Annotated in this window: 56 protein-coding genes (2 of these 56 running past the window's edge); 24 read left to right on the top strand and 32 right to left on the bottom strand. The window is 71.9% G+C overall.

Annotated features, from left to right (window positions below; genetic code table 11):
- Together ABT171_RS29695 and ABT171_RS29700 are read left to right on the top strand one after the other, a co-directional pair.
- Positions 1-359, top strand: partial view of a chaplin gene (locus ABT171_RS29695; RefSeq protein WP_351249112.1) — the 3' portion only. Its footprint begins 301 nt before the window's first position; the window shows 359 of its 660 coding nt (coding positions 302-660); its start codon lies off the left edge, out of view; it ends in the stop codon at positions 357-359.
- 96 nt (positions 360-455) lie between these two features.
- A complete protein-coding gene (locus ABT171_RS29700) occupies positions 456-911 on the top strand; it encodes a hypothetical protein (RefSeq protein ID WP_351249114.1) in 456 nt (151 codons plus the stop codon).
- Positions 912-1001: 90 nt separating this feature from the next.
- Here ABT171_RS29700 and ABT171_RS29705 read toward each other — a convergent pair whose 3' ends face one another.
- Positions 1002-1964, bottom strand: coding sequence for an SDR family NAD(P)-dependent oxidoreductase (locus tag ABT171_RS29705; protein WP_351249116.1), 963 nt, complete (start codon positions 1962-1964; stop codon positions 1002-1004).
- Between the two features lie 137 nt (positions 1965-2101).
- On the opposite strand from ABT171_RS29705, the gene ABT171_RS29710 reads away from it, so the two are divergent.
- Entirely contained in the window at positions 2102-2956 is an 855-nt protein-coding gene (locus ABT171_RS29710) for a GNAT family N-acetyltransferase (RefSeq protein WP_351249118.1), read from the top strand.
- Positions 2957-3006: 50 nt separating this feature from the next.
- On the opposite strand, the gene ABT171_RS29715 is transcribed toward ABT171_RS29710, so the two are convergent.
- Positions 3007-3327, bottom strand: coding sequence for a hypothetical protein (locus tag ABT171_RS29715; RefSeq protein ID WP_351249120.1), 321 nt, complete (start codon positions 3325-3327; stop codon positions 3007-3009).
- Between the two features lie 281 nt (positions 3328-3608).
- Entirely contained in the window at positions 3609-3872 is a 264-nt protein-coding gene (locus ABT171_RS29720; protein WP_351249122.1) for a GlsB/YeaQ/YmgE family stress response membrane protein, read from the bottom strand.
- Between the two features lie 213 nt (positions 3873-4085).
- Here ABT171_RS29720 and ABT171_RS29725 point away from each other — a divergent pair, with 213 nt between their 5' ends.
- A complete protein-coding gene (locus ABT171_RS29725; RefSeq protein WP_351249124.1) occupies positions 4086-5528 on the top strand; it encodes a hydrolase in 1443 nt (480 codons plus the stop codon).
- A 40-nt stretch (positions 5529-5568) separates the two neighbouring features.
- On the opposite strand, the gene ABT171_RS29730 is transcribed toward ABT171_RS29725, so the two are convergent.
- Together ABT171_RS29730 and ABT171_RS29735 are read right to left on the bottom strand one after the other, a co-directional pair.
- Complete coding sequence (locus ABT171_RS29730) at positions 5569-8292, bottom strand: glycoside hydrolase family 2 protein (protein WP_351249126.1); 2724 nt, start codon at positions 8290-8292, stop codon at positions 5569-5571.
- A 111-nt stretch (positions 8293-8403) separates the two neighbouring features.
- On the bottom strand, positions 8404-9585 hold the full coding sequence (locus ABT171_RS29735; RefSeq protein ID WP_351249128.1) for an ROK family transcriptional regulator: 1182 nt from the start codon (positions 9583-9585) through the stop codon (positions 8404-8406).
- A 115-nt stretch (positions 9586-9700) separates the two neighbouring features.
- Between ABT171_RS29735 and ABT171_RS29740 the strand changes: the two genes are divergently transcribed.
- The 3 genes from ABT171_RS29740 (at position 9701) to ABT171_RS29750 (ending at position 12554) form a co-directional block, all read left to right on the top strand.
- Entirely contained in the window at positions 9701-11134 is a 1434-nt protein-coding gene (locus tag ABT171_RS29740) for an APC family permease (protein WP_351249130.1), read from the top strand.
- A 64-nt stretch (positions 11135-11198) separates the two neighbouring features.
- Positions 11199-11711, top strand: coding sequence for a GNAT family N-acetyltransferase (locus tag ABT171_RS29745; RefSeq protein ID WP_351249132.1), 513 nt, complete (start codon positions 11199-11201; stop codon positions 11709-11711).
- Between the two features lie 75 nt (positions 11712-11786).
- Complete coding sequence (locus ABT171_RS29750) at positions 11787-12554, top strand: ArsR/SmtB family transcription factor (protein WP_351249277.1); 768 nt, start codon at positions 11787-11789, stop codon at positions 12552-12554.
- 85 nt (positions 12555-12639) lie between these two features.
- On the opposite strand, the gene ABT171_RS29755 is transcribed toward ABT171_RS29750, so the two are convergent.
- Positions 12640-13074, bottom strand: coding sequence for an SPW repeat protein (locus ABT171_RS29755; protein ID WP_351249134.1), 435 nt, complete (start codon positions 13072-13074; stop codon positions 12640-12642).
- A gap of 349 nt (positions 13075-13423) precedes the next feature.
- Between ABT171_RS29755 and ABT171_RS29760 the strand changes: the two genes are divergently transcribed.
- On the top strand, positions 13424-13960 hold the full coding sequence (locus ABT171_RS29760) for an HXXEE domain-containing protein (RefSeq protein WP_351249136.1): 537 nt from the start codon (positions 13424-13426) through the stop codon (positions 13958-13960).
- Between the two features lie 43 nt (positions 13961-14003).
- On the opposite strand, the gene ABT171_RS29765 is transcribed toward ABT171_RS29760, so the two are convergent.
- On the bottom strand, positions 14004-15041 hold the full coding sequence (locus ABT171_RS29765; RefSeq protein WP_351249138.1) for an acyl-CoA dehydrogenase family protein: 1038 nt from the start codon (positions 15039-15041) through the stop codon (positions 14004-14006).
- Positions 15042-15244: 203 nt separating this feature from the next.
- Here ABT171_RS29765 and ABT171_RS29770 point away from each other — a divergent pair, with 203 nt between their 5' ends.
- The 6 genes from ABT171_RS29770 to ABT171_RS29795 all read left to right on the top strand — a co-directional run bounded on the left by ABT171_RS29770 (position 15245) and on the right by ABT171_RS29795 (position 20596).
- Entirely contained in the window at positions 15245-16567 is a 1323-nt protein-coding gene (locus ABT171_RS29770; protein ID WP_351249279.1) for an aldehyde dehydrogenase family protein, read from the top strand.
- A 41-nt stretch (positions 16568-16608) separates the two neighbouring features.
- Positions 16609-17514 (top strand): aldo/keto reductase, encoded by a 906-nt coding sequence (locus tag ABT171_RS29775; protein ID WP_351249140.1) that lies wholly within the window; start codon positions 16609-16611, stop codon positions 17512-17514.
- A gap of 136 nt (positions 17515-17650) precedes the next feature.
- The gene (locus ABT171_RS29780) at positions 17651-18031 is read left to right on the top strand and encodes a BlaI/MecI/CopY family transcriptional regulator (RefSeq protein ID WP_351249142.1); all 381 of its coding nucleotides are present in this window, start codon (positions 17651-17653) and stop codon (positions 18029-18031) included.
- Positions 18028-18954: a M48 family metalloprotease gene (locus ABT171_RS29785; RefSeq protein ID WP_351249144.1), complete on the top strand. Its 927-nt coding sequence runs from the start codon at positions 18028-18030 to the stop codon at positions 18952-18954. Before ABT171_RS29780 ends, ABT171_RS29785 begins: the two co-directional genes overlap by 4 nt.
- A gap of 123 nt (positions 18955-19077) precedes the next feature.
- A complete protein-coding gene (locus tag ABT171_RS29790) occupies positions 19078-19470 on the top strand; it encodes a VOC family protein (RefSeq protein ID WP_351249146.1) in 393 nt (130 codons plus the stop codon).
- A 46-nt stretch (positions 19471-19516) separates the two neighbouring features.
- The gene (locus ABT171_RS29795) at positions 19517-20596 is read left to right on the top strand and encodes an adenosine deaminase (RefSeq protein WP_351249148.1); all 1080 of its coding nucleotides are present in this window, start codon (positions 19517-19519) and stop codon (positions 20594-20596) included.
- Here the strand turns inward: ABT171_RS29795 and ABT171_RS29800 are convergent.
- Complete coding sequence (locus ABT171_RS29800; protein WP_351249150.1) at positions 20578-21093, bottom strand: mycothiol transferase; 516 nt, start codon at positions 21091-21093, stop codon at positions 20578-20580. The two genes, ABT171_RS29795 and ABT171_RS29800, sit on opposite strands and share 19 nt — an antisense overlap.
- Positions 21094-21121: 28 nt before the next feature.
- A complete protein-coding gene (locus ABT171_RS29805; RefSeq protein ID WP_351249152.1) occupies positions 21122-22039 on the bottom strand; it encodes a LysR family transcriptional regulator in 918 nt (305 codons plus the stop codon).
- Between the two features lie 147 nt (positions 22040-22186).
- On the opposite strand from ABT171_RS29805, the gene mgrA reads away from it, so the two are divergent.
- Complete coding sequence (gene mgrA / locus ABT171_RS29810; protein WP_351249154.1) at positions 22187-23179, top strand: L-glyceraldehyde 3-phosphate reductase; 993 nt, start codon at positions 22187-22189, stop codon at positions 23177-23179.
- A gap of 73 nt (positions 23180-23252) precedes the next feature.
- Here the strand turns inward: mgrA and ABT171_RS29815 are convergent, their stop codons facing one another.
- A complete protein-coding gene (locus ABT171_RS29815) occupies positions 23253-23636 on the bottom strand; it encodes a nuclear transport factor 2 family protein (RefSeq protein WP_351249156.1) in 384 nt (127 codons plus the stop codon).
- Between the two features lie 315 nt (positions 23637-23951).
- Between ABT171_RS29815 and ABT171_RS29820 the strand changes: the two genes are divergently transcribed.
- The gene (locus ABT171_RS29820; RefSeq protein ID WP_351249158.1) at positions 23952-24362 is read left to right on the top strand and encodes a hypothetical protein; all 411 of its coding nucleotides are present in this window, start codon (positions 23952-23954) and stop codon (positions 24360-24362) included.
- Between the two features lie 62 nt (positions 24363-24424).
- Here the strand turns inward: ABT171_RS29820 and ABT171_RS29825 are convergent, their stop codons facing one another.
- On the bottom strand, positions 24425-25693 hold the full coding sequence (locus ABT171_RS29825; protein ID WP_503077122.1) for a streptophobe family protein: 1269 nt from the start codon (positions 25691-25693) through the stop codon (positions 24425-24427).
- A 227-nt stretch (positions 25694-25920) separates the two neighbouring features.
- Between ABT171_RS29825 and ABT171_RS29830 the strand changes: the two genes are divergently transcribed.
- Complete coding sequence (locus ABT171_RS29830) at positions 25921-26373, top strand: ATP-binding protein (protein ID WP_351249162.1); 453 nt, start codon at positions 25921-25923, stop codon at positions 26371-26373.
- Positions 26374-26422: 49 nt separating this feature from the next.
- Here the strand turns inward: ABT171_RS29830 and ABT171_RS29835 are convergent, their stop codons facing one another.
- A complete protein-coding gene (locus ABT171_RS29835; RefSeq protein WP_351249164.1) occupies positions 26423-27310 on the bottom strand; it encodes an RNA polymerase sigma factor SigF in 888 nt (295 codons plus the stop codon).
- 257 nt (positions 27311-27567) lie between these two features.
- On the opposite strand from ABT171_RS29835, the gene ABT171_RS29840 reads away from it, so the two are divergent.
- Positions 27568-27921, top strand: coding sequence for a helix-turn-helix domain-containing protein (locus tag ABT171_RS29840; RefSeq protein ID WP_351249166.1), 354 nt, complete (start codon positions 27568-27570; stop codon positions 27919-27921).
- A 31-nt stretch (positions 27922-27952) separates the two neighbouring features.
- Here ABT171_RS29840 and ABT171_RS29845 read toward each other — a convergent pair whose 3' ends face one another.
- Positions 27953-29152, bottom strand: coding sequence for an epoxide hydrolase family protein (locus ABT171_RS29845; protein ID WP_351249168.1), 1200 nt, complete (start codon positions 29150-29152; stop codon positions 27953-27955).
- A gap of 117 nt (positions 29153-29269) precedes the next feature.
- Here ABT171_RS29845 and ABT171_RS29850 point away from each other — a divergent pair, with 117 nt between their 5' ends.
- Entirely contained in the window at positions 29270-29752 is a 483-nt protein-coding gene (locus ABT171_RS29850) for a VOC family protein (protein WP_351249170.1), read from the top strand.
- A 25-nt stretch (positions 29753-29777) separates the two neighbouring features.
- On the opposite strand, the gene ABT171_RS29855 is transcribed toward ABT171_RS29850, so the two are convergent.
- From ABT171_RS29855 to ABT171_RS29870, 4 genes are all read right to left on the bottom strand, one after another.
- Positions 29778-30653, bottom strand: coding sequence for an aminoglycoside phosphotransferase family protein (locus ABT171_RS29855; RefSeq protein ID WP_351249281.1), 876 nt, complete (start codon positions 30651-30653; stop codon positions 29778-29780).
- Between the two features lie 113 nt (positions 30654-30766).
- Positions 30767-31645, bottom strand: a complete 879-nt coding sequence (locus ABT171_RS29860) for a geranyl diphosphate 2-C-methyltransferase (RefSeq protein ID WP_351249172.1) — start codon at positions 31643-31645, stop codon at positions 30767-30769.
- Positions 31646-31699: 54 nt separating this feature from the next.
- On the bottom strand, positions 31700-32770 hold the full coding sequence (locus ABT171_RS29865; RefSeq protein WP_351249174.1) for a family 2 encapsulin nanocompartment cargo protein terpene cyclase: 1071 nt from the start codon (positions 32768-32770) through the stop codon (positions 31700-31702).
- Positions 32767-34209 (bottom strand): family 2B encapsulin nanocompartment shell protein, encoded by a 1443-nt coding sequence (locus tag ABT171_RS29870; RefSeq protein WP_351249176.1) that lies wholly within the window; start codon positions 34207-34209, stop codon positions 32767-32769. Before ABT171_RS29870 ends, ABT171_RS29865 begins: the two co-directional genes overlap by 4 nt.
- Before the next feature lie 404 nt (positions 34210-34613).
- On the opposite strand from ABT171_RS29870, the gene ABT171_RS29875 reads away from it, so the two are divergent.
- Together ABT171_RS29875 and ABT171_RS29880 are read left to right on the top strand one after the other, a co-directional pair.
- Positions 34614-35408: a VOC family protein gene (locus ABT171_RS29875; protein WP_351249178.1), complete on the top strand. Its 795-nt coding sequence runs from the start codon at positions 34614-34616 to the stop codon at positions 35406-35408.
- Positions 35409-35470: 62 nt separating this feature from the next.
- Positions 35471-36163: a ribonuclease H family protein gene (locus ABT171_RS29880; protein ID WP_351249180.1), complete on the top strand. Its 693-nt coding sequence runs from the start codon at positions 35471-35473 to the stop codon at positions 36161-36163.
- Between the two features lie 10 nt (positions 36164-36173).
- Here ABT171_RS29880 and melC2 read toward each other — a convergent pair whose 3' ends face one another.
- The 4 genes from melC2 to ABT171_RS29900 all read right to left on the bottom strand — a co-directional run bounded on the left by melC2 (position 36174) and on the right by ABT171_RS29900 (position 41861).
- Positions 36174-36992, bottom strand: coding sequence for a tyrosinase MelC2 (melC2, locus tag ABT171_RS29885; RefSeq protein ID WP_351249182.1), 819 nt, complete (start codon positions 36990-36992; stop codon positions 36174-36176).
- Between the two features lie 35 nt (positions 36993-37027).
- A complete protein-coding gene (gene melC1, locus ABT171_RS29890; RefSeq protein WP_351249184.1) occupies positions 37028-37417 on the bottom strand; it encodes an apotyrosinase chaperone MelC1 in 390 nt (129 codons plus the stop codon).
- Positions 37418-38643: 1226 nt separating this feature from the next.
- Positions 38644-39021, bottom strand: a complete 378-nt coding sequence (locus ABT171_RS29895; RefSeq protein WP_351249186.1) for a hypothetical protein — start codon at positions 39019-39021, stop codon at positions 38644-38646.
- A 50-nt stretch (positions 39022-39071) separates the two neighbouring features.
- On the bottom strand, positions 39072-41861 hold the full coding sequence (locus tag ABT171_RS29900; RefSeq protein WP_351249188.1) for an ATP-binding protein: 2790 nt from the start codon (positions 41859-41861) through the stop codon (positions 39072-39074).
- A gap of 252 nt (positions 41862-42113) precedes the next feature.
- On the opposite strand from ABT171_RS29900, the gene ABT171_RS29905 reads away from it, so the two are divergent.
- Both ABT171_RS29905 and ABT171_RS29910 read left to right on the top strand, forming a co-directional pair.
- Entirely contained in the window at positions 42114-43097 is a 984-nt protein-coding gene (locus tag ABT171_RS29905; RefSeq protein WP_351249190.1) for an aldo/keto reductase, read from the top strand.
- Positions 43098-43149: 52 nt separating this feature from the next.
- The gene (locus ABT171_RS29910) at positions 43150-43695 is read left to right on the top strand and encodes a DUF6328 family protein (protein ID WP_351249192.1); all 546 of its coding nucleotides are present in this window, start codon (positions 43150-43152) and stop codon (positions 43693-43695) included.
- A 38-nt stretch (positions 43696-43733) separates the two neighbouring features.
- On the opposite strand, the gene ABT171_RS29915 is transcribed toward ABT171_RS29910, so the two are convergent.
- From ABT171_RS29915 to ABT171_RS29955, 9 genes are all read right to left on the bottom strand, one after another.
- Positions 43734-44159, bottom strand: coding sequence for an SsgA family sporulation/cell division regulator (locus tag ABT171_RS29915; RefSeq protein WP_351249194.1), 426 nt, complete (start codon positions 44157-44159; stop codon positions 43734-43736).
- Between the two features lie 341 nt (positions 44160-44500).
- Positions 44501-45472: an LLM class F420-dependent oxidoreductase gene (locus ABT171_RS29920; protein ID WP_351249196.1), complete on the bottom strand. Its 972-nt coding sequence runs from the start codon at positions 45470-45472 to the stop codon at positions 44501-44503.
- A gap of 50 nt (positions 45473-45522) precedes the next feature.
- Entirely contained in the window at positions 45523-47091 is a 1569-nt protein-coding gene (locus tag ABT171_RS29925; RefSeq protein ID WP_351249198.1) for a serine/threonine protein kinase, read from the bottom strand.
- Between the two features lie 130 nt (positions 47092-47221).
- Positions 47222-48190, bottom strand: a complete 969-nt coding sequence (locus tag ABT171_RS29930; RefSeq protein ID WP_351249200.1) for a pyridoxal-phosphate dependent enzyme — start codon at positions 48188-48190, stop codon at positions 47222-47224.
- A gap of 101 nt (positions 48191-48291) precedes the next feature.
- A complete protein-coding gene (locus tag ABT171_RS29935) occupies positions 48292-49311 on the bottom strand; it encodes a polyprenyl synthetase family protein (RefSeq protein ID WP_351249202.1) in 1020 nt (339 codons plus the stop codon).
- Positions 49308-50348: a tetratricopeptide repeat protein gene (locus ABT171_RS29940; RefSeq protein ID WP_351249204.1), complete on the bottom strand. Its 1041-nt coding sequence runs from the start codon at positions 50346-50348 to the stop codon at positions 49308-49310. Before ABT171_RS29940 ends, ABT171_RS29935 begins: the two co-directional genes overlap by 4 nt.
- A gap of 155 nt (positions 50349-50503) precedes the next feature.
- The gene (locus ABT171_RS29945; protein WP_351249206.1) at positions 50504-51181 is read right to left on the bottom strand and encodes an AIM24 family protein; all 678 of its coding nucleotides are present in this window, start codon (positions 51179-51181) and stop codon (positions 50504-50506) included.
- 318 nt (positions 51182-51499) lie between these two features.
- Positions 51500-52420, bottom strand: coding sequence for an alpha/beta hydrolase (locus ABT171_RS29950; RefSeq protein ID WP_351249208.1), 921 nt, complete (start codon positions 52418-52420; stop codon positions 51500-51502).
- A 76-nt stretch (positions 52421-52496) separates the two neighbouring features.
- Entirely contained in the window at positions 52497-53366 is an 870-nt protein-coding gene (locus ABT171_RS29955; RefSeq protein ID WP_351249211.1) for an alpha/beta fold hydrolase, read from the bottom strand.
- Between the two features lie 102 nt (positions 53367-53468).
- Between ABT171_RS29955 and ABT171_RS29960 the strand changes: the two genes are divergently transcribed.
- Positions 53469-53840, top strand: coding sequence for a winged helix-turn-helix transcriptional regulator (locus tag ABT171_RS29960; protein ID WP_351249213.1), 372 nt, complete (start codon positions 53469-53471; stop codon positions 53838-53840).
- A 27-nt stretch (positions 53841-53867) separates the two neighbouring features.
- Here the strand turns inward: ABT171_RS29960 and ABT171_RS29965 are convergent, their stop codons facing one another.
- The gene (locus tag ABT171_RS29965; RefSeq protein ID WP_351249215.1) at positions 53868-54116 is read right to left on the bottom strand and encodes a DUF3592 domain-containing protein; all 249 of its coding nucleotides are present in this window, start codon (positions 54114-54116) and stop codon (positions 53868-53870) included.
- Between the two features lie 26 nt (positions 54117-54142).
- Positions 54143-55140: the 3' portion of a serine hydrolase domain-containing protein gene (locus ABT171_RS29970; RefSeq protein ID WP_351249217.1), read on the bottom strand. The gene runs 166 nt beyond the window's last position; 998 of the gene's 1164 nt are visible here — the last part of the coding sequence; its start codon lies off the right edge, out of view — the gene reads right to left on this strand; it ends in the stop codon at positions 54143-54145.

Genomic DNA, 55140 nt, shown 5'->3' on the forward strand with positions numbered 1-55140 from the left:
GCGGCGCGCAGGACTCGCCCGGCGTGCTGTCCGGCAACGACCTGCAGCTTCCCGTCGACCTTCCGGTCAACGTCAGCGGCAACAGCGTCAACGTGGCCGGTGCGGGCAACCCGGCCGTGGGCAACCAGTCCGTCAACGGCGAGGCGCCCGGCACCCCCCGCCGTCCGCGCACCCCGGCCCCGAGACCACCGGCCCCCACGAAGCACCGGCCCAGCCCGCGCGCCCACGCCGTCGCGCAGTCGGCGGCGCTGGCGCACACCGGAATGGACGTGACGGCCCCCGCCGTCGCCGGCAGCGCCACGCTCCTCCTCGCGGGCACGGCCCTCTACCGCCGCTTCCGCTCCGGTCACAACGGCTGACCCGCCACCCCTGGAAAGGCCCCACCGGACACCGGCCCGGTGGGGCAGGCATCGCCCACGGGCCGGCGGCGTCACCGGGCGCGGTAAGTTGATCAGGTGAGGGCGGACGGCATACGCGGGCGATGGCGGGCCCTGCCCCGCCCGGCGCGCTGGGCACTCGTGGTGTACGTCGGCGGATTCCTGGAGGGGGCCTGCTACCACGCCCTCGACCTGCTGCGGGGCGGCATCCACGCCTACTCCGGCGTCGGCCCGCTCCCGGTGCGGGTGTTCTTCACCGCCCTGGTCGCCCTCGACCCCCTGGTCGTCGTCCTGACCCTGCGCGCGCGGCCCTCGGCCCTCTGGGCGGCGGGCGGCGTGATGACGCTGGACGTCCTCGCCAACCGGTACGTCAACTGGTCCTGGGTGACGACGGACCCGGGGCAACTGCTGCGCCCGGTCGGGCTGTTGCCCATCACCCTGTTCGGGCTGTTCGTCGCGGCGACGGTGCTTCCCCTGCGGAACGCCTTCACCGGCGCGGCCCCGCGGCATCCCGGCGCGCGCTGCGCCGGGTGACGTCCCCGCTCACGACGACGTCGGCAGGGTCGCCCTGAGGAGTCCGGCCCGGGCCACGAGGTGACCGCCGCCCTCGACCCGCGGCGGGTGCTACGCGGCGAACGCGTCGACACCCGTCAGTTCCGCCGACAGCTGCCACAGCCGGGCCGCCTGCTCCGGGTCGGTCGCCCAGTCCTTGACGCCGCCGCGCTGTTCGCCCTCCGGGGCGGGTCCGGCGATGTCGCAGTCCTCCAGATAGACGCCGCCGATCCCGTCCAGCTGCGGCGAGGTCGCCGCCCACACCTGGGTGGCCGCGCCCTGTGGCGGGGTCTTGAAGCCCTCGGGGTCGAGCACGTTGCCGTGCTCGTCGATCCACCCGCGCTCGATCATCTCCTCCTTGGGCAGATGCCGTTGCAGCGGGGTGATGATGCCGCCGGGGTGCAGGGCGAAGGCGCGGACGCCGGCGTCGCGGCCGAGCTTGTCGAGCTGAACGGCGAACAGGACGTTGGCGGTCTTGGACTGGCCGTAGGCCTCCCACTTGTCGTAGCCACGCTGCCAGTGGATGTCGTCCCAGCGGATGCCGGAGAAGTGGTGGCCACGGGAGGAGACGGAGACGACCCGGGCGCCGCCCGGTGCGATCGCGGGCCACAGACGGTTGACGAGGGCGAAGTGACCGAGGTGGTTGGTGGCGAACTGGGCCTCCCAGCCGGGCCCCACCCGGGTCTCCGGGCATGCCATGATCCCGGCGCTGTCGATCACGATGTCGATGTTCCGTCCCGAGGCGAGGAACCGCTCGGCGAAGCCGCGTACGCTCTCCAGGTCGCCGAGGTCCAGCTCGTCCAGTTCGACGCCGGGGAGGCCGGCCAGCGCCTGCTCGGCCGTGGCCGGGCGGCGGGCGGGTACGACCACGTGGGCGCCGGCCTTGACGAGCGCGCGGGTGGTCTCCAGACCGATGCCCGAGTAACCGCCCGTGACCAGGGCGAGCCTTCCGGTCAGGTCGATGCCCCGCAGGACGTCGTCGGCGGTGCTGGTGGCGCCGAAACCGGATCCGATCCTGTGCTGTGCAGTGCTCATGTCCGAACGCTAGGGATTCGAGTGCGCTCGAAGTCAAGCCGTGCCCGCGCGACGGCTGATCTTGCCGTGGCGCGGCCTCCCTTGATCCGGAAGGATGCGGTGCGGCAGTCCGGTCCCGACGGAAATGGAGCGCATCGATGACCTCTGCGGCCCCCCACGACCTCGTCGTCACGCAGGCCACCCTCGCCGACTGGCCGGTGATCGCCGGATGGGCGGCGGCGGAGGGCTGGAACCCCGGACTGTCCGACGGGCCCGCGTTCTTCGCCCAGGACCCCGACGGGTTCTTCCTCGGCCGCATCGACGGGGAGCCGGTCTCGGCCATCTCCGTCGTCAACTACGGCGCGGACTACGCCTTCCTCGGCTGCTACCTCGTCCGCCCCGACCTGCGCGGCCACGGCCACGGCCTCACCACCTGGAAGACCGCCCTCGCCCACGCGGGCGACCGCACCGTCGGCCTGGACGGCGTCGTCGCCCAGCAGGACAACTACCGCCAGTCCGGGTTCGAACTCGCCTACCGCACCATCCGGTTCACCGGTACCGCCCCGAGGCAGGAGACGCCCGCCGGTGTCCGTCCGGCCGGTCCCGCCGACCTCGCCGCGATCACCGCCTACGACAGCGCCTGCTACCCGGCCGACCGTCCGCGCTTCCTCGCCGAGTGGCTCACCGGCCCCGGCCACCGGGCCTTCGTCCGCCACGACGGCGCACGCCTCACCGGCTACGGCGTGCTGCGGCCCGGCCGGGACACCCTGCGTATCGGGCCCCTCTTCGCGGACACCGCCGACGACGCACGCGCCCTCTTCGCCGCCCTCACGGCCGACGTCGCCGGACACGAGGTCGCCATCGACGTGCCCGAGCCGAACGCGGCCGGCGTCGCGCTCGCCGAACAGGCCGGACTCCAGGCCTCGTTCGAGACCGCCCGCATGTACACCGGGTCCGTCCGCCCGCACGCCCAGGACCGCGTGTTCGGGGTCACCACGCTCGAACTCGGCTGACACGCGGGCACGGGGCCGTACGGCCGGCCACGACCGCGCCGCACAGAGCGCTACGGCACCGGCTCGGTCAGCGCCTCCGCCGCCGGGGCAAGGGGGTCCCGCCGCGGCGGGAAGGCGTACCGCCGGCCCGCCGCGGCCCTCGCCGGCGCCAGGACGGCCGGTACGGTGAGCGAACCGGCCCGGATCCGCGGCCCGCTGGACTCCGGCCCGACCACCGGCCCACCCCCGACGGCACTGGTGCCCGGATCGAACGCGCCGGTGCGCCCCGCGGTCGTGCGCCAGGTCACGGACGCGCACGGGAGCGGCGTGCTCTGGTCCGGCAGATCGTCCACTTCACCGGCCCCGGCCGTGACGCCGGGGGGAAGGTCCACGGCGACGACCGGCCGGAGGGCCCGGCGCCCGGCTCGCCACCGCCGGGTTCCGGGCCGGGCCCGAGGAGACGCCGCCGATCGGCGGGACCGGCCGGCGGCGGCCTCGCGGCAAGCGTCCACTTGCAGCCCTCCGGCGCCGACGGCACCCGGCTGCTCGCCCGCATGGCCGCCGGCCCCGGCACGGTCGTCGCCGTGGTCGACCTCGCCGGGGACGAACCCGTCGGCGCCGCCCGGACGGAGCCGGCGCCCGGCACCCCGAGCGCCTTCGGCCGATGCCGGCGTCAGTGCCGTACCCGGGCCCGGTCCAGTGCCGCGACGCCGACCGCGGCCAGGGCGATCTGGATGAACCACTCGATCCAGTCGGGTCCCTTGGTGTCCGCGACGCCGAACCCGGCGGCGATGGCCGTGCCCAGCAGCGCGGCCACGATGCCGACCACGATGGTCCACAGAATGCCGATGTGCTGTCGTCCGGGGACGACCAGGCGCCCCAGCACGCCGATGACGAGCCCGATGACGAGGGCGCTGATGATGCCCGAGATCTCCATGTCCACCCCTTTTCGTCGTGCCTCCCGCTCCTCGTCTGCCCGCTGGGAGCGGAGTCAGTCCGCTCCGCCTGTTGCCGGGGCTTTCTGTTCATCCGGGCTTCACGCCATGTACCTTTCAACCAATCGACGCGTGTAGAACCCTCAAGCGGGCTCTACGCGCGCAGACTTGGGCGCCCGCACCGCCTCTCCCCACCCCTCATGGAGGTTCGCCGGATGCTTGGATCCAGGAGATCCCGCCGCAGACTCACCACCGCCCTGGCCGGATTCGGGCTGCTGCTCACCGGGGCCGCGGTCCAGGTCGGCAGCGGCACCGCCGCCCACGCGGCGACCACGCACCGCATTCTGTTCGACAACGCCCACGCCGAGACGGCCGGAAACGCCGACTGGATCATCTCCACCAGTCAGCCCGACCCGCTCGGCGAGGACTCCTCCCCGTCGGCCGAGACGGACTGGACCGGCGCCCTGTCCTCCTGGGGCGTGGCCCTGCAGAAGAGCGGCGGCTACAGCCTGAAGACGCTGCCCTCGGGCTCCAGCCTCAGCTACGGCGGCTCGTCCTCGACCGATCTGTCGAACTTCGACACGCTGGTTCTGCCGGAACCCAACACGCTGTTCACCAGCGCCGAGAAGACGGCGATCATGAACTTCGTGAAGAACGGCGGCGGTCTGTTCATGATCTCCGACCACACCGGGGCCGACCGCAACAACGACGGCCAGGACGCGGTCGAGATCCTCAACGACCTGATGACGAACAACGGCGTCGACTCCACCGACCCGTTCGGCTTCTCGATCGACTCGCTGAACATCACCTCCGGCTACCCGGCGGCGATCAGCGACAGCACCGACCCGGTTCTGCACGGCTCCTTCGGCACCGTCACCAAGAGCCTGATCGCCAACGGCACCACCGCCACCCTGAAGCCCGCCGACAACCCCTCCGTCAAGGGCCTGCTCTACCGCAGCGGTTACTCCGGCAACACCGGGGCGTTCTTCCTCACCAGCACCTTCGGCAGCGGCCGCGTCGCCTTCTGGGGCGACAGCTCCCCGATCGACGACGGCACCGGCCAGTCCGGCAACACCCTGTACGACGGCTGGAACGACTCAGGCGCCACCAACGCGGCCCTCGCCCTCAACGCCACCGCCTGGCTGGCCGGCTCGGGCACCAGCGGCGGCGGCGGCACCGGCGGCTGCACCGCCGCCCAGCTCCTCGGCAACAGCGGCTTCGAGTCGGGCAACAGCACATGGAGCGCCACGAGCGGAGTCATCACCGACTCCGCCGGTGAACCCGCCCGTTCGGGCTCGTACGACGCCTGGCTCGACGGCAACGGCACCGCCACCACCGACACCCTCTCCCAGTCGGTGACCATTCCGTCCGCCTGCACGTCGGCGAAGCTCAGCTTCTTCCTGCACGTCGACACGGCCGAGACCACGACCAGTACGGCCTACGACACCCTCAAGGTCCAGGTGCTCAACGGCTCCGGCACGGTCCTGGCCACGCTGGCGACGTACTCGAACCTCAACGCCGGCTCCGGCTACACCCAGCGCAGCTTCGACCTCAGCGGCTACGCCGGGCAGACCGTCACGCTGAAGTTCACCGGCACCGAGGGCTCCAAGTACCAGACGTCGTTCGTCGTGGACGACACCGCGCTGAACGTCAGCTGAAACGGCCGGGGGCGGGCCGTACGGGCCCGCCCCCGTTCCGTCACGCCGCCGGCACCGTCCGCTCCGGCGTGTTCCAGCCGGAGACCCGCACACTCGGCGCCGAGCCGTGCAGATCGGCCGTCCGGTAGGTGGCGGTCAGCGTCACCGACTCGCCCGGCCACAGGCTCACCTCGTTGTCCGACCAGCGCACCGGCAGCACCGGCTTGCCCCGCCCGTCCACGAGGTGCACGTCCGTCAGCAGCGCGGGAGTCTTCCCGCTGCCCGTGTTCCGCAGGGTGACCGTCGTGGTCGAGGTGCCCCCCGACGACTCGGTGGCCGCCGTCGCCGGCACCGGCACCCGCGCCATCGAGGCGAGCCCCTTGAGATCGGCGTAGCTCGTCGTCGGTGTGTAGTACCAGGTGGTGCCGTTCCAGTCGAGGGTGTCGGGCCGGGTGGAGAGCCAGTACACGTTCCGGCTCACCTCCTTGCCGTCCGCGTCCGTCAGGACCAGCCGGAGCAGATACGTGGACGGCAGTCCGCTCACCGCGGACGGCAGGGTGAGGGCGGTGCCGTGGGCCCCGTCGCCGCTCACCTTCAGTCCGCTGACGGCCTTGTCGTACCTCTGTGTGCCGTCGGGGTCGAAGAGCGTGGCGCGCGCGGTGAGTCCGCTCGCCGCGGCGTGCCGGTGGTTGACGACGACGACCGAGCGGTTGTCGTAGGAGTACTGGACGTGGAGCGGCTCGTTCGCCTTCTTCACGCCGAAGTAGGCCCCGCCCTGGTCCAGGTAGCGGTCCGTCAGCTGCCAGTGCAGGGAGGTCCAGCCGCTGTTGAACATCCAGTGGATGACTCCGGTGGAGGGCCGCGCGGAGTCCGTGGCGTTGCGGTCGTACGCCTCGAACTGGGCGCGGACGTTCTCGTACTGGGCCAGCTGGGCCTTGCGCACATAGTCGGCGAGGCTCGTGGGGGAGCCGTAGCGGCCGGTGAGGGCGGCGTCGTAGATCTTGAGCGTGCCGAAGACCGGGGACGGCGAGCGGTGGTACTGCTTGGCGTCCGGGTCCTTCCAGAGGGTGTCCAGTTCGGCGGGGGTCAGCATGCGGCGCAGGGTGTCGAGGGTGGGGATGCTGGGACCCGCGCTGGTCTCGGAGTTGAAGCCGGTGGCCCCGCCCTCGCGTTTGGCGTACCAGTAGGCGGGCGGCACCCAGTCGTACGGCCCGGTCATCTTCATGCCCGAGCCGCCGAGCCGGGGCGAGGGCTTCTCGGAGGCGGCGGAGACCACCGGAACGGGCCAGTCGGCGGCCTTCAGCGCGTCCAGGTAGGTCTTCTCGATCCTCGCGTCGGGGGCGAAGTCGCTGCCGATCAGGAAGGAGATCACGCTCGGGTGGTCGCGCAGCCGGGCGGCCTCGGCGGCCATGGACGCCTTCGCCACGGGGTAGTCGGCGGCGGTCCAGGGGTCGCCGGACTCGCCGCTCCCGTTGACCTGGCCCTCCCACTTGTCGCAGCACTCCCAGCCGGGGAGGGTGAGCACGCCGTAGCGGTCGGCCAGGTCGAAGAACTCGTCCGGCTCCAGGTGCCCTTCCAGGCGGATCGTGTTCAGGCCCAGGTCGAGCGCGTACTTCAGCCGGTCCTCGACATAGCCGCGGTCCCAGCGCAGGAACTCGTCCGGGGACCAGCCGCCGCCCTTGATGAGCAGCTTGCGGCCGTTGATCCGGTACTGGCGTGCGCCGTCGGCGTTCAGGGGCGCCCGGACGTCACGGATGCCGAAGGTCTGGTGCGCGGTGTCGGACGTCGTACCGGCGACGGACGCGGTGAGGTCGAGGCCGTACAGCGGTTGCCCGCCCATGCCGGCCGGCCACCACACCTTCGGCGAGGTGAGACGCAGGCCAGGGGTGTCGGCGGGGGAGAAGGTGACGGTCCTGGTCTCGTGGGCGGCGAGCGGGACCCGGCGGGTGAACGCCGTCGCGCCGATGTGCCCGGTGACCACGGCCGTGACCGCGGCGCCGGTGTCGTTGCGGACCTGTGCCTTCACCGTCAGGTCGGCGGTGGCCAGCGACGGCACGGCCAGCGCGGTGACGACATGGGCGTCGCGCAGAGCCACCGGGCCACCCCTGCGGACCACGACGTCCCGGACGATCCCCATGTTCCGGTCGGCCGGCGGCTGGAGCCAGTCGATCCAGCCCATGGTGAGGTTCTTGTCCGGGTCGTTGGGCTGGACGCGGAAGGCGACCGTGTTGGTGCCGGACCGGATCAGCGGGGTGACGTCCAGCTCGTGGTGCGGGTAGGCGCCCGTGACGTCCGCGGCCTTCGCCACCCGGTGGCCGTTGACATAGACGTCGGCCGCCGAGATCACCCCGCTGAAGTCGAGGAAGGTGCGCCGGGTGGTGTCCTCGACGGTGAAGTCGGAGCGGTACCACCAGGGGACCTGGAAGTCCGCCTTGGGGATCTTCCGCTGGTTGGTGGAGTAGAACGGATCGGCGTACACGCCGTCCGCGAGCAGCGCGGCCAGGACCGTCGAACGGGGACCCGCCGGGAACCAGCCCCTGGCCGGATAGCCGGGGGAGGAGACGGCCGCCGGTGAGTCGCTCACCTTCGCCGAGGACTGGATGGCGAATCCGCCGAGCGGGGCACCGGTGCCGGCCGCCGAAGGGACGCGGGTGACCGGGGCGGGCCCGTGCGGCGGCGCCGGATGCCGGACGCCGGCCCAGGCGCCGCTGGTCAGGGAGCCGAGCAGGCCGAGGACCAGCGCGGTGACGGCGTATCGGCGGGTGGGGACGGGGCGAGAGAACATGGCAGCAGCACCGGCCTCGTAAAGTTAGGAAACTTTACTAACGGGCCTCAAGCTAGGGCGCCGCACGGGCCGTGTCAACGACCTTGGCGCTGACAGGCCTTGAGGAAGGGCTCAGCTTCCGGCCGCCCGGCACGCGAACACCAGGTCGCGGGCCGTGTCCAGGGCCGTGGCGACCGCACCGAGCAGGACCGCGTCCTCGCCGAGCCGGCTCGGCGCGATCCGGGGGCGCAGCGGGGTGAGGGTGCGCACATGCTCCTGGACCGGGCGCAGCAGCAGGTCGACACTGTGGCCGACGCCGCCGCCGAGCACCACCAGGTCCGGGTCGAGCACGGCGGCCGCCGCCGCCACGGTGTGCGCGATCCGCTCGCCCTCCAGCTCCACCGCGCGCGCGGCGGCCGGATGGCCCTGCCGGGCCGCGTCGAAGACCGCCTTCGCCGTGAGCTGCCCGCTCATCCCGAACTCCCGGGCCGCCTCCACCACGGCCACCCCGGACACCGCGTCCTCCAGCCGCTCCGGCTTCTGCCGGCCCGGCCAGGGCAGGAAGCCGATCTCGCCGGCCAGCCCGTGCGCCCCTGTGAACAGCCGACCCTCGCTGACGACGCCCATGCCGAGTCCGGTGCCGATCAGGATGTACGCGAACAGCCGGCTGCCCCTGCCCACGCCGTACGTGTACTCGCCGAGCGCGGCGAGATTGGCGTCGTTGTGCACCTCCAGCGGTACGCCCAGCTCCTCGCGCATCCGGTCGACGAGCCCCGGCCGCCCCCAGCCGGGCAGGTGCATCGCGTACCGCACCCGCCGCTGCTTCGGGTCGTAGACACCGGGGGTGCCGACCACCCCGTGCACCACCTCGGCGGGGTCCACGCCCGAATTGGCGATCACCTGGCGGGCGGTGCCCACGACCAGATCGGCCAGTGCCGCGGAGGCACGGGCCCGGTTGCGTACGTCGGACCGGGCGACGACCGTGCCGTCCAGGTCGGCCACCGCCACCCGCAGCCAGCTCCGGCCGATGTCCACGCCGAGTGCGTACCCGGCGGCCGGGTCGGGGGCGTAGAGCACGGCGGTGCGTCCGCGCTCCGGGGCCTGGGTGCCGACCTCGTGCACCAGGCCGGCCGTCTCCAGGGAGGCCAGCGCGCTGGAGACCGTCGGCTTCGACAGGCCGGTCTCACGGGCGAGTTGGGCGCGCGAGGCGGCGCCGAGGGCGCGCAGCCGGTCCAGCAGCAGCCGCTCGTTGGTGCTGCGCAGCCGCCGGCGGCTCCAGGGCTCCTGCGGCTCTTCGACGTCACTGGCGGTCATCGGACCATTCTCAGGTATTCCCGGCGCCTACTTGACGCCCCTAGTAAGGCTCCTTAACTTTATCGGCCAGTCAGCCCGCCGGGTGCCGAGGCCGCCCGTGGCGTCAGGAGTCCCCATGTCCGGTAGTCCGCCGCCCCCGGGTGGTTTCGTCCGCCGTGTCGGCCTGTTCCAGGCCACGGCCATCAACATGAGCCAGATGTGCGGCATCGGCCCGTTCGTCACGATCCCGCTGATGGTCACCGCCTTCGGCGGCCCCCAGGCGGTCATCGGCTTCGTCGCGGGCGCCGTCCTGGCGCTGTGCGACGGACTGGTCTGGGCCGAGCTCGGTGCCTCGATGCCCGGCTCCGGCGGCAGTTACGTCTATCTGCGCCAGGCCTTCCAGTACCGCACGGGCCGGCTGATGCCGTTCCTGTTCGTGTGGACGGCGATGCTCTTCATCCCGCTGATCATGTCCACGGGCGTGGTCGGCTTCGTGCAGTACCTGGGCTATCTGGCCCCCGGTCTCGGGCGGACGGCGGGCGACCTGACCGGCCTCGGCGTCATCGCCCTGGTCGTGCTCCTGCTGTGGCGCGGCATCGAGCACATCGCCCGGATCACCACCGTGATGTGGACCGTGATGATCGCCTCGGTGCTGCTGGTGATCACCGCCGCGGCCACCGACTTCAGCCCGCACCTGGCCTTCACCTACCCCTCGGGCGCCTTCGACCTGGCCGGCGACCGCTTCTGGCTCGGCTTCGCCGCGGGCCTGACCATCGGCATCTACGACTACCTCGGCTACAACACCACCGCGTACATGGGAGCCGAGATCAAGGACCCCGGCCGGACGCTCCCGCGCTCGATCCTGTTCTCCATCCTCGGCATCATGGCGATCTACCTGCTGCTGCAGATCGGCACCCTAGGCGTCGTCGACTGGCGGCGGATGACCGACGCGCACGACATCGCCTCCACCTCGGTCGCCTCGGCGGTGCTGGAGAAGACCTGGGGCAAGGGCGCCGCCGACACGGTCACGGTGCTGATCCTCGTCACGGCCTTCGCCTCGGTCTTCACCGGCCTGCTCGGCGGTTCCCGGGTCCCCTACGACGCCGCCCGCGACCGCGTCTTCTTCCGGCCGTACGAGAAGCTGCACCCGCGGCACCGCTTCCCGACGCTGGGCCTGGCGACCATGGGCGTGATCACCGCGGTCGGTTTCCTGATCGGCCGCCACACCGACCTGGCCACCCTGATCCAGCTGCTGACCACGGTGATGGTGATCGTCCAGGCGCTCGCCCAGATCCTGGCGCTGACCGTGCTGCGCCGGCGCCGGCCGGACCTGCGCCGCCCCTACCGGATGTGGCTCTACCCCCTGCCGAGCATCATCGCGTTCGCCGGCTGGTGCGTGATCTACGGCTACGCCGACAGGAACTCCCCGGGCCGTCACCCCATCGAGTGGTCGCTGGCCTGGCTGGCCCTCGGCTGTGCGGCCTTCGTCGTCTGGGCGGGGCTGGAGAAGGTGTGGCCGTTCGGCGAAAGGGAGATCACCGAGGAGTACAAGGCCTTTGAGATGAGCTAGAGTTGCGGCAGTCTTCGCGAGCCTCCCCGGATCGGACGCCATGTCCGCCGGGGACGCTGCGTTGATGACCGAGACATTCCCGGCGGACGTGACCGTCTGCCCCGCAGCCCCCGAGGACCGGCCCACCGTCGAACGGCTGTGGCTGCTGTTCCGCCACGACCTGTCCGAGTCCGAGGGCACCCTGCCCGGCCCGGACGGCACCTTCCGCGGCGAGCGGGTCGAGTACGCCCTCACCCGGCCGGACTGGGCGCCGTACCTGTTCCTGAAGGACGGGCGTCCGGCCGGCTTCGCCTTCGTCCGCGGGCTGGACGGGCCCGTGCGGGTGCTGAACAGCTTCTTCGTCGTACGCGGCGCACGGCGGCGTGGTGTCGGCACCCGCCTCGCGCAGGACGTGCTGCGCCGGCACCCCGGCGCCTGGGAGATCGCCTTCCAGAAGACCAACCCGGCCGCCGTACGTTTCTGGCCGCACGTCGCCCGGTCGCTGGCCGGAGATGCCTGGACCCGTGAGCTCCGGCCGGTGCCTGACCGGCCGGAGCTCCCCCCGGACGTGTGGATCTCGCTCGCCGTGACCGGCTGAGCGGGAGCCGGACGCCTTGACGTGCAAGTAATTGCCTGCATAACGTTGAGTGTGCGATCGGAGGACGTCACCGGGATGGACAAGGTCTTCAAGGCGCTGGCCGACGACACGCGCAGGCGCCTGCTGGACCGGCTCCACGAGAACAACGGCCAGACGCTGGGCGAGCTGTGCGAGCGGATCGCCATGACGCGCCAGTCGGTCACCCAGCATCTCGCCGTCCTGGAGGCCGCCAACCTGATCGGCACGGTGCGGCGGGGGCGGGAAAAGCTGCACTACCTCAACCCCGTGCCGCTCCACGAGATCCAGGAGCGGTGGATCGACAAGTTCGAGCGCCCGCGCCTGGACGCGCTCGGTGCCCTGAAGCGACGAGCCGAGGAAGCCATGACCGACAAGCCGGGTTTCGTGTACGTCACCTACATCGCGAGCACGCCCGAGAAGGTCTGGGAGGCGCTCACCGACGCCGACCTGACGGCCGCCTACTGGGGCCACCGCAACGAGTCCGACTGGCGGCCGGGCTCCCCCTGGGCGCACGTGCGCACCGACGGTTCGGGAACCGCCGACGTGGTCGGCCGGGTGGTGGAGAGCCAACCGCCGACCCGGCTGGTCGTCACCTGGGCCGCGCCCGACCGGGCGGATCAGGAGGACCGGCACTCCCGCGTCACCTTCGAGATCCGCCCGCACGAGGACATCGTCCGGCTGACCGTCGTCCACGAGGACCTCAACGACGAGGGTGAGCGCTCGGACGTCGCGTCCGGCTGGCCGGCCGTGCTGTCCAACCTCAAGTCGCTGCTGGAGACGGGCCGCACGCTGCCGCAGGAGCCCTGGCTGGTGCCGGGACGCTGAGCGGTCGCAGCGGAGGCCGGTCCGCCGTGCGGACCGGCCTCACCTCGTGCGTGTCTGCTGCGTCTTCCTTCCTCGCCGCCTCCGGCTACGGCCTGGGGGTGCTCCTCGCCGCCGTACCGGCGCAGACGAGTCCGAGTACGAGCGCGAGTGCGCCGATGACGACGTTGTTGATGATCACGCCCGCGTCCGGGCCGCTGCCCACGATCCAGGGGGCGATGATCATCCAGATGCCCATGGCGCACATGGCCCAGCTGAGGCCGTACATCCGCTCGGGGGCCCGGGTGAATCCGAGTGCCAGCAGCCCTATCGCGATACCGATGATCAGGTTGTGGGTCATGAGGGCGGGCTGGCTCGCCGTGTAGTGCACTATCCACGGAGATGCCGCGCAGTAGAGACCGAGCAGGAAGACCGGCCCGTCCACGAGCGCCACATCACGACCGCCGAGCATGCGGGCGTAGCGATCCCGCATTTCGGAGACATCGGGGTGGGTTGTCATATCACCCCTGTGCAGGTTGGCCATGACTCGTCTCCTTTGACTTCGCAGGCCAGACCGCCACTTGGTGCGGTGTGCGGATACCGCTTACGTTCCCAGTTTGCCCTTATTTATTCTTTATGTGTAGAGCCGCACCGGTGACATGCCGGTCGCGTACGAGAACGCCGGCAGCGGGGCCGGCGAGCTGTCCGGACGCGGGCACACCACCGGCCGACGGCGTCGGCGGCGGCCACGACACCTGGGCCACCGCCTCCGGCGGGACCGGCCCCCGACGGTCGATTCCCGGTCGCCTTCCGGCCCGGCTCCGCGGTACGGCGTCCGCCGTCTCCGCCCCTGTTCCCGAGCCGACCAACCGGCCCTGCGAGACTCCGGGTTCATGACACGAGAAGCGAGCGATGTTCCCGGGGCCGTCACTTGGGGCCTGCTGGCCGCGTGGGCCGTGCACGACACCGAGGAAGCGGTGATGGTGCCGCGCTGGGTGCGCACCCATGTCCCGGAGCTGCGCAAGAGGTTTCCCCGGGTGCCGGAGGCGGTGTGGCGGCGGCTGGAGGCCGTGGACGCACGGGAGTTCGGCACCGCTGTCGCCGCCATGGCGGTGGTGCTGGCCGCCGCGGCGGCCGACGGCCACCGGACCGGGGGCCGTTCGGCCGTCTACCAGACGGCGCTCAACGCCTTCGGCCTGCACGGCCTGGTCCACCTGGCCCAGGCGGCCGCGGTGCGCGGCTACACCCCGGGCTCCGCGACCACCCCTCTGGTGGTCCTCCCCTTCACCGTGTGGGCCCGCGGCCGCCTCCGTCGTTCCGGCGCACTGCGCCCCACCCGGCCCCGGCAACTGGCCGAAGGCCTCGCCTTCGCCGCGACAGCCGCGGTCGCCACCCACGCACTGGCCCAGGGCATACCGCGCCGACGGTGACACCGGACACCCGTCCCGCCGACGGTGGAGGCAGGGCGCCGGCTCAGGTGGCTGCCAGAGCTCGCAGATGGGCTGCCCTGGACTCCGCCGTCTGCCCCTGTACCAGCAGGAACAGCGCCTCCCGGGCCAGGCGCTGGGCGCGGCTCGTCAGGGTCATCGACCGGCCGCCGCCGGCCACCACCGCCGCGGTGGTGGCCGTCCGCAGCACCTCGTACGACTCCGCGCGCACCGCCAGCCGCTCCGCGACCCGCTCCAGCGGTGCCGGATGGTCGGCCAGGGCGTAGGCGCGGCGGCGGACGTCGGCGAGCCGGGCCGTGAGCGGGGCGGCCGTCTCCGCGTCCACCAGGGACAGGGCGGCCTCCGTGAGGCCGAAGACCGCCGGGTTGGCGTTGAGCGTCCTGGCCCGGTCCAGGGGCGCCAGCCGCTCGTACGGCATCCGCAGGGCAACCGACTCCTCCGGCAGCCACAGTCCGGTCAGCTCCAGCGACACCGTGCGCGCGGCGGTGAGCGCCGCGAGGCGCAGCGGTTCCGAGGCTCGCAGCCCCGGCTGCACGCGCGCCTCGGCGAAGGCGAGCAGTGCCTCGCCCGCGTCGGTCATCCCGGCGAGCAGCATCACGTCGTTCAGGCCCCACCCGGTGTACCAGGGCACGGTCCCGTCGAACCGCCACCCACCGCCCTCCCGGCGCACGCGTACCGGGACACGCGGGTACGACCGCAGGTGCGCGTAGGCCACCCCGGACATCAGCTCGCCCCGCGACAGCGGACCCAGCAGCCGCTCGCGGACCGGGAGTCCGCTCAGCGCCAGAATCCGCACGGGCGTGTGGTGCTGGGCCTGTACGAACCATGTCGAGCAGCACGCCCCGGCCAGGATCTCCGCGGTCCGGCGGACCACGTCCGGCGGGGCCTCGGAGCCGCCGGACGCGACCGGAGCGCCCACGCCGAGCAGCCCCGCACTCTTCACGGCCTCGATGTGGCTCACCGGCACGGCCTCCTGGTCGACCCGCTCGGCCTCGGGGATCAGCAGGTCCGTGGCGAGCCGGTGGGCGCGGTCGAGGAGCGGATGCGGCGTGGTGGCTGTCATGCGGAAGATTCTGTCGAACGGGTCCGGCCGGCCGGCGGTATTCCGCCCGCCCCGACCCGGGACCGACCCCACGCGCAGACGTGACCCCCATCACTCTGATAGCCGGAATGAACTTGAGGACCTGAAAGGTTGGCAAATGCATCTACCTTCTGTCTGGACCCAGGTGCGGCCCGAGCCGCCCGTGCATGAACAGCGAGGCATCCGTGAACCACCCCGCCACCGAGCAGCCCGCCGACATCGTGGCCCGGCTGCGCGCCACCTTCGCCACCGGCCGCACCAGGTCCGTCGAGTGGCGCACCGGCCAGCTGCGCCGCCTGCGCGCGATGCTCACCGAGCGCGGCGCCGACCTCGCGGCCGCCCTCCACGCCGACCTGGGCAAGAGCAGCACCGAGGCCTACCGCACCGAGATCGACTTCACCGTCCGCGAGATCGACCACACCCTCGACCACCTCGCCGACTGGCTGCGCCCCGAGCCCGCGCCCGTCCCGGCCCACCTCGGCGCCGACGCGAGGGCCTGGACGCAGTACGACCCGCTCGGTGTCGTCCTCGTCATCGCGCCCTGGAACTACCCGGCGCAGCTGCTGCTCGCCCCGATGGTCGGCGCCCTGGCCTCCGGCAACGCGGTCGTCGCCAAGCCGAGCGAGCTGGCCCCGGCCACCTCGGCCGCGCTGGCCGAGCTGATCCCGGCCTGTCTCGACACCGACGCGGTCGCCGTCGTCGAGGGCGGCGTCCCGGAGACCACCGCCCTGCTGGCCGAGCGCTTCGACCACATCTTCTACACCGGCAACGGCGCCGTCGGCCGGATCGTGATGCGCGCCGCCGCGGAGCACCTCACCCCGGTCACCCTCGAACTCGGCGGCAAGTCCCCGGTGTTCGTGGACCGCGACGCCGACCTCCACGTGGTCGCGGACCGGCTCGCGCGCGGCAAGTTCCTCAACGCCGGCCAGACCTGCGTCGCCCCCGACTACGTGCTGACCGACCCGGAGACCGCCGCCGCCCTGGAGACGGCACTCGTCCGGGCCGTGGAGGCGCTGTACGGCACGGACCCGGCGGCCTCGCCCGAGTACGGCCGGATCGTCAACGAACGGCACTTCGACCGGCTCACCGGCCTCCTCGGCTCCGGCCGGATCGCGGTCGGCGGCACGAGCGACCGTACGGCCAAGTACATCGCGCCCACCGTCCTCGCGGACGTCGACCCCACGTCGCCCGTCATGCAGGAGGAGATCTTCGGCCCGATCCTGCCCATCGTCACCGTGTCCGGCCTGGACGAAGCGATCGGCTTCATCAACGACCGCGACAAGCCGCTCGCGCTGTACGTCTTCGCCGAGTCCGAGGAGACCCGGGCGCGCATCGCCGCCGAGACCTCCTCCGGCGGCCTCGGCCACGGCCTGCCCCTCGCCCATCTCACCGTCTCCGACCTGCCGTTCGGCGGCGTGGGGGAGAGCGGCATGGGCAGCTACCACGGCCGCTACTCCCTCGAGACGTTCAGCCACCGCAAGGCGGTCCTGGAGAAGCCGCTCAGCTGAAGTGCCGTACGCGGCGCGCCAGATGTGCGACACTCCGCCGGATGAGCGCTGAAACGATCACCGCGGACGCTTCCGGCACCTTCACGCTGGGCGACCTGCCCGTCCACCGCGTCGGCCTCGGAGCCATGCGGCTGACGGGCAGCGCCGCGTTCCACCTCGGCACCCCCAGCGACCGCGCACGCTCCCTGGCCGTGCTGCGCCGGGCCGTCGAACTGGGTGTGAACCACATCGACACCGCCGCCTTCTACTTCTCCGCCACGCGCTCCGCCAACGAACTGATCAACACCGCGCTCGCCCCGTACGCCGACGACCTGGTCATCGCCACCAAGGTCGGCCCCTTCCGCGACTACCACGGCGAGTGGGGCACCTCGGCCCGCCCCGACCAGCTGCGCGGCCACGTCGAGGAGAACCTGCGCCAGCTGGGCCGCGACCACCTCGACGTCGTCTACCTGCGGCGGATGCGCCAGGACTCCATCGCCGAGCACTTCGGCGCGCTCGCCGCACTGCGCGAGGCCGGCCTGATCCGGCACCTCGGCATCTCCGGCGTCGCCCCACGCCACCTCGCCGAGGCACTGGAGATCGCCCCGGTGGTGTCCGTGCAGAACCGGTACGCCCTGGACCGCCGCGACCCCGCCGACGTCGAGATGCTGCGCCTGTGCGGCGAACAGGGCATCGCCTTCGTGCCGTTCTACGCCGTCGCCGGCCAGGCCGGAGAGCGGGCCGCGACCGACGATCACGACGACACCGTGCGCGACATCGCCCGCGCCCACGGCGTGAGCCCCGCCCAGATCCGCATCGCCTGGACCCTGCACCAGGGCCCGCACGTCCTCGCCATCCCCGGCACCGGCGACCCGGACCACCTCGTGGAGAACGTCGCCGCGGGCGCCCTGCGCCTCACGGCGGACGAACGGAAACGGCTGGACGCGCTGGACACCATCGCGGGCTGACCGGCTCCGAGGCCGCGGTCCGGACGGCCGCCCCTCCGACGACGGCTGCCCGGCACAGCCGTACGAACGTCGGGTTGACTACCATCCTGTAGACGGTCGTACCGGCCGCAGACGAGGACGGGGTGAGGAACGTTCCATGACCGAGGCGAAGGACGAGCGCCGGCCGGCGGGCGAACTCGAAGCGAGCGTCATGGCCGCACTCTGGGCCGCGGGCGGCCCCCGGACGCCCGGCGAGGTCCAGCGGAGCCTCGGCACGGACCTGGCCCGTACGACGGTGACCACGATCCTCACCCGCCTGTACGACAAGGGCGTCGTCGAGCGGCACCGCCAGGGCCGGGGCTACGCCTACGTCCCCGTCCGGGACGTCCAGGACGCCCATGGCCTCACCGCCCGCCGGATGCACAGCGAACTGGACCGGGACAGCGACCGCGAGACGGTCCTCGCCCGCTTCGTCGCCCAGCTCAGTCCCGACGACGAACGCATTCTGCGGGACCTGCTCGAATCCGGCGACCGATGACCGCACTGCTCCTGCTGCCCCTGCTGCTGCCGTTCGCCCTGCCGGCCCTGGCCCGCCGGGCGCTGGACCGGCTGGTCCCGGTGGCCGCGCTATGGGCCGTCACCGCCTGTGCGGTCCTCCTCGCCGGCTGCTCGCTGGCCGCCCTCGGCGCGTTCGTCCTGACCGGCCTCCTCAAGATCCCGCTCTTCGCCGCGCTCGGTGAGCTGATCCACCCGCTGCGCACCGCCTCGGACCTCGTCGTGCTGCCGGCCGCCGCGACCTCCGTCGGCGCGCTCGCCGTCTGCGGCTGGACCCTCGTCCGCTCGGTGCTGCACCAGAGCCGCGCCTTCCGCGCGGCCCGGACCGAGGCGGGGCGCGGCCCCGCGGCCGGCGACCTGTGCGTGGTGGACTCGCCCCGCCCCGACGCCTACGCGCTGCCCGGCCGCCCGCACCGCATCGTCGTCACCACCGCGATGCTCCGCAGCCTGGACGGGCCCGAGCGGGAGGCGCTGTTCGCGCACGAGCGGGCGCACAACGACGGCGGCCACCACTACTTCCTCGCCGCCGCCGAACTCGCCGCGCACTGCCATCCGGCGCTGCGCCCGGTCCGCGAGACCATCCGCCTCGCCGCCGAGCGCGCCGCCGACGAGGCCGCCGCCGCCCGGGTCGGGGACCGGCGCCTGATCGCCCGGGCCATTGCCCGCGCGGCACTCGCCGGGCAGGCCGCCCGCTCCGAGCGTCCCGGCTTCGCCGCCGCCGCGACCACCGGCCCCGTGCCGCAGCGCGTCCAGGCCCTGCTCGCCGCTCCGCTCGTGCCCCGGGCCGGCCGGACCGTCGCCGGCCTCCTCATCGCCTGCACCGCCGTCTCCTGCGTGGCCTCGGCGGCAGGAATGGCCGAGGTCCACCACCGGGTCGAGGTCGCCCAGGGCGACGAGACGCCCTGACCCCGCCGCCGCTACGGCCCGCGCTCCGGAACGGCCCCTGGCAACGCGCGTAGAACTGGGACTGGCGCCCGTTGGGTTTTACGTATAACCTCACCCGCTAACCACCCTCACCGGAAGGTCCCGATGCGACGCGTCGCCCTGGTCACCCTCGTCGTCGACGACTACGACGAGGCCATCCGCTTCTACACCGAGGCCCTCGGATTCCGGCTGGCCGAGGACGCCCCGCGCCCCGACGGCTCCCGCTGGGTCGTCGTCGAGCCGGGCGGCGACGCAGCCGGCACCGGTCTGCTCCTGGCCCGCGCCAAGGGCGAGGACCAGCGGGCCCGGATCGGCGACCAGACCGGCGGACGCGTCGGGTTCTTCCTGCACACCGACGACTTCGCCCGCGACCACGCCCGGATGACCGCGGCCGGCGTGACCTTCCTGGAGGAGCCGCGCCACGAGCCGTACGGCACCGTCGCCGTCTTCCAGGACCTCCACGGCAACCGCTGGGACCTGCTCCAGCCCGCCGCCTGACCCCCTTGAGAACCACTCGCGAACCACTGCTGAGGAAAGCCCTGCCATGACCGCGCCCCGCATCGACACCGAGACCCTCCGCCGGCTCCCCAAGGCCGTGCTGCACGACCACCTCGACGGCGGCCTGCGCCCCGCCACCGTCGTCGAACTCGCGGCGGAGATCGGTCACACCCTGCCCACCACCGACCCCGACGAGCTGGCCGCCTGGTACTTCGAGGCCGCCAACTCCGGCGACCTGGTCCGCTACATAGCCACCTTCGAGCACACCCTCGCCGTCATGCAGACCCGCGAGGGCCTGCTGCGCACCGCCGAGGAGTACGTCCTCGACCTCGCCGCCGACGGTGTCGTCTACGCCGAGGTGCGCTACGCCCCCGAGCTGAACACCAGGGGCGGGCTGACGATGAGCGAGGTCGTGGAGACCGTACAGGAGGGCCTGGCCGCCGGTATGGCCAAGGCCGCCGCGGCGGGCACCCCCGTCCGGGTCGGCACCCTGCTGTGCGGCATGCGGATGTTCGACCGGGTCCGGGAGGCCGCCGAGCTGGCCGTCACCTACCGCGACGCCGGGGTCGTCGGCTTCGACATCGCCGGCGCCGAGGACGGCTTCCCGCCCGCCGACCACCTGGCCGCCTTCGAGCACCTGCGCCGCGAGAGCGTGCCCTTCACCATCCACGCCGGTGAGGCGCACGGCCTGCCCAGCATCCACCAGGCCCTGCAGGTGTGCGGCGCCCAGCGCATCGGCCACGGCGTGCGCCTCACCGAGGACATCCCCGACCTCGCGGCCGGCAAGCTCGGCCGGCTCGCCTCCTGGGTGCGCGACCGCCGTATCGCCCTGGAGATGTGCCCCACCTCCAACCTGCAGACCGGCTGTGCCACCTCGATCGCCGAGCACCCGATCACGGCCCTGAAGGACCTGGGCTTCCGGGTCACCCTCAACACCGACAACCGTCTGGTGTCCGGTACGACGATGACCCGCGAGATGTCCCTGCTGGTCGAGGAGGCCGGCTGGACCGTCGAGGACCTGCGCACGGTCACGGTGAACGCCCTCAAGAGCGCGTTCATCCCGTTCGACGAGCGCAAGGCCCTCATCGAGGACGTGGTCCTGCCGGGTTACGCGGCCGCGCTCTGAACGAGCCCCCTGAGGTAGGCGGCCTGTCCGATGTGCTGAAGGTCGTCGGACAGGACGCTCACCAGGCGCACGCCCAGGCTGACCGGGGGATCCCAGCGCTCGTCCACGATCCGTTCCAGATCCCTGGCGGCGAGGGAGCGCAGAGCGCCGAGCGTCTGCTCGTGGACGGCGTCGTAGTACCCGGTCAGCTGGTCGGCCGACTCGACCCGCACCTTCGCGACCTTCGCGGGGCTGTGCCCGTAGCCGGTGTCATGCCGGGGCAGGTCGAGGCCGAAGCGCTTCTCCCAGCCCTGGGACAGCCACACCTGGTCGAGGCCGAAGGCGTCGGCGATGTGGTCGTCCTGCACCCGGGTGAGGTGCCAGACCAGCCAGGCGACGGAGTTGGCGCCGGGGGCCGGGCGGTGGTGCAGTTCCTCCGGTCCGAGGCCGTCGAGGGCGGCATGGACTTCTTCCTGGATGCGGCCGAAGCCGTCGATGAGGATGTCCTTTGCATGCATACCGTCCACCCTCCCAAACAGCGGGCGCTCACGCGTCCGGAATCCAGGTCCCGCAGGCCCCTGTCCCGCCCCCGGACTCCAGGAGCCTGACGAGTGCCCGGGCGGCGGGACCGGTGGCCCCTTCCGGCGGCAGCAGCGCCACCGTCTCGTACTCCGCCTCGCCCGTGCCCTTCAACGGCAGCGCCGTGAGAGACGGCCGCTTGTGCCGGAAGTGCCGGGGTACGACCGCGATCCCCAGGTTCTCGTCCACCAGGTCCAGCAGGCTGTGCACGTCGTTGACCTCCAGCGCGACCGTGCGCCGGACACCGGCCGCGGTGAACGCGGCGTCCGTGGTGCGGCGCGGACCCCAGTCCGGATGGAAGTCCACGAACACCTCACCGGCCAGGTCGTCCAGGGCCGCTGCCGCGCCGGCCGACGCCAGCCGGTGGCCGGGATGGCACAGCACGGTCATCGGCTCACTGGTCAGCGGCACCGAGCGCAGCCGGTCGGTGTCCGCCTGGGTGCGGTAGGCGAAGGCGAGGTCGAGCCGGCCGGCCCCGACCTCCTCGGCCAGCGCGCCCGAACCGGCCTGCCGCAGCCGGATCTCCACGTCCGGATGCCGCCCCCGGAACGCCGCCAGCAGCCGGGCCACCCGCACCCCGGCGATGCACTGCTCGGTGCCCAGCGCCAGCGTGCCGCGCACCACACCCTGCACCGCCGCCACCGCCTCGTGCGCCGCCCGCACCTGAGCCAGGATCCGCTCGGCCTCCACCAGCAGCGCCCGCCCCGCCTCGGTGAGCGTCACCCGGCGGGTGGTGCGCACGAACAGCGGCGCCCGCAGCTCCCGCTCCAGCGCCCTGATGGACGCCGACAGCCCCGACTGCGACACCATCAGGCGCTCGGCGGCCCGGGTGAAATGCCGCTCCTCGGCGACGGCGGCGAAGTGCTGGAGATGGCGCAGTTCCATGATTGAGAACCCTAGCCGCTGAATTCCATCGGATTCTTCTGTTGGACCGATGCCCGGCGGGCGGGGAAGAGTGGGAAGCGGTTGCCCGGAGCGCAGGCTCGCGAGCCGGGACGACCGTGACCGTGTGCCAACCCCTCTGGAGTCGCGTTGTACACCGCACACCCCGACCGCTACGGCGACATGCCCTACCGGCGCACCGGACGCAGCGGGCTGAAACTCCCCGCGCTGTCCCTCGGCCTGTGGCACAACTTCGGCCCGGACCGGCCCGTCGAGACGCAGCGCGCCATCCTGCGCCGCGCCTTCGACCTGGGCGTCATCCACTTCGACCTCGCCAACAACTACGGCCCGCCGCCCGGCGCCGCCGAATCCGCGCTCGGCGAGGCACTCAAGGCCGACTTCGCGCCGTACCGCGACGAGCTGGTGATCTCCACCAAGGCCGGCTACCTCATGTGGCCCGGCCCCTACGGCGAATGGGGCTCGCGCAAGTACCTGCTCTCCTCGCTCGACCAGAGCCTGACCCGGATGGGCCTGGACTACGTCGACATCTTCTACTCGCACCGCCCCGACCCGGACACCCCGCTGGAGGAGACGATGGGCGCGCTGCACACCGCGGTGCAGCAGGGCAAGGCCCTCTACGTCGGCGTCTCCAACTACTCGGCGGAGCAGACCCGCGAGGCCGCCCGTATCCTCGCCGACCTCGGCACCCCGCTCCTCATCCACCAGCCGCGCTACTCGATGCTCGACCGGCGCCCCGAGGACGGGGGACTGCTCGACGCCCTGGACGAACTGCGGATCGGCTCCATCGCCTACTCCCCGCTGGAGCAGGGGCTGCTCACCGGCCGCTACCTCGACGGCATCCCGGAGGACTCCCGCGCGGCGAGCGACAGTCCCTTCCTGAACTCGGACGCGGTCACCAAGGACCTGGTCGCCCGGCTGCGCGCCCTCGACGCGATCGCCCAGTCCCGCGGCCAGAGCCTGGCCCAGCTGGCGCTGGCCTGGGTGCTGCGCGGCGGCCGGGTCACCTCGGCGCTGGTCGGCGCGAGCAGCCCCCAGCAGGTCGAGGACAGTGTCGGCGCGGTCCGCAACCTGGACTTCGACGCCGAGGAACTGGCCCGGATCGACGCGATCGTGCGTCCCTGAACACTCCGGCTGCCGGGCCCGCGCCCCCGCCGCTCCCGCCGCGGGGGCCGGAGCCCGGCTCCGGCGGGCGGTGTCAGGCGCCCGCCGGAACCCGGTCCAGGAAGCCCAGGACCTGCCGGATCCGGCCCTCCTCGTCCAGCGTGACGACGTCGAACCCCGCCACCGGAGCCGATCCCTCGGCCTCGTTCACCAGCTCCCAGCCGAAGCGGGCGGTGTCGTGGTGTCCGTCCACCGTGCCGAGCGGACGGAAGACGAACCCCGGGAACTGCTCGTGCACCGCCGCGATCACCGCCGCGATGCCCTCGTGGCCGCGGACCTCGGCAAGGGGGTCGGTGTAGCCGCCGTCCGCCGTCCACGCGGCGGCGACCGCCTTCTTCCGTGCCTCCGGCTCGGTGGCGTTCCAGGCCTCGAAGTAACGGGCCGCGGCGGTCTCGTAGCGTTCGGTGTTCACGGACATGGTGAATCAGCCTCCATCGAGGTCGTAGCTGCCGGTCGGAGCCGGATCCGGGGCTTCGCCGATCCGGTGTGACCACCATGCCGGAGGTCCGGTGGGCGGGTCGATTACCTGCCGGGTCATGCCCGAGGGCGCGAACACGCCGACGCGTTCCGGCCAGAGCGGGTGGTGAATATGTCAACAGACTGGCCGGAAAGTCATGGTGACACTGTTTCGGGAGTGGCGATACTCGAACGCCAGGGGCACTTCACCGCACAGGAGCCGCACGCAGAGCGAGGTCCAGGCCGGCACACCAGCGAGGCGACGGGGGAGTGAGACGTGCACGACGAATTCCTGTGCCATGTCACGGCGTACGGCATGTGCGACGGCCGGCGCATCGGCGTACCGCTCGGCACCTATCGCGCACCGACGCTGGCCCTGGCCCTGTGGTGGCTGCGGGACCGGGCGTCCTGGATCGCCGAGCGCCTCGACCCGAGCCCGGAGGACCCGGCCATCCCGGCGGGCGCGCTGGTGCCGGTGGCCGACACGGTGGCCGATGTGCCCGCCCTGCTGCGTGCCTGGTGTGCCGATGACGTCCGGCAGGAGCTGGTGGCCGACGAGCTGGCGGGCGGACGGCTGGTGCGGATCGCCGCCAGCGACGACACCACCGAGTACGAACTGCTCGCCGAGTCGGTGGACGCGCTGCGCATGCAGCGCACCCTGCCGGTGCTCGTGATGCCCGTCGCCTGACACGTGTCCACGCCGCCGGACACTCCTGACCGCGACGGCGATACGGACGGAGCGCCCGGGGGCTAAGGCTCCTTCGCCTCGCCCCGACTGTGCAGCGGGCGCGCCAGCAGACCGCCCAGGAAGCCCGCGACCAGCCCCCACAGCGCGCCCAGGCCCACCGCCTGCCACAACCGCGGCTTGAGGAACAGCTCTCCGGACAGCCCGCCGCCCAGGTCGCCGATGCCGAGCAGGGACAGTCCGTAGTGCGCCGAGCTGCGGCCGGTCAGGCAGATCATCAGCACCGTCAGCGCCAGCGCCACGGCCAGGTGAACGGCGTGCTGCCACGGGCGTATCCGGGCCGGTGAGCGGACCGCCATCCGGACGGCCACCGCCAGCAGCAGGATCGCGTCCACCACCAGCAGCCACCACCACCGGCCGTCGCGGTCGGTGAGCGATCCCAGGTTCAGCACGGAGGCATCAGGGGTGCGCAGAATGGCGTCCAGGACGTGCGGCATCGGCAGGCCGAACGGGCCGTCCACGCGGCCGTCCCAGGTCGCCCCCATGCCGAGGGTCAGAGCCAGCCAGGCCAGATTGGGCAGGCCGAGCAGGATCAGCGCGAAGGTCTCGGGGGCGTGCCCACGGGTGGCCGCCGTGATCAGGGCGATGCCGAGGCCGACCACGACGTAGGCGAGGAGCAGGGTCACCACCGCGTGCGCCGCCGGACGCACCGACTCCTGGAAACGCAGCAGCCGTCCCGGCAGCGGTGCCCCGTACGCGACGAGCAGCGCCAGCAGCAGCACCCCGGCCAGCCACAACAGGCCGAACAGCACCGTCAGCGGCACGTCCGTGGTGAACCCCACCTTCGGCGCCACGTCGAACAGCCCGGTCAGGTCGCTCAGGGTGCCGCGGCCCACGTCGACGGCGAAGGTCTGCCGCGCGCCGAAGGCCAGGCCGATCAGCACGAGCAGCCACAGCACGGCGATCCGGGCGGCCCAGCCGGCCAGTTCGCCCGCCGAGGCCACCGCCCGGTGCCGCAGCGGGCGCAGGAAACCCGCCCCGGTCACCAGGGCACCGGCCAGGGTCACCGACAGGGGGATCACGGTGATCCCGGCCCGCGTCTGCGCCAGGGCCCCCGCGTTGCCGGAGAGTTCCACGCTGCCGCCCACCGCTGTGACCAGGGTCGCGGCCACCACCCTCGGGAACGCGCCGTCCGGCAGGTCCGCCGCTCCGGCCGCCCACAGCCCGAGCGCCGAAACCAGCACCATGACGGCCAGCCCGGTCAGCACCGTGGCCACGGCCCGCGTCCAGCCGTGGTGGGCGGCGGGCCGCGCGGAGACGGTCGGAGCGCTCACGCTTGCCACGCTAAGCAGCGGCCCGGCACCGCGCCCGCCGAGTGGGCCGTCCGCGCCGCCGGACGCCGGCTGGAGTGCCGAACCTCCGTCTTCCGGCGGACGGAGCCCCGCGTGACCATCCCCTGTGCGCGGTGGGCGAACGCCCCGGGGGACTGGCGAGCGCGGCCCGGGGTACGAGGAGGGGTGCAGCAGGTGACCGGCCGGACCGGGTTTTCGAGAGAGGCGGCATGACGAAGCATCTGGGCGGGACAGTGATACCGACTGGTTTCGACGTACCCGTGGAGCCGCTACGGCGCGCGGCGCACTACACCGGCGAACCCGGCTGCATCGCCGAGGCGCGCCTCTTCGCCTCCCAGTTCCTGGAGCAGTTGCGAACCGAGTGGTGCGCCACCGCCGACCGGAGCGCCGACGGCGAGCTGCTGCTGGTCGTGAGCGAACTCGTGACCAACGCCGACCGGCACAGCAACGGCCCGTTCATCCTGGAACTCGAAGGCACCGACAGCGCCGTCACCGTGTGCGTGTACGACAGCAGCTCCGCCCTGCCCCGCCGCTATCCGACGGACCCCGAACGCGTCGGACGGCACGGTCTGGAGATCGTGTGCGCCCTGGCCTCGGAAGTCACCGCGGAGCGCGTACCCGTCGGCAAGCGGGTACGGGCCCGCTTCGAACTGCGGCGCTGAGGGCGGCGGACGTACCGCCGCCCCGCGGTCAGCCGCTCCCGGGGCCGGCTCAGGCGCAGCCCAGCTCGCCCAGCATCCCCTCGCGCAGCCGGGTGATGATCCGCTTGATCAGCCGGGACACGTGCATCTGGGAGCAGCCGAGCCGTTCCCCGATCTCCGCCTGGGTGGCCTCCTCGACGAACCGCAGATGGATGATCTGCCGGTCCCGCTCGCTGAGTTCCGCCATCAGCGGGGCGAGCGCGTGGTAGTCCTCGACGAGCCGCAGCCCCTCCTCCTCCACACCGATGAAGTCCGCGAGCACCGCCTCGCCGTCCTCGGCGCCGTCGCCGGTGAGCGCGGCGTCCAGAGAGGCGGAGTTGTACCCGTTGGAGGCGAGCTGGGCCTCCACCACCTCGTCCTCGGAGATGTTCATCAGCGTCGCCAGCTCGGCCACCGTCGGGTCCCGGTCGAGCCGGCTGGACAGCTCCTCGCGCGCCTTGGCCAGCTCCACCCGCGCCTCCTGGAGCCGGCGCGGCACATGCACCGCCCAGGTGGTGTCCCGGAAGAACCGCTTGATCTCGCCCACGATGTACGGCAGCGCGAAGGACGTGAACTCCACCTCGCGTGCCAGCTCGAACCGGTCGATGGCCTTGATCAGGCCGATCATGCCGGTCTGGACGATGTCCTCCATGTCGTCGCCCCGGCCTCGGAACCGCCCGGCCGCGAACCGGACCAGGGACATGTTCATCTCGATGAGCGTGTTCCGCGCGTACTGGTACTCGGGCGTGCCCTCCTCCAGCTCGGTCAGCCGGCGGAAGAACTGGCGGGACAGCTCCCGTGCGTCACGGGGTGCGACGGACGCGGGGTCCGCGATGCCGGGCAGTGATACCTCGCCTGTCCCGTCCTGCTCGGTCCTCGCGGTGACCTCTGCCTGCGACCGGATCCCGGCGGTGTTCATTGCCTCTCCCACGAAAGTCACGGTTCTCCGTCTGCCTCGGTGGCTACTTTTGCCCGTTTCTCACCGTTTGTTCTGGATACCCGAAACGCTGTTCTTCATGCGTGCGGGTGGTCTCACTCACGGGGCGGGTACCCGCAGTCACGTCTCGCATGCACGCCGAATTGCTCAGTGGCGGGAAACGGGCTGCACCGGTGTTTCCCTCAGGGCGCAACGCCGGGGCTCTTGTCCGAGGGCCCACCGCGCCTACGCTGACCCGGGTGACGAACCAGTTGAACAACGAAGTCCGCACACGGAGCGCAGAGGACGCGGAGGCCAAGGAGCCGCTGTGGCGCGATCTGGTCGGTGAGGTGCTGCGCCGGGAGCGGCGGGCACAGGACCGCACCCTCAAAGAAGTCGCCGACGCGGCCGGGATCTCGCTGCCCTATCTCTCGGAGATCGAGCGCGGGCGCAAGGAGGCGTCCTCGGAGGTTCTCGCCGCCGCGGCGCACGCACTCGGCCTGGGACTCGCCGACCTGCTGTCACTGGCCCACGCCGACCTGACCCACCGCACGGTCCGGCACCTCCGCCCCGCCACGGCCCGCCCCGGCAGCACCCTCTGCCTGGCAGCCTGAGCCGCCCCGGCCGCCGCACCCGGCGGGCGTGTCACCCCTCGCGGAGCCCGCGGAAGAACGCTCGGATGTCGGAGATCAGGAGATCCGGCTCTTCCAGGGCCGCGAAGTGGCCGCCGCGGTCGAACTCGGTCCAGCGGACCAGGTTCTCGGTCCGCTCCGCCTTGTGCCGCAACGGGATCTGGGGGTCCGCCGGGAACACGGCCAGCGCGGTCGGCGCGGTCGACGGCTCGGCCGGCTGCCACGCCCGGTCGCCGGTGACGTGGGCCCGCTCGTAGTAGATGCGGGCGGACGACCCCGCCGTACCGGTCAGCCAGTACAGCATCACGTTGGTCAGCAACCGGTCCCGGTCCACCGCCTCCTCCGGCAGCTCCTCGCAGTCCGCCCACTCCCGGAACTTCTCGACCACCCAGGCGAGTTGACCGACGGGCGAGTCCGTCAGGGCGTAGGCGAGGGTGTGCGGACGGGTGGACTGCAGGGCGGCGTAACCGGCGCCGTCCCGCGACCACGCGTCCCACCCGCGCCAGGACCGCAGGGTCCGCTCCCGCTCCTCGGGGCCGAGCGCGGCCAGCTCCTCCTCGGTCGGCTCGGTGAGCGCCTGAGCGCCGGGCAGCAGATTGAGGTGGACGCCGATCACCCGGTCCGGACGGACGCGGCCCAGCTCGCGCGAGATCGCCGCGCCCCAGTCGCCGCCCTGGAGCCCGAACCGCTCGTAGCCGAGCCGCCGCATCAGCTCCGCCCAGGCGTCGGCCACCCGGCGCGCCTCCCAGCCCCGCTCGAAGGTGGGCCCGGACAGCCCGAAGCCGGGGATGCTCGGCACGACCACGTGGAAGGCGTCCGCCGCGTCGCCGCCGTGCGCCACGGGGTCGGTGAGCGGCCCGACCAGGTCCAGGAACTCCACGATCGAGCCCGGCCAGCCATGGGTGATCACCAGCGGTGTGGCGTCCGGCTCCGGGGAGCGGACGTGGGCGAAGTGGACCCTGGCGCCGTCGATCGTGGTGGTGAACTGCGGCCACCGGTTCAGCTCGGTCTCGGCGGCGCGCCAGTCGTACTCGTGCCGCCAGTACCGGACCAGCTCGCGCAGATAGCCGGCCGGGACGCCGTACTCCCAGCCGGCTCCGGGCAGTTCGGCCGGCCAGCGGGTGCGGTCGAGGCGGTCGTACAGGTCGTCGAGGCCGCTCTGCGGGACGGACAGCCGGAAGGGTTCGATGCGTTCGGCAGGCGTGGAGGTCATGATCGGGATGCTAGGCGGGGACCCCGTTCACCCGCCCGGATTAATCGGTGCCCACGCCGATGAGTTCCGCCGCGAGGACCGGTCGACACTGTGACCGCGTTCCCCCAGGAGGTACACATGACCACCGACGGATTCACCACCTGTCTCTGGTTCGACGGCCAGGCCGAGGAGGCCGCGCAGTTCTACGTGTCGGTCTTCGAGAACTCCGCCGTCGGCCGCGTCAGCCGCTACACCGACGCCGGGCCCGGGCAGGCCGGCTCCGTGCTCACCGTCGAGTTCACGGCCAACGGCCAGAAGTTCGTCGCGCTCAACGGCGGCCCCGAGTTCACGTTCAACGAGGCCGTCTCCTTCCAGATCATGTGCGCCGACCAGGAGGAGATCGACCACTACTGGACCAGGCTCACCGAGAACGGCGGCGAGGGCGGCCCCTGCGGCTGGCTCAAGGACAGGTACGGCGTCTCCTGGCAGGTCGTCTACGACCGGCTGCCCGAGATCATCACCGACCCCGACCAGGAGAAGGTCGCCCGCACCATGAAGGCCATGATGGGCATGGGCAAGCTGGACGTCGCCGCACTGGACAAGGCGTACGCGGGGGAGTAGCGCAGTCCCGGGGCTCCCCGGGCCGTCACCCGGCCTCGGCGAGGATCTCGGCGATCACATGCCGGGAGTTGTCCGCCAGGGCCGGGTTGGTGTCCCAGTAGTACGGCAGCTGGATCAGCGAGATCGACAGCGCCCAGGCCCGGCCCCGCGCCCACTCCGCGTCGTCGGCGCCGACGGCCTCGCGGAAGGTCTCCCGGGCGGACGCGGGCAGCAGGTTCCAGGCCGCGATCAGGTCGACGGCCGGGTCGCCCACGCCCGCACAGCCGAAGTCGATGACCGCGTGCAGCCGCCCCTCGTCGACCAGCACGTTCCCCGGGGAGAGGTCCCCGTGCGCCCACACCGGCGGCCCGGTATGGGCCGGAACGTTCAGGGACTGCTCCCACAGGGCCGTGACCGCGCCGCCGTCGACGCGTCCGCCCAGCTCGGCTACGGCGGCCCGGGTGGGCTCGTCCCGGTCCCGCAAGGGGCCGCCCCGGTAGCCGGGCGGCCCGTCCCGCGGGGGGATCCGGCGCAGCGCCCGCACGAACGCCCCGAGGTCCCCGGCGAGCCGCTCCGGCTCGGGGACGGCACCGGCCACCGGATTGCGTCCCCGAAGCCAGCGGTAGACGGACCAGGGCCACGGATAGCCCTCGTCCGGCTCGCCGACGCCCACCGGCTCGGGCACCGCGACCGGCAGCAGCGGCCCGAGCCGGGGCAGCCAGCGCTGCTCGTGCGCCAGGTCCGGCACGGCGCCGGGCCGCCGGGGCAGCCGTACCAGCAGGTCGCTGCCGAGGCGGAACATGGCGTTCTCGGTCCCGGAGGACGCGAGCCGCCGTACGGGCAGTGCGCCCCAGTGCGGGAACCGGCGGGCGATCAGGCGTTGGACCAGCGGGGCGTCGAGGCAGACCTCGTCCGCGTGCATCTTCGGCGGAGTCCGGCCGTCAAGGGCGTTCATCGGGGCCCATGACAGCGCCTCGAAGCCCTCGCTGTCCACGCGGTTTTCCGCAGCGGATTCCCGGGGCGGTCTTCTCGGGCTCAGACCCGGTCGGCCGCGATCAGCAGGTACTGGAAGCTGCCGTTGCGGTAGGCGTCCAGGAACGTGTCCTCGATGCCCGTGACCAGATGGTCGGCCTGCTTGCGCAGTTCCCAGTAGGGGATCGTGGCCTCGGTCAGATCCTGGACGTGCACCGGCACCAGGCGGTGGCGCGCCATCGCCCTGAAGTACTCCGAGCGCGGGTGGATGTCGCAGATGTAGTGCGCGTTGATCAGGGACACCTCGCGCGAGGCCTGTCCGTAGGTGTCGTTGTAGCAGCCGGTGATCACCACATAGCGTCCGCCGCGGCGCAGCAGCCGGGCGTGCTCGGCGAACAGCAGGTCCAGCTCCACGTACATGGTGGACTCGTTGTTCCACGACGCCGCGTACGCGCCCGACGGGAAGCCGGTGTCGAGCATGTTGCGGTGGTGGTAGCGCACCTTGTCGTCGATGCCCCGGGCGCGGGCCTGCTCGTTGGCGAACTCGGCCTGCTTGGCGGAGATCGTGACGCCGTCGGCGTGGCAGCCGTAGCGCAGGTGTGTCACGACGCTGCCGCCGCCCCGGCCGCAGCCGGCGTCGAAGACCCGGTCGGCGGGGCCCAGCGGCCCGAGGTGGGCGGCGAGGAGTTCGGCCTGGGCGTGTTCCAGGCGGTGCAGTTCCGCGGTGACGCGTGCCCGGCGCCTGTCCGGATCGGGCTCGTCGAGCACCGTGCGGTCGGCTTCTCCGATGCCGTAGTGGTGGTGGTACAGGTCGTCGATCTTGCCGAGTTCGAGGTTGACCGGGTTCTCCTCGGCGTTCCAGTAGTCCGCGACCCGGCTCTGGTAGACGGACTGGGTCGGGACCGGAGCGGGCGTGGTCCGGGCGACGGGGGCAGTGGTCAACGAGGACTCCTCTGAGCGGTGTGTGACGGTGTTTCGCGACTGGCGGTGACGAGGTCACCAGTAGTCGGGCAGGTGGTAGCGGTGGGTGTTGGTGGCGTGCCACTCGTGGTTGCCGGACACCCAGGCGGCGAGCCCCTGGGCGTAGCGCTCCACCAGGGGCGAGGTGGCGGACAGCAGGGCCGCCTCCTCCTCGAAGGCCTCCATGATCCGGTTGTGGATCTCGACGGACTTCAGATAGGCGGCCTTCAGACCGCGCCGCTCGTTGGCGGCGACGACCTGCGGCAGGTTCAGGTGCGTGGGGTCGCTGGCCAGTTCCTTGGTGAAGGAGTACAGGTCGTTGACGATCGTGGTGGCGTTGCAGGCCAGGGCGGTGATCCGCTGGATCTCGGGGCGGGCGTAGACCTGCTCGGGCAGCTCGTAGCCGTCCACGGCGTCGACGAGTGACAGACACGGGCGGAAGTTGTTGAACTGCCGCATCACCAGGTACTCCCAGACCTGCGGCACGTACTTGGTCTCCATCCAGGCGGCCTCGCCCAGATAGCCCAGGTGCAGCCGGGCGATGTCGTGCACGAACCGGTCGGTCTGGCTGGGCGTGGCGAAGGTCGCGTAGTCCGCGAGGGCGAAGTGGTACGAGCGCAGCGGGCCGTCGGCCTGGATGCCCTGCCGCCACTCCTCCTCCAGCTCCGGGACGCCGTGGTAGGGGTCGAGCGCCGACTGGGCGATGATCAGCGGGCCGCCCAGACCGCGCCGCGATCCGCCCCTGCCCTCGTCCTCCTCGCAGTAGCAGGAGTCGACGATGTTCTCGGCGAGCAGCAGTTTCCCGGCGGCGGTGAGCCGGTCCAGGTCGAGGCCGCCCGGGTGCTGGAGCACGACGGCCCGGCCGAACTGGAAGCCGGAGAAGTCTCCGTTCCAGGCCGTGGGAAACAGGTCCAGCTCCCGGGCCCAGGTCTCCAGCCGGCGGTCGATCTCGGCCGCCTTCTCCGGGTCGGCGGGAGCGGCCGGCTGGTAGTGCAGTCCGGGGATCGCGCCGGTGCGGCGGGGCTTGCGCAGGCTCTGGGCGATGTTGGGCGGCCCGGGCAGCGTGTAGGAGGGGGCGGGCGCGCTCGTGGAGTGCTCGGAGGTCATTCGGGGTACCGGCCGATCTGGACGTTCTCCAGGATCCCGGCCGCGTCGGGCACGAGGATCGCCAGGGAGTAGTAGGCGGTGACGAGGTAGCTGATGATGGCGGCCGTGTCGATGCCCATGAACCGGACGTTCAGACCCGGCTGGTACTCCTCCGGGATGCCGGTCTGGTACAGGCCGATCACGCCCTGGTCGGCTTCGCCGGTGCGCAGCGCGATGATGCTCGTGGTGTGGTCGTCACTGATCGGGATCTTGCTGCACGGGAAGATCGGCACACCGCGCCAGGCCGGCACCTCGTGGCCGTCGACGCTCGCGGTGCCGGGCACCAGGCCGCGCCGGTTGCACTGCCGGAAGAACGCCGCGATCGCCTTGGGATGGGCGAGGAACACCTTGGTCTTGCGCCGCATCGACAGCAGCTCGTCCAGGTCGTCCGGCACCGGCGGCCCGGTGAAGGTGCTGATCCGCTGGCCGTAGTCGACGTTGTGCAGCAGCCCGAACTCCCGGTTGTTGACCAGCTCCCACTCCTGGCGCTCGCGGATCTCCTCGACGGTCAGCCGGAGCTGCTGCGCGGTCTGGTCCATGGGATGGTTGTAGAGATCGGCGACCCGGGTGTGCACGCGCAGCACGGTCTGGGTGAGGGACAACTCGTGCTCGCGCGGGGCGAGTTCGTAGTCCACGAAGCCGCCGGGCAGGGTGGGCTCGCCGACATGGCCGGCCTGCACCGGCACATCGGCCTCGCCCTTGCGGTTCATGGGCCGGTTCTGCCGCTCGACGTACGCCTGGAGGTGCGCGGCGAGGGACGGTACCCGCTCGGTGAACTCCTGCACGACGGCCCAGGGCAGCGCGAGCACCACGCCCGCGGTCTCGGCCCGCACCGAGGCCAGCCACAGCGGGTCGGACTGGCCGACCGCCTCGTCGCCCATCTGGTCGCCGTCGGTGACGACCCCGGTGATCTCCTCGTCGCCGTACTTGCCGGTGGTGTAGCGGGTGAACCGGCCGTGCACGACCAGGTAGGCCTCCGTCACCGGCTGGCCCGCCTCGAACAGCACCTGCCCGGCGCGCACCTCACGGGGCTGGAAGCGGCCGGCGATCTCCCGGAGCACGTCGATGTCGGGGTAGCCGCGCAGGATCGGCAGCTCGGTCAGGGTCTCCGGGATGACCCGGATGTCGTCGGCGCCGTTCTGCTCGAAGTGCACCCGGCCGCGCCCCGTGCGCAGCGTCAGGCGGCGGTTGACCCGGTAGGTGCCGCCCTTGACGTCCACCCACGGCAGCGTCTTCAGCAGCCATCGCGAGGTGATGGCCTGCATCTGAGGTTCCGACTTGGTGGTCGTGGTGAGCTGGCGTGCCGCCCGGGTGCTCAGGCTGGTGAGCTGCCCGTCGGCCGCGGGATCGGGCTCGGGTTCGTCGACGGCGGGACCGGTGGCGCTGTCCGGTGTGGTCACATTCCCTCCAGCAGGGAGATGAACAGGGGTGACGGGATCGGTCGCTGGTGTGCCAGGTGGTGGTGTGCACGGACAGCCAAACAGGCGGCATGATCGCCGGGAAAGGCGCGAAAAGGGGCGCTTTCATCTCCTGGTGGTGTAAACCAGCCAATGATCATTACAAAGGGGCGCGTGGAACGGCCACGCGCCGGGCGTCCGCTTCCATGCCCCTGGTGCGCCGTGTCCGTCGGCCCGGTACAGCGCGGGTCACCCTCCATGACGAGCGGTGCGGGCCGGTCACGGCGGCCCCGCGATCCCGCTCGTTCGGCGCGCGGCCCGGGGGCCGGATGGTTAGCGTGAGCTTCGGGAACACGACGGTGGCGGGGGACCAGCCGTACGGGACACAGACCAGGAGGGCCGCGAGCATGGCCGTGCAACCCGAGGGAACGCCCTGTTGGGCCGATGCGATGTTCAGCGACGTCGAGGGAGCCAAGCGGTTCTACGCCGACGTCCTCGGCTGGACCTTCGGCGAGTCGTCGTCGGAGTACGGCAACTACACGCAGGCCTACGCGGACGGCAAGGCGGTGGCCGCCGTCGTCCCGCCCATGCCCGGCCAGGAGGGGCAGTCGCAGTGGTGCCTGTACTTCGCCTCGCCGGACGCCGCCGCCACCGCGGAGAGGATCCGCGAGAACGGCGGCGAGGTGCTGATGGAGCCGATGCGGGTCGGAGACTTCGGCACGATGTGCCTGGCCCGGGAGCCCAGCGGAGCCGTGTTCGGCGTCTGGCAGGGCGGCACCCACGAGGGGTTCGAGGCGACCGCGGTCCCGGGCGCCTACTGCTGGGCCGAGGTCTTCACCCGTGAGCCCGAGAAGGCCGACGCGTTCCTCTCCGCCGTCTTCCCGTACCGCATGAAGCAGATCGAGGACCAGGCCGTCGACTTCCGGATGTTCGACGTGGGGGAGGACACGGTCCTCGGCCGGATGCGGATGACCGACGACTTCCCGCCCGAGGTGCCGTCGTACATCAATGTCTACTTCACCGTCGACGACTGCGACGAGGCCGTGGCGCGCGCCACCAAGCTCGGCGGTGTCCTCCGCTTCGGGCCGATGAGCAGCCCCTTCGGCCGGTTCGCGGCCCTCAGTGATCCGCAGGGCGCGAACTTCTCCGTGATCGACATCACGACCAAGGAAGGGGAGATGCCGACCGTCACGGACGTCTGACCGGCCGCCCCGGCCGGGCCGCCCACGGTACGACGCGGCACGCCCGGCCGCCTGACCATGGCATGATCGGGCATATGCGTGAACGTGTGGTGGCCGCGTGCGACGGGGCTTCGAAGGGAAACCCGGGACCGGCCGGATGGGCGTGGGTGATCTCCGACGACGAGCGGACCGCGGCCCGCTGGGAGGCGGGCCCGCTCGGCCGGGCCACCAACAACGTCGCCGAACTCACCGCCCTGGAGCGGCTGCTCACGGCCGTCGCGCCGGACGTGCCGCTGGAGATCCGCATGGACTCCCAGTACGCGATGAAGGCGGTCACCACCTGGCTGCCCGGCTGGAAGCGCAACGGCTGGAAGACCGCGGCCGGCAAGCCCGTCGCCAACCAGGATCTGGTCGTCCGCATCGACGCGCTGCTCGACGGCCGCACGGTCGACTTCCGCTATGTCCCGGCCCACCAGGTCGACGGCGACCCGCTGAACGACTTCGCCGACCGTGCCGCCAGCCAGGCGGCCACCGTCCAGGAGGCGGCCGGCAGCGCGCTCGGCTCCCCCGAGCCGCCGCCGTCGCCCGACACCCCGAAGGCGGCCGCCCCGCGCAAGAAGGCGCCCCGCCGGGCCGGCGGCGGAGCCTCCTCCCGCACGATCAAGGCGAAGTTCCCCGGCCGCTGCCTGTGCGGCCGCTCCTATGCGGCGGGGGAGTCCATCGCCAAGAACGCGCAGGGCTGGGGCCACCCGGAGTGCCGTACGGCCGAGGCGTGACGGGCCGGCCTCAGCTGTCGAAGGTGTAGAACTTCGTGTGGTCCAGCAGATCCGCCGGACGCACGTCGTTCCACGGCTTCATCGTCTCGTTCAGGTCCACGACGTCCGGCGTGCCGCCGGACGGCACGTACGCCGCGCCCGGATGCCGCTGCTGCCACTCCGCCCACAGCTTGTCGACGAAGGCGTGGTGCAGCCAGAACACCGGGTCGTTGGGGGAGACCCCGGTGGCCATCTGGCCGCCGACCCAGACGTGGACCCGGTTGTGCAGATTGACCCCGCGCCACCCCTCCAGGTGGTTGCGGAACCCGTCCGAGGCACTGTTGTACGGCGCCATGTCGTACGTCGGCATGGACAGCACCGACTCCACCTCCGCGCGCGTCGGCAGCTCGCGCACGCCGGTGCCGAGCGAGCGGCGCAGGAAGGTACGGCCGTCGACGCGTATGTTCATTGGCCAGTTTCCGAAGTCGGCGAACGGACCGTCCATCACCCGGCCGTCGCTACTGCGCCCGGTGCCGCCGAGGAAGTCCGGCCCCCACAGCGCGGCCCGCACCGTGCGGTCGGTGCTCCAGTCCCAGTAGGGCAGCGCGACCGAGGAGTCCACCGACTGCAGCGCCTGTTCGAAGTCGAGCAGGAATCTGCGGTGCCAGGGCAGGAAGGACGGCGAGCGGTGGCCGGTGCGCTCGCCGGTGTCGGTGTCCGACATGATGAACGCGTTGTGCGTGCGGACGAACTCGTCGTAGCGTCCGTTCCGCTTGAGTTCGAGGACGGCGCCTACGAAGCGGCGCTTCTCGTCGGCGGTCAGGGTGGCCTGGTTCTTGCGTACGGTCATGGTGCGCGGTGCTCCGTAGGTCCTTGCGGGGGCGGTCAGTTGGCGGGGAAGGGCAGCAGTGGGGCGCCCTGCAGCTCGTCCACGGCGGCGCGGGCGGCGGCGCGCGGGGTGCGCACCGGGTCGTAGTGGCTGACGATGCTGATCCAGCTGCCGTCGGCGTTGCGCATCAGGTGCAGCGGCACGCCGTCGATCAACACCTCGTAGCCGCCGCCGTGTTCGTGGTGGTGGCCGCCGGAGCCCATCGTCATCGGCCGGCCCTGTATCCGGCGGCCCTTGTAGACCTCGTCGAAGCTCCCCGGCATCGGCATGGGGTGGTGGTCGTGTCCCGCGGCCGAGGCCGTGGGTGCCGCGAGGGCGGTGACGGTGGCCGTCGCGGCGAGGGCGGCCGTCGCGGTGAGCGCGCGGCGCCGGGTGAGGTCGGGCATGCGGGTCCTCCTGGAGTGTGTTCCGGTGGTGACCAGGCATGCCTATCGGGGGCTCGGTGACGGGAAGAAATCGCCCGGGTCCGGTTGGCTGCGATCCGGACAATTGACCACATGTCGTACAGGGTTGAACAAAGATGATCTTGTCGTGATGGGTTGCCGATCTGCTCCGGAACGGGGAATTCCTTGCCTCGCCGACCGCGTTTCCGCTGATCCTTCCCGCCCGCCGCCCGCCCGAGTGGCGCTGCTCACCACGCAAGACTGACGCGATCGGACAGGGCGTGGACGGAAGGCGCTTCCGACCACCTGGTGCGGTGCGGCAGCCGCCCGCGTCCAGCGAGCAACCGCGCAGCGCCGCGCGATGGGCAGTGGCGACCCGCTGCGGCATCTGCCCCGTCCTGCCGTGATGGTCCGCACGACGGCCGCCGTCACCCCGCGGCCATCCCGTGTCGCCGGAGCCATGCCGACCAGCGAGACGCCGGCGCTCGAAGTCCGTCACATCCCGCACCTGGCCGACCCGGGTGACCACCGGGAGTTGATGGCGCGACACCTACTGGTCACGGCCGAGGTGTCTGGCAGGCGTCTGACGGCCTTGGCGCTCGCCCGACTTGCCGGGACCGGCAGCCGGCGGGAGGCCGCGGCCGCGCTGGAAAAGCGTCCGATGGTGATGGACGAGATGACGACCGTCACTGTGGCCCCCCGCAAGTCACCGCCCCGGCGCGAACGGCACCCTTGCCGGCACCACGCTGGAGTTCCGGCACATTCCCCAGCGGATCGGCGTCGAGGATTACGACGCCTTCACGGCCGTCCACATGACCACCCGTGGCCTGATCGACTACGAAGCCCGCCGCACAGCGGTTGCCGGCCTCCGGGAGGTGCCCAGCCGTGTGCCCCTGCCCGGTCCTCCGGCCAGCCGGCCAGAACCTCACCCGGCAAAGACAACGGCATGCCGCCGGAAGGCTGTGGGAACAGCTCAGCGGAGGACTAGCGAAGGACGCCCCCACCTACGCCGACGGCCGGTAATGCATCAAGGAGACATCCATCGCCTCCGCGCGAACCCGAGTGCCGCGCCGTGTCCGCCTTCGGCGTCCGGCCGCCCGCGGTCTCGTGCGTGCGCCAGTAGGCGCGGGCTCAGGGCCGACAGTGGTGTGGTGCGGCGAAGACCACGAACTCCGTTCTGCGGCTATCGGCGGAGTCACCCGCGGCCTCCGGACGTCGTTCGGCGAAGATCACCTGGGTGGGGCCACGCCCAGATGGACGGCGAGCGTCATGAACGCGGCGGCCACTGCCGGGGCTCCTGCCTGGGACAGGTAGCCGCCGAGTGCGAGCATGGCCCTCTCCACTCTTGACGGCGACACGGTCTCGCCGGCTGCCTCACGTTCCAGCTCGCGCAGAGCGTTCCTGGCGCCGCTTTCCTGTTCTGCCGACAGGCCGAACCGGGGAATCTCGCTCGCCATGAGCTCCACGAAGGACCTGATGGATTCCGGTTCCGGTTGCACTCCGGTCGAGGTGAACTCCAACCGCTGGGTCGCGTTGTCGCCTGTGGTGAAGTTCCCTGAGGCGTTTCCGCGTACGTTGATGCTACGGCTTCCCGGCTGGTCGGTCATGCTTTCCTCCTGGGTTGCGCGAGTGCTCGGGTCGTCGGCCGGGGACGGGTTCAGTTTCCGCGGCTGGGAGGGTTGCCCAGGCATTCGAGGTCGGCAGGGCCCCCGGTGGATGAGCAGGGGACGCGTTGCAGGGGCGGAGCGTCAAGGGCGGGCATCGTGCGTACGCCCGGTGCGATGTAGACCCTGGGGACGGTGGCAAATGCGCTGGCCACGGCTTCCGTTCCCCCACTGTCGGCGAGATCGGTGTTGCCCAGACCGATGTAGCGCCCGGTGGTGAGGTTGAGCGTGCAGGTCGTGGTGCTGTCGGGGTAGGTGCGTTTCCTTGTTTCTGGGTCGATTTCTCCGACGATGGTTCCGGGGGAGGGGGCCAGGGTTTCGGTGGGGCCTTCGTCGCAGCCGAACCAGATGGGTTCTCCGTTGAACGGCCGCCGCCACAGTACGGTTTTGCCTTCGAATTTGGCTGTGAGGGTCATCTTCGTGCCGAGGGGGACGACGAATTCACACTGCGACCGCTGCTCGCCTGCCTTTCGGCCCTGCTCTCCTTTGAGGTGCCAGTTGAGTGGGGGTTGAACGCACGGCTTCACCCCCGGGGTGTCGGGAGTAATGGTGGTCTGGAAGCTGTCCCCTGCGAGTTGGATGTGGACCAGCGCGACCTGCTGTGTGGGGGTCTGCTTGCTGGTCGCCTGCTGGCACTGCTGCCTGGCGCTCTTGTCCCGAGAACTGGTGGTCGTGGCACAGACGGTGCGTTCGCGGTCCGCAGTGACGGTGCAGGTGGCCGAGGCGGCGCCTTCATCGCATCCCCAGTAGACGATGGACACGCCCCGCGGGAGAGGGGCGGCGGGGACCACGTCGACGGGTCCGCGTTTGCCTGTGGCGACGCGGGTGACCTTGGTGCAGTCCGTCGTGCCGGCGCCGCTCGGACATGGCCCTTCAGGCGTGCCGGGCATGTCCTTCACCTCGAAGAGGTCCGTGGCGACCCTCACGTGCAAGGGCACGGTAGAGGCCGCCTGGGGACCGTTGCCCTGGCCCAGTACGTACACGCCCGCGCCCCCTACGACGCCCAGCAATGCCGCCCCGATCACGACCTTGGCCACGAGGGGAAGTTTGACGAGGGCGCTGTGGCCGCCGGCGTGCCCCGCGTTCAGCCCGCCGCCACTTGCCGGAGGAGGGTGGCCTGGTGTGGCATGACCACTGCTACTGCCCTGGGCCGGCCCATGGGTGCCCGGGGAGTTTCCCAGCCCGTGGGAGGCGTGTTGAGCCCCCTGCCCAGGGGAGTTCGCTTGTCCGCCGGTCGGATCGTTGCCGCCCCCGGTGCTCGCATGAGGGCCGCCGGGAGTAGCCGCAGTGGGGGGAGCGGCTGGTGCCGGGCCGGAGCCGAGGAGGGCGTGGGCGTGCTCCGCGATCGCGGCGCTCCCGTGATCTCCCAGAGCATGCCAGGCTGCTGCCGCAGCGACCAATGCGGCGGCAGCGGCGGCATGTTGACCGGTCAGTCGGAGGCGGATGCCGGTCTCGTGGGTGAAGTACGCGTGTGCGGGCGCGTCTTCAGCCCGTTTCGCGGCGGCGAGGCCGCGAGTGAGGATCCGGCCCCAGGCGCTCCAGCGCAGGGAGCACGCGGCGGCAGGCGCGGCGGCCTTGGCCAGCGCAACGCCCAGGTCGGGGCGGCCCATCCGGCTTGCAGCTTCGATGAGTGCTGAGATCAGCGGACTGTGATCGGCGACCGACACCGGCTGGGTGCGTTGCGTGGAGGCCCATGCGGTGAGCCGTCGAACCGTCTCTGCGAGCCGGTCGCCGTCGAGCGCCAGGTCGTCGGGCAGATCCTGGGCGACGGCGTCGCCCAGGCGCACACGTTCCTCGGCAAGGGTGACCAGGCCGAGTTCGGTCAGAGTGTCGACTGCCGCCCGCGCCGCGTCGAAGGCGCCGCTGTCGGCCGTCAGGGAGGTGAGGACCTCAAGCGTCACGTCCACATCCGGCACGGTCGCGAGCAGCTCCAGGACCTGCCGAACGTCGTCGCTGCCACGCTCGACGGCCTGGCGGAGCAGAAGGGGCATCTCGCTTACGGCGGGAAGCCTGAGGAGTCCTGTGTCTCCGTCGGGTCTGGCGAGCGCCGCGGCGCGCAGCAACGTGAACGGATGGCCTTGACTGGCCTTCCAGAGGCCGTTCGCCGCGGCTGTCTCCGCAGGACGCAGTGGGCGTCGCAGCTCCCGGGTGAGGAGTTGCAGGGCGGCTTCGCGCGGCAAGCCACCCAGGGCGAGGGAGGTGCCGTGCCCCCACAGCATGCGTTCACGCCCGCTGAACACGACGGTCCCGGCAGGTACCGCGTCCTGGAGCCGGGTCAGGTTCCGGGCGGACACCTCCAGGTCGTCGATGACGACGCACACTCGTAGATCGCCGAGCAGGGAGTGGAGTTCCCCCTCGGTGGGCCGGTAGCCGGGGCTGCTGTAACACGCTTCGAAGATGCTCTGGATCAGGTCGTCGACTTCTCGGCCGTGCCCGTTGAGGAAGATGACGCCATCACGCCCGCCGAGCTCCAGGCATGCCTGCCGGACCAAGGCGCTCTTCCCGATGCCCTCGGCACCATGGACCTCGGCCGGTTCATCGGCGGCGACGCTGCCCAGGATGGAGGCGAGTTCGCTTTCCCGGCCGAGTGGCGGGCCGCCTCGGCTGGGCCGGCGCTCGATCCGCTCTTTCCGCACGGGTTTCGGAGGTTTGTTCGGGGTGAGTAGGGCCACCGTCGAATGGGTCGCCTTCACCACGACGCTATAGAGCTCGTTGTTGTCCCCCGTGACGAATTGGCCGATCGCGTCGCCCTCCACGGTCAAGTCCCGGCCGGAGCTCACCATGTCACTCTCCCCACCCGTGGGCGTACGTTCCGTCACCAAAAAGTCTTGCGTACCTTCATGCCCGGAGTGAGCGAAACGGCCCTTTTCCATATGTCGACGGAGGGGGCGGTTTACGTCCGCTCGAACGGGGAGGGCAACGCCATGAAGCTGTCGGGCGGGAACTACTTCACCTGCTGATGAAGGACCTGGATCTGTTCTCTCGCCCGACAAGCCGTTCTGCCTGGTCCCGTGCCGGATGACAGACTGGGCGCCATGGACGAACGCGCAATCCGCAGGTCGGGTCAGTGGGCATCGGTGGTCGGTCTCGGCACATGGCAGCTGGGCGCCGACTGGGGCGACGTGGACGACAAGGAGGCCCTGTCCGTCCTGGAGGCGGCGGCCGAGGCCGGCGTCACCTTCTTCGACACGGCCGACGTGTACGGCGACGGACGCAGCGAGGAGACCATCGCCTCCTTCCTGCGCGGCCGGCCCGATCTGCATGTGCTGGTGGCGACCAAGATGGGCCGCCGGGTCGAGCAGATCCCCGGGAACTACGTCCTGGACAACTTCCGCGCCTGGAACGACCGCTCGCGCCGCAACCTCGGCGTCGACCGCGTCGACCTGGTCCAGCTGCACTGCCCGCCGACACCCGTCTACTCCTCCGACGCGGTGTTCGACGCCCTGGACACCCTGGTCGAGGAGGAGCGCATCGCGGCCTACGGCGTGAGCGTGGAGACCTGCGCCGAGGCGCTCACCGCGATCGCCCGGCCGCACGTGGCGAGCGTGCAGATCATCCTCAACCCCTTCCGCATGAAGCCCCTGTACGAGGTGCTGCCCGCGGCCCGCGAGGCCGGCGTCGGCATCATCGCGCGGGTGCCGCTCGCCTCCGGCCTGCTGTCCGGCAAGTACACCAAGGACACGGTGTTCGCGGCCAACGACCACCGCACCTTCAACCGGCACGGCGAGCAGTTCGACCAGGGCGAGACCTTCTCCGGCGTCGACTACGGCACCGGGGTCGAGGCCGCCGCCGAGTTCGCCGCGCTCGCCCCCGAGGGCTACACCCCCGCCCAGCTGGCCCTGCGCTGGATCATCGAGCAGGACGGTGTGACCACGGTGATCCCCGGCGCCCGCACCCCGGAGCAGGCCCGCGCCAACGCCGCCGCCGCCAAGCTGCCGCCGCTGCCCGAGGAGACGTTCACCGCGATCCGTGAGCTGTACGAGCGGCGGATCAAGGAGCAGGTCGAGCACCGCTGGTAGTCGTGGGGGCACGCGTCGTTTGAAGGAACGGCCGGGCGGTTACACGCACCGCATGGTGCAGGAAGGACGGCGCAGGGGGCGGAACGAGACCGAGGAGGAGCGGGCCGACCGGATGTGGGTCGAGCTCATCCAGGAGGTCCGGGTCGCCCAGACGGGCGTGCAGATCCTGTTCGGCTTCCTGCTGACCGTCGTCTTCCAGCAGAAGTACGCCACGCTGCCCCACGCCGACCAGGTCATCTACATCGTGACCGTCGTCCTCGGCGCCTGCGCCACCGGCGCCCTCATCGGACCGGTGTCCCTGCACCGCCTGGTCGCCGGCCGCCGCGTGAAGCCGCAGGCGGTCCGGCTCGCGTCCCGGATGACGTTCGTCGGCCTGGTCTTCCTCCTGGTGACGATGACGTCCTCGCTGCTGCTGATCCTGCGGGTGGCCACCCGCGGCGGCTATGTGCCGTACCTGGTGGCGGCCGTCGTCGGCTGGTATCTGGTCTGCTGGTACGGCCTGCCGCTGTGGGCCCGCCACCGGCACACGACCCGCTCCTCCGACGGCACCGCGCACGGGCGGCCGGGCGGCGGCACGCCCGGCCGGGAACGGACGTAGGACCGCAGCCCCCGCGCCGCCGGCGGGCCTGCGGCCACTCAGCCCGCGGAGAGGATCTCGGCCACCAGCTCGTCGACCGGGACGCGTTCCCGGCCGGGCGGGACGAGCCGGTGGGTCTCCCGCAGGAACGCCGCGACCGCGGGCGCCCACGCGAACACCACGGCGCGGTGCCGGCTCCCGTCCGGCCGGACGTCCCCGAGGAACTCCATGCGCAGCTCGTGCAACGCACCGGTCTCGGCCGGCCGCAGCCGCACGTCCCCGGCGCCGACGGGCCGGACCAGACCGTCGGAGAGCATCTCCCGGTCCAGCCGCCAGCGGGCCAGTACCCGGCCGTCGTGTCCGAAGACGGCGGTGACGGCGAACGGGTCGCCGGCGTCGTAACTGAGATGGGCCAGCACGGGACACCGGCCGGTGCCTTCCGTGCGCAGCTGTACCACCAGGGTCTTGTGCACGAACGCGGTCATGCGGGGGCCTCCGGCGACAATCGGCGTAGAGACATCTAGTACCCCGGTGCCGCCCCGGATGCTCACCCATACGAAGGATTCCCCGGAATCCCAGGATTCCCGCCGGCTCCGCGCAGCCTTCTTCAGATCGTCGGTGCGCACGACGTCACGCGCCGGATCCGCCCCGGGCCTCGCAGCAGCGCATGACCCGTTCCGGGGAGCAGCCCGCCGGCTGCGCGAACGCCTTCCCGGACACCTTCGGCGGCCCGCCCGCGGCCGGGCCGCCCGGGCGCACGCCGCGGACCACCGCCAGGGCGAAGGCCCGGCTTCCGGTGCGCGCGCAGCCACCGAATGCGCGGGCGTCAGCCGAAGGCCTCCCGCAGCGCGGGCAGCAGGGTCTTCGCCGACCAGTCCAGGAACTCCGGCTGCGCGTCGCCGCCGATCTGCACGAGGGCGATCTCCCCGAACCCGGCCTCGGCGTAGGGCCGTACGGCCTCGACGAAGGCGTCCGGGTCGTCGCCGCACGGGATCGAGGAGGCGACGTCGTCCTCGGTCACGAACTGGGTCGCGGCCTCGAAGGAGTCGGGGTGCGGCAGTTCGGCGTTCACCTTCCAGCCGAGCCCGAACCAGCGGAACTGGGAGTGGGCGCGCTTGACCGCCGTGTCCCGGTCGGGGTCGTAGCACACCGGCAGCTGCCCGACCCGGGGCTTGCCGCTGCCGCCGTGCCGGTCGAAGGCCTCCAGCAGGCCCGGCTTCGGTTCGGTCGCGATGAGCAGGTCGGCGAGGTGCCCGGCGAGCTTGCAGGACTGCTCGCCGGAGACGGCGATGCCGATCGGCGGCGGCTGGTCCGGCAGATCCCACAGCCGGGCCGACTCCACGTCGTAGTGCGGTCCGTGGTGGGTGACGTGGCCGCCCTCGAACAGCGCGCGGATGATCCCCACGGCCTCTTCGAGCATCTCGTGGCGCACGTCCACCGGGGGCCATCCACCGCCCACCACATGCTCGTTCAGATTCTCGCCCGCGCCCAGCCCGAGCCGGAACCTGCCCTCGGACAGCAGCTGCACCGTGGCCGCCTTCTGTGCCACGATCGCCGGGTGGTAGCGCAGGATCGGGCAGGTCACATAGGTCATCAGGGGAATCCGCGAGGTGGCCTGGGCGGCGGCGCCCAGCACGCTCCACGCGTACGAGGAGTGGCCCTGCGAGCGCAGCCACGGAAAGTAGTGGTCGGAGATCACGGAGAAGTCGAACCCGGTCTCCTCGGCTCGCACCACATGGTCCACCAGGTCCCGGGGACCTGCCTGCTCGGTCATCATCGTGTATCCGAATTGCACCATAAGAGGTGAGTCCCCGGGCCGGTGGCCGGAAAACGGACCACCGCCGCCGGTCAGCCCGACGGCGTACGGAACGTCTGCAGGAACGTCTTCAGTGCCAGCCGGTTGGCGGTGTCGTCCCAGGTGGCGGCCGGGGTGGTGAAGCGCAGCGAGAAGCCGTCGCCGCCGCCCGTCAGGAAGCCGCGCCCGAAGGTGTGCACCCGGGCGTCCCCCGTACCGGCCAGCCACTCCAGGTCGGCGGCCGCGTGGCCCTGGTAGGCGGCGGCCCGGACGGTGCCGACGCGGTGGTAGCCGGGCAGCTGCCGCAGACCCGGTTCGACGTCGTCCCGCCAGACGGCGACCGGGTCGGGACCCACGTGCTCGCTGTGGGTGACGGCCAGCGTCGGGGAGGCGCCGCCTCGGCCGAAGGTGACGCGGTAGGCACCGGTGACGCGCGTGGTGGTCAGCCGCCTCCAGCCGTCGGGCAGGGCCACCGAGAAGCCCTCCGGGGCGGTGTAGGGGTGGTATCCGGCCGGCGCGGCGGGCGAGGGGCTCGGGGTGGAGCTCGCCGAGGGCGTCGCGGCGGCCCCGCCGGTGTGCCGGCCGGCGGGGGTGGCCGCGGCGGAGGGGTGGTCCGGTGCCTGCGCCCTGCCGGTGCCCGGGAGCTGGTGCGCCGCGGCCAGGACGGCGGCGGTGACGGTGAGCGCGGCCAGCACGGTACCGGCCGCCATGGCCCGTCTGCCGTGCTCCCGCCCGGCCAGGCGCACCCCCGCGTACGCGCCGCGCAGCCGGGGCACGGCGGCCGGCTGCCGGTCCGCGTCGGCGTCCTCGTCGAGGGTCCGGATCAGGGCCTCGCGGACCACCGGCCGGGTCAGCCGCTCCCGCGAGTTCTTCCGCAGCAGCCCCTGCACGGCCTGGGTGAGCGGGCCCGCGCGCAGCGGGGTGCGCAGCGGCAGCCGGTCCACGGCCTTCAGGGTGGCGTCGGGCCGGCCGCGGTCCCGGTACGGCGGGCGGCCCTCCACCATCGTGTACAGGAGCGCGCCCAGCGCCCACAGGTCGGCGGCCGGCCCGATGCGCTCGTCGCGGGCCTGCTCCGGCGAGGCGTACGACGGTGCCGTGAGCCGGGGCACCAGCGTCGCACCCGCCAGTCCGAACCCGGTGACGACGACGGGCCCGCTGTCCCGCACGAAGATCTGGCCGGGGCTGAGCTCGCCATGGGTGATGCCCTCGTCGTGCGCGGCCTGGAGCACATCGAGCAGCTCCAGGGCGATCCGGGCCGCCCGCACCGTGTGGAACGCGCCCTCGCGGTCCAGGAGTTCGCTGAGCGGCGTGCCGTCGATCCACTCGGTGACCGTCCACAGGGTGCCGGCCTCCACCACGGCGTCGACGACGGAGGCGACCTGGCCGGGGCACAGCAGCCGCATGGTCTCGGAGGTACGGACGACGCGGGCCGTCACCCGGCGCGCGCCGGTGTCCGCGGACGCCTCCGGCAGGTCGGTCCGGGCCACCAGCCGGGGCTGCCCCGCCGCCACGTCCTCGGCGTACCACCACAGGCGGTTCGTCTCCCGGGCGAAGACCTCCAGGAGCCGGTAGCGTCCGGCGACCAACTCGTGTGCGGAGACGTGCGCCTTGACCATGGTCATCCCTCGCTGGAACCCCTGTTGTGTGTCTCACAGAGGTACGCGGGACGCGCGGTGGTGCGTTCAAAGAATCCGTGACCGGGGTACGTTCCTGTCCTTTGTTCAAGTCTTCGAAAACGGCGAGTCCACGACCTCACAGCAGCCCGAACCGCTCGGCCCAGCCGGTGAGTTCGCGCGGTGTCGTGTTGCCGCCGCACACCACGAGTCCGATCCGGGCGCCGGCGCCCACCCGTGCCGCCACCTCGCGGGCCGCCGGCAGTAGACAGCCCGCGGCCGGCTCGGCCCACACCTTGGCGTGGCCGGCGAGGTCCAGCGAGCCCTGTACGGCGTCCCGGTCGGAGACCACCAGCACCTCGTGGACCAGCGCGGACACATGGTCGTAGGTCAGCTGCGACACGGTGGGCGCGCTGAGCGTGGTGACCAGCGACGACAGGGGCACCGGGACCGGCCCGCCCGCCTTCAGCGCCGCGGACATGGCCTCGGCGCCCTCGGTCTCCACGCCCCAGACCCGCACCCCGGGGCGCCTGGCGGCGAGCGCGGCCGCGACCCCGGCGATCAGCCCGCCGCCGCCGACGCTGACGACGACGTCCGTCGGTTCGCCGGTGTCCCGGACGTCCTCGGCCAGCTCCAGCCCGACCGTGCCCTGTCCGGCGATCACCACGGGGTCGTCGAACGGGTGGACCAGGGTCAGCCCCTCGTCCCGCAGCCGCGTCACCAGCTCGAAGGCGCTGTCCATGCCGTCGGTCAGCCGCACCGAGGCGCCCGCCTCCCGCGCGATCCCGATGGAACGCGCGGGCGCGCTCCGGGGCATCACCACGGTCGCCTTCACGTCGAGGGCCGCGGCCATCACCGCGAGGGCGACCCCGTGGTTGCCGCCGCTGACCGCGACCACACCCGCCGCCCGCTCGGCCTCGCTCAGCGACAGCAGCTTCGCCGTCGCCCCGCGTGCCTTGAACGAACCGGTGCGCTGGAGCAGTTCCAGCTTGGCGGTGACCGGCACGCCGAGCAGCGCGGTCAGGCCCGGGCTCGGTACGGTCGGCGTCCGCACGACATGCCCGGCGATCCGCTCCGCCGCGGCCTCGATCTCCGTGATGCCGATCAAGGTGCCTCACCCTTCCGGCGCGGGGGTGGGGCCGCGCCCCTCGCACCCTGACCCGCGGCGAGCACCGAGGTCAACACGGTTTCGGCACATGTCACCGGGGATCACAGCTCGCGGTCCGCCAGGAAGTCCAGCAGCCGGAACAGGTCACCGGCGGCTTCGGTCGCCAGCGGCAGGCCCGTCAGCAGTGTCCGGGCGGCGTCCGTGTGCGCACGGGCCGCGGCCAGGGCCGCCGTACGACCGCCCGCCGCCTCGATCAGCGCGGCGGCCTCCGCGGCCCGCTCCGGGGTGTCGAGCAACCCGGGCAGTGCCTGGGACGCGGGGGAGCCGAGTGCGGCCAGCACCGGATAGGTCTTCTTGCGCTCGCGCAGATCGCCGCCCACCGGCTTGCCCGTGACGGCCGGGTCGCCCCAGATGCCGAGCACGTCGTCGACCAGCTGGAAGGCGACTCCGAAGTGCCGTCCGGCCCGGTCGAGAGCGGTCACCGTGGCCTCGGGCGCCCCGCCGAGCGCCGCGCCCAGCGCGACGGCGCAGCCCAGCAGCGCACCGGTCTTGCCCTCCGCCATGGCCCGGTACTGCTCGGGCGTCACCCGCTCCGGGCCGGTGCAGGGCCGGGTGGTGAACAGCAGGTCGTCGGCCTGTCCGCGGACCAGGTCGGCGAGGGCGCCGGAGAGCAGCCGTACGGCGCCGGCGCCCTGCGGCACGGCGGCGAGGGTCTCCACCCCCAGCGCGAACAGGGCGTCCCCGGCGAGCACCGCGGGGCCGGTGCCGTAGGCCTTCCACACGGCGGGGCGGCGGCGCCGCGTCGCGTCGCCGTCCATGATGTCGTCGTGCAGCAGCGAGAAGGCGTGCACCAGCTCCACCGCGACCGCGGCCGGGATACCGGCCCGCCCGTCGGCGCCCGCCGCCTCGGCGCCGAGCACCGCCAGCGCCTGCCGCACGCCCTTGCCGCCCGGCGCGGCGGCGGGCGCCCCGCCGACCTCGCACCAGCCGAAGGAGTACGCGGCCATCTCGGCCACCCAGGGATGCAGCCGCCCCACCGCCTCCCGCAGCGCCGGCTGCACCACGTCCCGGCAGCGGGCGAGGACTTCGGCGGCGGCGGGCGCGGCCTGTACGGCGGTCACCGGGCGACCTGCGCGGCGAGGCCGAACTCCTCCTGGGCCCGGGCCACCATCTCCCGCGCGTGCTTCAGCCCGCTGCGCTCCAACGTCCGTGCCAGGTCGGCGAGTTCGGCCGCCGTCTCCGCGCGGTCGCGGCCCAGCTGCGCCAGCGACTTGGCCAGCCCCAGCCGGGCCAGCGCCGCACCACGCGGCTCGCTCATCGCCCGGAACTCCTCCAGCGCCAGCTCGTACAGCTCCCGTGCCTCGGCGTAACGTTCCGCCCGGTACAGGACGTTGCCGCGCATCTTGTGGTTGTAGGCGAGCGCGCTGGACAGGTTCATCGCCCGGCAGCCGGCCTCCGCCTGCGACAGCAGCTCCAGTGCCCGTTCGGTGTCCTTGTCGCGCACCGAGAGGATGTCGGCGAGGCCGCGCAGCGCCCAGGCGTGCCCGCGCCGGTCCTCCGCGCGTTCGGCTATCTCCGCCGCCTCTTCGAACAGCGCGTAGGCCCGGTCGTAGTCGCCGGTGTTGCGGTGCATCTGCGCGATGCCCTCCAGCGCCCACACCGTGTGCCGGGCCTCACCGCGCCTGCGGGCCTCGGCCAGCAGCTGCTCGTGCAACCGGCCGACCGCGTCGTAGTCGCCCTGGATACGGCCGGTCTCCGCGAGACCGGCCAGCGAGTACCCCCGGCAGACGATGTCGCCGCCCCGCTCCCCGAGTTCGGCCGCGAGCCCGAGCAGCCGCCAGGCCAGCGGGAAGGACCCGCGCTGCCGGGCGAGGGTGCCGCCGCTCCACAGCGCCCACGCCATCGCGGCGGTGTCGCCGGCCTCCCGGGCGGCGCGGTAACTGGCCTTCCAGGCGCGGTCAGCGTCCTCCACGTGACCGAGCCGCCGGTGGGCCTCGGCGACGGCGAGCCCGCAGCGGGCCGCCTCGGCCGGGCGCCCGGACCGCTCGGCCTCGCGCAGCTTCTCGGTGGCCTCTGCCAGCACATCGACCAGCGAGGAGTTCACGGACAGGGTGGTCAGGGCGCCCTGGTACTCCGGGGCGAAAGCCTTGCCGTACATGCGTACCTTTCTATACACGCCGCGTATACATCGCGTGTATAGCGAGTCGGGAATGCGCCCCGGCCAAAGGACCGGGGCGTGTCGGTCTGTTGTCGATCAAGACGCAGGCACAGCGCGGGGGGTTGCCCGTGCGACACGGGTCACCCTGTGAAGTTTCAGTGCTGCTGGTTCTTCTGCGGGGTCAGCTCGCTCGGGCGGACCACGACGAAGCCCTCGCCCTGGAGCATCAGCTGCACGGCCTCGCCCGAACCGCCGCGCAGCATCGAGCCGATGGACTGGGAGCGGTGCAGCGAGGTCTGCAGATGCGCGGTCCAGCCGACCACCGCGTCCGTGTCGACGTACACCGGGAACTGCGCGGAGACCGGGATCACCAGCGGATTGCCCTCGCAGACCAGGCCGAGCCGCCCCTGCCCGGTGAACACGCTGTTGAACAGGCCGCCGCCGGCGATGCCCGACCCCTTGACCGTCCTGATCTCGTACGCCAGCGAGGCGTCGAAACACAGCACGTTGCGTCCGTTGACCGTGAACTGGTCGCCGGCCTCGACCTCGACGATGAAACAGTTCTGCGCCTCGTGCGCGAACCAGGCCTCGCCCTGCCCGCGCACCGCCATGAGGGGCAGCCCCTCGCCGGTGACCGCACGCTTCAGCATGCCGCCGACGCCCTGCCCCTTGCGCTCGAACCTCAGGTCTCCGCGATAGGCGACCATCGCGCCCTGGCGGGCGTACATCTCGCCGTTCACCGCGTACTTGATGCACTTGGCGTTCTCGACGGACATTCCCGGCTCCACGGCCGGCCGCACCACGTGCTCACTGGAAAAGAGATCACCCTTCATGCGGGGCATGGTGTCCCGGAGGATGCCGTTCCGCCAAGATCGCGGGAGCCGGCGCCCGTGGGACCCGGCGGCGCGGGCCCGGTCCCGATGGCCGGGCGCCGTCGGGGCGGAAGCGGTCGTGGAAGCCGCGGGCCGCCCATGTCCGCGCAGTGCGCCTGGGCGGCGGCCGTGAGCAGCGTCGCCGCTCACCGGGCGCCTGGGTCCGCTCGCCGGCCGCGTGCGTCGAGCGCAACGGCTCGCGTCGTTTCGGTCATGCTCTCCTCCTGGTCGGCTCGTCGCCGTGAGGCATGTGGCCGGCGGACGTTCTCATGACGGGGATCAGCCGGGCAGAAGATCGCGTGCCGGTTGGTTGAGCGCGGTTCGGACGAACTGGCCCGCGCGGTCGAGCGCCAATGCGCCCTCGTCCAGGATCGGCGCGAATCCCTGGAAGACGTGGGGCACTTCCGCGGTGATGTCGAGGATGACCGAGACGTCGGCGGCTGCCAGACGGGAGGCGAGCCGGATGGAGTCGTCGAGCAGTGTTTCGTGCGTTCCGACCTGCACGAGAGTGGGCGGCAGCCCGTGCAGGCCGTCGAACAGCGGGCTGTGCTCCCGCGCCGCCGCAGCACCTTCGCCGGCGTAGTCGAGCACGCGCCGGGCGAGCGCTTCCCGATGCACCGCGACGTCCACGGACGCCCGCGTTGTCATCGAGTCGCCGGCCAAGGTCAAGTCGATCCAGGGCGACAGCAACACCGCGCCCGCCGGTACGGGCCGGTTTCCCGCCACCAGTGACGTGAGCAGTCTCAGTGCCACCGCGCCTCCGGCGGACTCCCCGATCACGATCAGTTCGTCGGCGCCGACACCCGAGTCCAGCAGCGCTTCATAACACGTCGCGGCATCGGTCGCCGCGGCCGGTGCCGGGTGCTCGGGCGCAAGCCGGTAATCCACGGTGACGACCCGCAGTCCCGATCGCCGGGCGATCTGGGTCACCAAGCCCAAGGAGCTGTTCGCCGAACCCAGTGCGAACGCGCCGCCGTGGAAGTAGAGCGCGGTGCCGACCGGTTGCGGCGCACCGCTGATCGTGACCGACAGCGCGGCGACACCCGCCAGGTCGAGCTTCTCGACGATGGCGTCGGTGGGCACCGGCTGCGAGCTGAGGATCTGTTCGAACAGCGGCCGTTGGACGTCGATATCGCCACCCAGGTCGAGCGGCGAGTTCCGCCGGAGTTCGCGGACCTGCTCGCGTTGCTCACGGGTCATGCTGTCACCCGCCTGGTTCCGAGGCCGGTGCGGTGCGGACGTTCGACCGGGCCGAGGACGACGGTGCGCTTGTTCGTCATGATCGCGCCTCCGCCGACTTGACGTGCTGCGCTACCAGTGCCGAAAACTCTTCGGGCTCGTCGATCGGAACGATGTGGCCGGCGCCGGGCAGCAGCCTGGCCGTCAACTTCTCGCTGAACGGGGCGAGTTGACGCGCGGTGCCCTCGCCGACCGCTCCTCCGCCGATCGCGAGCACCGGAAGGGTGAACACGTTGTGCCTCACCCACGAGGAGATCCAGCCCGCGTTCGCGGGCATCGCGCGGTAATGCTCGAAAGCGGCCCGCAAGGACTCCCGCCCACGGTACGCCTCGACGATCCGGGCGGTCAGCGCCTCCGAGAGCCCGCGGCGGCTTCCGCCGTCGAGGAAGAACCGGATGTAGCGGTCTTCCCGTCCCTCCAGCAGGTCCTCGGCGAACCCGCCCGGAGCCGAGTGGAGCCCGAACCACCAGGGGGCGCCGCTCGCCGTGAAGGATTCGGCTCCGGGCAGTGTGCCGATCATCGCCTCACTCAGCGTCAGGCTGGACACCCGGTGCGCGTGGGCCGCGGCCAGCGCGAACGCCGGTGCGGTGCCGAGGTCGATGCCGACGACGTGCGCCCGGTCGATGTCAAGCGCGTCGAGGAGCCCGACCAGATCCCCGGCGAGCTCGGTCGCCAGGTATCCGCCGGCCGCTCGGTCGCTGTCGCCCAGACCGCGTAGATCCGGCGCGACGACACGAAGCCCGGCCGCCGTGAGCAGCGGCGCGACTTCGGACCAGATCGCCCGCGTGTGCGGAAAGCCGTGCAGCAGCAGGACCGCGGGGCCCTCACCCGCCACCTCGACCGCGAGGCGGACGTCGTTCACCGAGATGTACCGCGCTCGGGCGTCCGCCAGGTAGGCAGTCAACATCGTTCATCTCATCCAGCCGGTTACTATCGGATACCAGGCGAACATAGGAGACCGACCGTGGACGTTCAAGGAGGCACTTCCCGGAACCCTGGTCACCTCGGGGTGACCCCTCACCGCGGCGACCTCTTCGATGCGGCCTGCCCCACCAGGCAGCTGCTCGACCGGGTCGGCACGAAATGGACGACCATGCTCGTCCTGACCCTCGACCAGACCGATGGCGAACTTCGTTTCACCGAACTCAAGCGGGCCCTGACCGGGATCTCCCAGAAGATGCTGACGCAGACCCTGAGGTCGCTCGAACGGGATGGACTCGTCACCCGCCGGGTCGAGCCTTCCGTTCCGCCACGGGTGTTCTACGGGCTCACCGTGCGGGGAAAGTCGTTGGCACAGCCCCTGTCACAGTTGCGAGAGTGGGCGGAGACGCACATGCCGCAGATTCAGCTCGATCAGGACGCATTCGACCGTTCACTCTGAGCGTGAGAGCGAGGCGGGAGAACAGGCTCAGCGCGCGAGCACGCACCCAGCCGCGACGCCGAGCCAGAGCATGGCTCCGGAGAACAGGCCGACGATCGGATACAGGCGGTACTTCCGGGTGGTTGCCCTTGCGTTTTTCGGCCTTTCGGGCAGGTAGGCGACCGGTACATGGGTTCCGAGGGCCGGCCCCGTCCCCGTCGTGGCGGGCCGGAACCGGACGGGCCGGCCCTGCCGGTCGGTGAACTCGATGACGGGGCCGCCTTCGCCGCCGGGCACGCGACTGCCGCCCCATCGGACACCCCCTAGCCCTCAGCCGCCCCGCGCCCGCAGAACCCCGCCTCCAGGGCCCCCGCCAACGCGTCCAGCACCTTCCCGTTGTTGGACGTGTTGGCGACAGCCGTGACACTCCGCGAACCGTCCAACGAGGCGAAGGCATAGGTGTAATACCCCTGCACCACCCCTGTGTGCCCGTACACCGACACCCCGCACGACAGATCACGCCGCCGCAACCCCAGCCCGTACGCCGTCGTGGCGTCGACCGGCGTGAACCGCTCCATCTCGCCGAGCCGCGCGGCGGACAGCAGCCTGCCGCCGAGCAGCGCACCGTAGAAGACGTCGAGATCCCGCGCGCTGGAGATGATCGCTCCCGCGCTCTGCGCCCACGACACCGTCTGCTCGGTGGCGTCGACCAACGGCTCGCCGCCCTGGTCCGGGGTGAGGTACCCACGGGCGTAGCGGCCCGGAATGGCGGTCGAGGGATGGACGTAGAACGTGTCCCGCAGCCCCAGCGGCGCGAAGATGCGGTCCTCGTACTCGGTCCGCACGGAGTGCCCCGTGAGCTTCTCGATGAGCATGCCCGCCACGACGAAGTTGGTGTTGGAGTAGGAGTACGCGGCGCCGGGCTCGTTGGTGAGCGGCTTCTTCAGGGAGAGGCCGACCAGCTGACGGTAGGTGAAGACCTTGTTCCGCACCGCCTCGAAGCCGGACACGCTGTCGGCGAACAGGTCCTTGGTGTAGTCGTAGAGGCCGCTGCGGTGGCTCAGCACGTCGCGGACCGTGATGCGGTCGTCCGGCAGCAGCTGGGGCAGATAGCGGTTGACCGGCGCGTCCAGCGCCAGCCGGTTCTCGTCGGCGAGCTGCAGCAGGACGACGGCCGAGAACGTCTTGGTGACGCTGCCGACGCGGAACCGGTCGTCGGTGGCGAGGGGTCGCAGACTGCTCCGGTCGGCCACTCCGCGCGCCGCCTCGTACGTCCGGCCCTGGTCGTCGATCCGGGCCAGCGCGCCCGGCGCGCCCTGGT

Source organism: Streptomyces sp. NPDC001851 (genome assembly GCF_040297165.1).
Taxonomy (GTDB): Bacteria; Actinomycetota; Actinomycetes; order Streptomycetales; family Streptomycetaceae; genus Streptomyces.

What these genes read in the sequence shown, in the direction of transcription:
- ABT171_RS29915 (WP_351249194.1), bottom strand. Translation starts at nt 44,159, where the DNA reads ATGACCGCGTTCGTGCACAAGACCCTGGTGGTACAGCTGCGCACGGAA.
- ABT171_RS29895 (WP_351249186.1), bottom strand. Translation starts at nt 39,021, where the DNA reads ATGACCGACCAGCCGGGAAGCCGTAGCATCAACGTACGCGGAAACGCC.
- ABT171_RS29805 (WP_351249152.1), bottom strand. Translation starts at nt 22,039, where the DNA reads ATGGAACTGCGCCATCTCCAGCACTTCGCCGCCGTCGCCGAGGAGCGG.
- ABT171_RS29735 (WP_351249128.1), bottom strand. Translation starts at nt 9,585, where the DNA reads ATGACCGCCAGTGACGTCGAAGAGCCGCAGGAGCCCTGGAGCCGCCGG.
- ABT171_RS29955 (WP_351249211.1), bottom strand. Translation starts at nt 53,366, where the DNA reads ATGTTGACTGCCTACCTGGCGGACGCCCGAGCGCGGTACATCTCGGTG.
- ABT171_RS29940 (WP_351249204.1), bottom strand. Translation starts at nt 50,348, where the DNA reads ATGTACGGCAAGGCTTTCGCCCCGGAGTACCAGGGCGCCCTGACCACC.
- ABT171_RS29710 (WP_351249118.1), top strand. Translation starts at nt 2,102, where the DNA reads ATGACCTCTGCGGCCCCCCACGACCTCGTCGTCACGCAGGCCACCCTC.
- ABT171_RS29800 (WP_351249150.1), bottom strand. Translation starts at nt 21,093, where the DNA reads ATGCATGCAAAGGACATCCTCATCGACGGCTTCGGCCGCATCCAGGAA.
- ABT171_RS29705 (WP_351249116.1), bottom strand. Translation starts at nt 1,964, where the DNA reads ATGAGCACTGCACAGCACAGGATCGGATCCGGTTTCGGCGCCACCAGC.
- ABT171_RS29765 (WP_351249138.1), bottom strand. Translation starts at nt 15,041, where the DNA reads ATGACAGCCACCACGCCGCATCCGCTCCTCGACCGCGCCCACCGGCTC.
- ABT171_RS29775 (WP_351249140.1), top strand. Translation starts at nt 16,609, where the DNA reads ATGAGCGCTGAAACGATCACCGCGGACGCTTCCGGCACCTTCACGCTG.
- melC1 (WP_351249184.1), bottom strand. Translation starts at nt 37,417, where the DNA reads ATGCCCGACCTCACCCGGCGCCGCGCGCTCACCGCGACGGCCGCCCTC.
- ABT171_RS29780 (WP_351249142.1), top strand. Translation starts at nt 17,651, where the DNA reads ATGACCGAGGCGAAGGACGAGCGCCGGCCGGCGGGCGAACTCGAAGCG.
- ABT171_RS29720 (WP_351249122.1), bottom strand. Translation starts at nt 3,872, where the DNA reads ATGGAGATCTCGGGCATCATCAGCGCCCTCGTCATCGGGCTCGTCATC.
- ABT171_RS29910 (WP_351249192.1), top strand. Translation starts at nt 43,150, where the DNA reads ATGGTGCAGGAAGGACGGCGCAGGGGGCGGAACGAGACCGAGGAGGAG.
- ABT171_RS29920 (WP_351249196.1), bottom strand. Translation starts at nt 45,472, where the DNA reads ATGGTGCAATTCGGATACACGATGATGACCGAGCAGGCAGGTCCCCGG.
- ABT171_RS29950 (WP_351249208.1), bottom strand. Translation starts at nt 52,420, where the DNA reads ATGACCCGTGAGCAACGCGAGCAGGTCCGCGAACTCCGGCGGAACTCG.
- ABT171_RS29900 (WP_351249188.1), bottom strand. Translation starts at nt 41,861, where the DNA reads ATGGTGAGCTCCGGCCGGGACTTGACCGTGGAGGGCGACGCGATCGGC.
- ABT171_RS29755 (WP_351249134.1), bottom strand. Translation starts at nt 13,074, where the DNA reads ATGGCCAACCTGCACAGGGGTGATATGACAACCCACCCCGATGTCTCC.
- ABT171_RS29845 (WP_351249168.1), bottom strand. Translation starts at nt 29,152, where the DNA reads ATGACCTCCACGCCTGCCGAACGCATCGAACCCTTCCGGCTGTCCGTC.
- ABT171_RS29750 (WP_351249277.1), top strand. Translation starts at nt 11,787, where the DNA reads ATGGACAAGGTCTTCAAGGCGCTGGCCGACGACACGCGCAGGCGCCTG.
- ABT171_RS29865 (WP_351249174.1), bottom strand. Translation starts at nt 32,770, where the DNA reads ATGACCTCCGAGCACTCCACGAGCGCGCCCGCCCCCTCCTACACGCTG.
- ABT171_RS29905 (WP_351249190.1), top strand. Translation starts at nt 42,114, where the DNA reads ATGGACGAACGCGCAATCCGCAGGTCGGGTCAGTGGGCATCGGTGGTC.
- melC2 (WP_351249182.1), bottom strand. Translation starts at nt 36,992, where the DNA reads ATGACCGTACGCAAGAACCAGGCCACCCTGACCGCCGACGAGAAGCGC.
- ABT171_RS29790 (WP_351249146.1), top strand. Translation starts at nt 19,078, where the DNA reads ATGCGACGCGTCGCCCTGGTCACCCTCGTCGTCGACGACTACGACGAG.
- ABT171_RS29875 (WP_351249178.1), top strand. Translation starts at nt 34,614, where the DNA reads ATGGCCGTGCAACCCGAGGGAACGCCCTGTTGGGCCGATGCGATGTTC.
- ABT171_RS29740 (WP_351249130.1), top strand. Translation starts at nt 9,701, where the DNA reads ATGTCCGGTAGTCCGCCGCCCCCGGGTGGTTTCGTCCGCCGTGTCGGC.
- ABT171_RS29795 (WP_351249148.1), top strand. Translation starts at nt 19,517, where the DNA reads ATGACCGCGCCCCGCATCGACACCGAGACCCTCCGCCGGCTCCCCAAG.
- ABT171_RS29945 (WP_351249206.1), bottom strand. Translation starts at nt 51,181, where the DNA reads ATGAAGGGTGATCTCTTTTCCAGTGAGCACGTGGTGCGGCCGGCCGTG.
- ABT171_RS29835 (WP_351249164.1), bottom strand. Translation starts at nt 27,310, where the DNA reads ATGAACACCGCCGGGATCCGGTCGCAGGCAGAGGTCACCGCGAGGACC.
- ABT171_RS29850 (WP_351249170.1), top strand. Translation starts at nt 29,270, where the DNA reads ATGACCACCGACGGATTCACCACCTGTCTCTGGTTCGACGGCCAGGCC.
- ABT171_RS29725 (WP_351249124.1), top strand. Translation starts at nt 4,086, where the DNA reads ATGCTTGGATCCAGGAGATCCCGCCGCAGACTCACCACCGCCCTGGCC.
- ABT171_RS29925 (WP_351249198.1), bottom strand. Translation starts at nt 47,091, where the DNA reads ATGACCATGGTCAAGGCGCACGTCTCCGCACACGAGTTGGTCGCCGGA.
- ABT171_RS29785 (WP_351249144.1), top strand. Translation starts at nt 18,028, where the DNA reads ATGACCGCACTGCTCCTGCTGCCCCTGCTGCTGCCGTTCGCCCTGCCG.
- ABT171_RS29855 (WP_351249281.1), bottom strand. Translation starts at nt 30,653, where the DNA reads ATGCACGCGGACGAGGTCTGCCTCGACGCCCCGCTGGTCCAACGCCTG.
- ABT171_RS29745 (WP_351249132.1), top strand. Translation starts at nt 11,199, where the DNA reads ATGACCGAGACATTCCCGGCGGACGTGACCGTCTGCCCCGCAGCCCCC.
- ABT171_RS29880 (WP_351249180.1), top strand. Translation starts at nt 35,471, where the DNA reads ATGATCGGGCATATGCGTGAACGTGTGGTGGCCGCGTGCGACGGGGCT.
- ABT171_RS29815 (WP_351249156.1), bottom strand. Translation starts at nt 23,636, where the DNA reads ATGTCCGTGAACACCGAACGCTACGAGACCGCCGCGGCCCGTTACTTC.
- ABT171_RS29730 (WP_351249126.1), bottom strand. Translation starts at nt 8,292, where the DNA reads ATGTTCTCTCGCCCCGTCCCCACCCGCCGATACGCCGTCACCGCGCTG.
- ABT171_RS29830 (WP_351249162.1), top strand. Translation starts at nt 25,921, where the DNA reads ATGACGAAGCATCTGGGCGGGACAGTGATACCGACTGGTTTCGACGTA.
- ABT171_RS29760 (WP_351249136.1), top strand. Translation starts at nt 13,424, where the DNA reads ATGACACGAGAAGCGAGCGATGTTCCCGGGGCCGTCACTTGGGGCCTG.